This window comes from Rhodobacter calidifons (assembly GCF_011174775.1).
GTDB lineage: Bacteria > Pseudomonadota > Alphaproteobacteria > Rhodobacterales > Rhodobacteraceae > Tabrizicola > Tabrizicola calidifons.
Map to the genome: position 1 here is coordinate 168,115 of NZ_JAANHS010000006.1, position 54,722 is coordinate 222,836.

General features: G+C 68.6%; 56 protein-coding genes and 1 tRNA gene (2 of these 57 only partly in view). 41 read left to right on the top strand and 16 right to left on the bottom strand.

Features of this window, described 5'->3' with window-relative positions:
• From G8O29_RS10030 to G8O29_RS10120, 19 genes are all read left to right on the top strand, one after another.
• Positions 1-1,132: the 3' portion of a peptidoglycan glycosyltransferase FtsW gene (locus tag G8O29_RS10030; RefSeq protein ID WP_166403100.1), read on the top strand. 32 nt of this gene lie to the left of the window's left edge; 1,132 of the gene's 1,164 nt are visible here — the last part of the coding sequence; its start codon lies beyond the left edge, outside the window; its stop codon occupies positions 1,130-1,132.
• A gap of 88 nt (positions 1,133-1,220) precedes the next feature.
• On the top strand, positions 1,221-2,315 hold the full coding sequence (locus G8O29_RS10035; protein ID WP_166403101.1) for a UDP-N-acetylglucosamine--N-acetylmuramyl-(pentapeptide) pyrophosphoryl-undecaprenol N-acetylglucosamine transferase: 1,095 nt from the start codon (positions 1,221-1,223) through the stop codon (positions 2,313-2,315).
• Positions 2,312-3,721: a UDP-N-acetylmuramate--L-alanine ligase gene (murC, locus tag G8O29_RS10040; RefSeq protein ID WP_166403102.1), complete on the top strand. Its 1,410-nt coding sequence runs from the start codon at positions 2,312-2,314 to the stop codon at positions 3,719-3,721. Before G8O29_RS10035 ends, murC begins: the two co-directional genes overlap by 4 nt.
• A 76-nt stretch (positions 3,722-3,797) precedes the next feature.
• Positions 3,798-4,064 (top strand): DUF2484 family protein, encoded by a 267-nt coding sequence (locus G8O29_RS10045; RefSeq protein WP_128513752.1) that lies wholly within the window; start codon positions 3,798-3,800, stop codon positions 4,062-4,064.
• On the top strand, positions 4,061-4,306 hold the full coding sequence (locus tag G8O29_RS10050) for a DUF2484 family protein (protein WP_166403103.1): 246 nt from the start codon (positions 4,061-4,063) through the stop codon (positions 4,304-4,306). The genes G8O29_RS10045 and G8O29_RS10050 overlap by 4 nt, the downstream gene beginning before the upstream one ends.
• A gap of 70 nt (positions 4,307-4,376) precedes the next feature.
• Positions 4,377-4,577 carry a hypothetical protein gene (locus G8O29_RS10055; RefSeq protein ID WP_166403104.1) on the top strand — a complete coding sequence of 67 codons (201 nt, stop codon included), beginning with the start codon at positions 4,377-4,379 and terminating at the stop codon, positions 4,575-4,577.
• 39 nt (positions 4,578-4,616) lie between these two features.
• On the top strand, positions 4,617-5,546 hold the full coding sequence (gene murB, locus G8O29_RS10060) for a UDP-N-acetylmuramate dehydrogenase (protein ID WP_166403105.1): 930 nt from the start codon (positions 4,617-4,619) through the stop codon (positions 5,544-5,546).
• A 39-nt stretch (positions 5,547-5,585) separates the two neighbouring features.
• Complete coding sequence (locus G8O29_RS10065; RefSeq protein ID WP_207623756.1) at positions 5,586-6,506, top strand: D-alanine--D-alanine ligase; 921 nt, start codon at positions 5,586-5,588, stop codon at positions 6,504-6,506.
• Positions 6,494-7,390 carry a cell division protein FtsQ/DivIB gene (locus tag G8O29_RS10070; RefSeq protein ID WP_166403106.1) on the top strand — a complete coding sequence of 299 codons (897 nt, stop codon included), beginning with the start codon at positions 6,494-6,496 and terminating at the stop codon, positions 7,388-7,390. Before G8O29_RS10065 ends, G8O29_RS10070 begins: the two co-directional genes overlap by 13 nt.
• Entirely contained in the window at positions 7,387-8,721 is a 1,335-nt protein-coding gene (ftsA, locus tag G8O29_RS10075) for a cell division protein FtsA (protein WP_166403107.1), read from the top strand. Before G8O29_RS10070 ends, ftsA begins: the two co-directional genes overlap by 4 nt.
• 195 nt (positions 8,722-8,916) lie before the next feature.
• Positions 8,917-10,554 (top strand): cell division protein FtsZ, encoded by a 1,638-nt coding sequence (gene ftsZ / locus G8O29_RS10080; protein WP_166403108.1) that lies wholly within the window; start codon positions 8,917-8,919, stop codon positions 10,552-10,554.
• 194 nt (positions 10,555-10,748) lie between these two features.
• Positions 10,749-11,678 carry a UDP-3-O-acyl-N-acetylglucosamine deacetylase gene (gene lpxC / locus G8O29_RS10085; protein ID WP_166403109.1) on the top strand — a complete coding sequence of 310 codons (930 nt, stop codon included), beginning with the start codon at positions 10,749-10,751 and terminating at the stop codon, positions 11,676-11,678.
• Between the two features lie 117 nt (positions 11,679-11,795).
• Positions 11,796-12,635, top strand: coding sequence for an outer membrane protein assembly factor BamD (locus tag G8O29_RS10090; RefSeq protein WP_166403110.1), 840 nt, complete (start codon positions 11,796-11,798; stop codon positions 12,633-12,635).
• A gap of 34 nt (positions 12,636-12,669) precedes the next feature.
• Positions 12,670-14,313, top strand: coding sequence for a DNA repair protein RecN (gene recN, locus G8O29_RS10095; RefSeq protein ID WP_166403111.1), 1,644 nt, complete (start codon positions 12,670-12,672; stop codon positions 14,311-14,313).
• 129 nt (positions 14,314-14,442) lie between these two features.
• Entirely contained in the window at positions 14,443-14,604 is a 162-nt protein-coding gene (locus G8O29_RS10100; protein ID WP_166403112.1) for a DUF3563 family protein, read from the top strand.
• Positions 14,605-14,726: 122 nt separating this feature from the next.
• Positions 14,727-15,395: a phosphoribosylformylglycinamidine synthase subunit PurQ gene (gene purQ / locus G8O29_RS10105; RefSeq protein ID WP_166403113.1), complete on the top strand. Its 669-nt coding sequence runs from the start codon at positions 14,727-14,729 to the stop codon at positions 15,393-15,395.
• Between the two features lie 46 nt (positions 15,396-15,441).
• Positions 15,442-17,202: a sensor histidine kinase gene (locus G8O29_RS10110; RefSeq protein ID WP_166403114.1), complete on the top strand. Its 1,761-nt coding sequence runs from the start codon at positions 15,442-15,444 to the stop codon at positions 17,200-17,202.
• Between the two features lie 16 nt (positions 17,203-17,218).
• Positions 17,219-18,547 carry a sigma-54-dependent transcriptional regulator gene (locus G8O29_RS10115; RefSeq protein ID WP_166403115.1) on the top strand — a complete coding sequence of 443 codons (1,329 nt, stop codon included), beginning with the start codon at positions 17,219-17,221 and terminating at the stop codon, positions 18,545-18,547.
• Between the two features lie 892 nt (positions 18,548-19,439).
• Positions 19,440-22,196 (top strand): Rne/Rng family ribonuclease, encoded by a 2,757-nt coding sequence (locus tag G8O29_RS10120; RefSeq protein ID WP_166403116.1) that lies wholly within the window; start codon positions 19,440-19,442, stop codon positions 22,194-22,196.
• Between the two features lie 72 nt (positions 22,197-22,268).
• On the opposite strand, the gene G8O29_RS10125 is transcribed toward G8O29_RS10120, so the two are convergent.
• Complete coding sequence (locus G8O29_RS10125; RefSeq protein WP_166403117.1) at positions 22,269-22,499, bottom strand: sulfurtransferase TusA family protein; 231 nt, start codon at positions 22,497-22,499, stop codon at positions 22,269-22,271.
• Positions 22,500-22,611: 112 nt separating this feature from the next.
• On the opposite strand from G8O29_RS10125, the gene G8O29_RS10130 reads away from it, so the two are divergent.
• From G8O29_RS10130 to G8O29_RS10140, 3 genes are all read left to right on the top strand, one after another.
• Positions 22,612-23,367, top strand: a complete 756-nt coding sequence (locus G8O29_RS10130) for a cytochrome c biogenesis CcdA family protein (RefSeq protein ID WP_166403118.1) — start codon at positions 22,612-22,614, stop codon at positions 23,365-23,367.
• Between the two features lie 64 nt (positions 23,368-23,431).
• Entirely contained in the window at positions 23,432-24,667 is a 1,236-nt protein-coding gene (locus tag G8O29_RS10135; protein WP_166403119.1) for a hypothetical protein, read from the top strand.
• On the top strand, positions 24,664-25,989 hold the full coding sequence (locus tag G8O29_RS10140) for a cytochrome P450 (RefSeq protein WP_166403120.1): 1,326 nt from the start codon (positions 24,664-24,666) through the stop codon (positions 25,987-25,989). The genes G8O29_RS10135 and G8O29_RS10140 overlap by 4 nt, the downstream gene beginning before the upstream one ends.
• Before the next feature lie 65 nt (positions 25,990-26,054).
• Here G8O29_RS10140 and purS read toward each other — a convergent pair whose 3' ends face one another.
• The gene (gene purS / locus G8O29_RS10145; protein WP_166403121.1) at positions 26,055-26,294 is read right to left on the bottom strand and encodes a phosphoribosylformylglycinamidine synthase subunit PurS; all 240 of its coding nucleotides are present in this window, start codon (positions 26,292-26,294) and stop codon (positions 26,055-26,057) included.
• 113 nt (positions 26,295-26,407) lie between these two features.
• Positions 26,408-27,160 (bottom strand): phosphoribosylaminoimidazolesuccinocarboxamide synthase, encoded by a 753-nt coding sequence (locus G8O29_RS10150; RefSeq protein WP_166403122.1) that lies wholly within the window; start codon positions 27,158-27,160, stop codon positions 26,408-26,410.
• A gap of 192 nt (positions 27,161-27,352) precedes the next feature.
• Here G8O29_RS10150 and G8O29_RS10155 point away from each other — a divergent pair, with 192 nt between their 5' ends.
• Positions 27,353-27,667, top strand: coding sequence for a DUF1476 domain-containing protein (locus G8O29_RS10155; protein ID WP_166403123.1), 315 nt, complete (start codon positions 27,353-27,355; stop codon positions 27,665-27,667).
• Positions 27,668-27,898: 231 nt separating this feature from the next.
• Complete coding sequence (gene bmt, locus G8O29_RS10160; RefSeq protein WP_166403185.1) at positions 27,899-28,912, top strand: betaine--homocysteine S-methyltransferase; 1,014 nt, start codon at positions 27,899-27,901, stop codon at positions 28,910-28,912.
• Positions 28,913-29,004: 92 nt separating this feature from the next.
• On the opposite strand, the gene G8O29_RS10165 is transcribed toward bmt, so the two are convergent.
• Entirely contained in the window at positions 29,005-30,090 is a 1,086-nt protein-coding gene (locus G8O29_RS10165; protein WP_166403124.1) for a PA0069 family radical SAM protein, read from the bottom strand.
• 156 nt (positions 30,091-30,246) lie between these two features.
• Here G8O29_RS10165 and G8O29_RS10170 point away from each other — a divergent pair, with 156 nt between their 5' ends.
• The 3 genes from G8O29_RS10170 (at position 30,247) to G8O29_RS10180 (ending at position 31,859) form a co-directional block, all read left to right on the top strand.
• The gene (locus tag G8O29_RS10170; protein WP_166403125.1) at positions 30,247-30,945 is read left to right on the top strand and encodes a corrinoid protein; all 699 of its coding nucleotides are present in this window, start codon (positions 30,247-30,249) and stop codon (positions 30,943-30,945) included.
• A 99-nt stretch (positions 30,946-31,044) separates the two neighbouring features.
• Positions 31,045-31,203: a hypothetical protein gene (locus G8O29_RS10175; protein ID WP_166403126.1), complete on the top strand. Its 159-nt coding sequence runs from the start codon at positions 31,045-31,047 to the stop codon at positions 31,201-31,203.
• 8 nt (positions 31,204-31,211) lie between these two features.
• Positions 31,212-31,859, top strand: a complete 648-nt coding sequence (locus G8O29_RS10180) for a DUF1638 domain-containing protein (protein WP_166403127.1) — start codon at positions 31,212-31,214, stop codon at positions 31,857-31,859.
• Here the strand turns inward: G8O29_RS10180 and G8O29_RS10185 are convergent.
• From G8O29_RS10185 to G8O29_RS10215, 8 genes are all read right to left on the bottom strand, one after another.
• Positions 31,856-32,242: a hypothetical protein gene (locus G8O29_RS10185; protein ID WP_166403128.1), complete on the bottom strand. Its 387-nt coding sequence runs from the start codon at positions 32,240-32,242 to the stop codon at positions 31,856-31,858. The two genes, G8O29_RS10180 and G8O29_RS10185, sit on opposite strands and share 4 nt — an antisense overlap.
• A 36-nt stretch (positions 32,243-32,278) precedes the next feature.
• Positions 32,279-33,328: an endonuclease/exonuclease/phosphatase family protein gene (locus tag G8O29_RS10190; protein ID WP_166403129.1), complete on the bottom strand. Its 1,050-nt coding sequence runs from the start codon at positions 33,326-33,328 to the stop codon at positions 32,279-32,281.
• Entirely contained in the window at positions 33,325-34,038 is a 714-nt protein-coding gene (locus tag G8O29_RS10195; protein ID WP_166403130.1) for a molecular chaperone DjiA, read from the bottom strand. Before G8O29_RS10195 ends, G8O29_RS10190 begins: the two co-directional genes overlap by 4 nt.
• Positions 34,039-34,069: 31 nt before the next feature.
• Entirely contained in the window at positions 34,070-34,297 is a 228-nt protein-coding gene (locus tag G8O29_RS18815) for a GNAT family N-acetyltransferase (protein WP_367890158.1), read from the bottom strand.
• A complete protein-coding gene (locus tag G8O29_RS18820; RefSeq protein ID WP_367890159.1) occupies positions 34,255-34,545 on the bottom strand; it encodes a GNAT family N-acetyltransferase in 291 nt (96 codons plus the stop codon). Before G8O29_RS18820 ends, G8O29_RS18815 begins: the two co-directional genes overlap by 43 nt.
• Entirely contained in the window at positions 34,542-35,153 is a 612-nt protein-coding gene (locus tag G8O29_RS10205) for a VOC family protein (protein WP_166403131.1), read from the bottom strand. The genes G8O29_RS18820 and G8O29_RS10205 overlap by 4 nt, the downstream gene beginning before the upstream one ends.
• A complete protein-coding gene (locus tag G8O29_RS10210) occupies positions 35,153-36,724 on the bottom strand; it encodes a Ppx/GppA family phosphatase (protein ID WP_166403132.1) in 1,572 nt (523 codons plus the stop codon). The genes G8O29_RS10205 and G8O29_RS10210 overlap by 1 nt, the downstream gene beginning before the upstream one ends.
• Before the next feature lie 125 nt (positions 36,725-36,849).
• Complete coding sequence (locus tag G8O29_RS10215) at positions 36,850-37,065, bottom strand: DUF6324 family protein (protein ID WP_166403133.1); 216 nt, start codon at positions 37,063-37,065, stop codon at positions 36,850-36,852.
• A gap of 149 nt (positions 37,066-37,214) precedes the next feature.
• Here G8O29_RS10215 and G8O29_RS10220 point away from each other — a divergent pair.
• The 3 genes from G8O29_RS10220 to G8O29_RS10230 all read left to right on the top strand — a co-directional run bounded on the left by G8O29_RS10220 (position 37,215) and on the right by G8O29_RS10230 (position 40,836).
• A tRNA-His gene (locus G8O29_RS10220) sits at positions 37,215-37,291 on the top strand.
• Between the two features lie 152 nt (positions 37,292-37,443).
• Positions 37,444-38,463: a GlxA family transcriptional regulator gene (locus G8O29_RS10225; protein ID WP_166403134.1), complete on the top strand. Its 1,020-nt coding sequence runs from the start codon at positions 37,444-37,446 to the stop codon at positions 38,461-38,463.
• 75 nt (positions 38,464-38,538) lie between these two features.
• Positions 38,539-40,836 carry a Tex family protein gene (locus G8O29_RS10230; protein WP_166403135.1) on the top strand — a complete coding sequence of 766 codons (2,298 nt, stop codon included), beginning with the start codon at positions 38,539-38,541 and terminating at the stop codon, positions 40,834-40,836.
• Positions 40,837-40,893: 57 nt separating this feature from the next.
• On the opposite strand, the gene tldD is transcribed toward G8O29_RS10230, so the two are convergent.
• Both tldD and G8O29_RS10240 read right to left on the bottom strand, forming a co-directional pair.
• Positions 40,894-42,315, bottom strand: a complete 1,422-nt coding sequence (gene tldD, locus G8O29_RS10235; RefSeq protein ID WP_166403136.1) for a metalloprotease TldD — start codon at positions 42,313-42,315, stop codon at positions 40,894-40,896.
• A 51-nt stretch (positions 42,316-42,366) separates the two neighbouring features.
• Positions 42,367-43,182 carry an alpha/beta hydrolase gene (locus G8O29_RS10240; protein WP_207623757.1) on the bottom strand — a complete coding sequence of 272 codons (816 nt, stop codon included), beginning with the start codon at positions 43,180-43,182 and terminating at the stop codon, positions 42,367-42,369.
• Between the two features lie 186 nt (positions 43,183-43,368).
• Between G8O29_RS10240 and coxB the strand changes: the two genes are divergently transcribed.
• The 11 genes from coxB to G8O29_RS10295 all read left to right on the top strand — a co-directional run bounded on the left by coxB (position 43,369) and on the right by G8O29_RS10295 (position 53,526).
• Positions 43,369-44,280, top strand: a complete 912-nt coding sequence (gene coxB, locus G8O29_RS10245) for a cytochrome c oxidase subunit II (protein ID WP_166403138.1) — start codon at positions 43,369-43,371, stop codon at positions 44,278-44,280.
• A 74-nt stretch (positions 44,281-44,354) separates the two neighbouring features.
• A complete protein-coding gene (cyoE, locus tag G8O29_RS10250) occupies positions 44,355-45,299 on the top strand; it encodes a heme o synthase (protein WP_166403139.1) in 945 nt (314 codons plus the stop codon).
• Between the two features lies 1 nt (position 45,300).
• The gene (locus G8O29_RS10255; RefSeq protein ID WP_166403140.1) at positions 45,301-45,495 is read left to right on the top strand and encodes a cytochrome c oxidase system small membrane protein; all 195 of its coding nucleotides are present in this window, start codon (positions 45,301-45,303) and stop codon (positions 45,493-45,495) included.
• Positions 45,492-46,088: a cytochrome c oxidase assembly protein gene (locus G8O29_RS10260; protein ID WP_166403141.1), complete on the top strand. Its 597-nt coding sequence runs from the start codon at positions 45,492-45,494 to the stop codon at positions 46,086-46,088. Before G8O29_RS10255 ends, G8O29_RS10260 begins: the two co-directional genes overlap by 4 nt.
• A 20-nt stretch (positions 46,089-46,108) precedes the next feature.
• Entirely contained in the window at positions 46,109-46,912 is an 804-nt protein-coding gene (locus G8O29_RS10265; RefSeq protein WP_166403142.1) for a cytochrome c oxidase subunit 3, read from the top strand.
• A gap of 66 nt (positions 46,913-46,978) precedes the next feature.
• Entirely contained in the window at positions 46,979-47,647 is a 669-nt protein-coding gene (locus G8O29_RS10270; RefSeq protein WP_166403143.1) for an SURF1 family protein, read from the top strand.
• An 11-nt stretch (positions 47,648-47,658) separates the two neighbouring features.
• Positions 47,659-49,047, top strand: coding sequence for a threonine synthase (gene thrC / locus G8O29_RS10275; protein WP_166403186.1), 1,389 nt, complete (start codon positions 47,659-47,661; stop codon positions 49,045-49,047).
• A 135-nt stretch (positions 49,048-49,182) separates the two neighbouring features.
• Positions 49,183-50,442: a M16 family metallopeptidase gene (locus G8O29_RS10280; RefSeq protein WP_166403144.1), complete on the top strand. Its 1,260-nt coding sequence runs from the start codon at positions 49,183-49,185 to the stop codon at positions 50,440-50,442.
• Positions 50,442-51,026: a GNAT family N-acetyltransferase gene (locus G8O29_RS10285; protein WP_166403145.1), complete on the top strand. Its 585-nt coding sequence runs from the start codon at positions 50,442-50,444 to the stop codon at positions 51,024-51,026. The genes G8O29_RS10280 and G8O29_RS10285 overlap by 1 nt, the downstream gene beginning before the upstream one ends.
• A 245-nt stretch (positions 51,027-51,271) precedes the next feature.
• Complete coding sequence (locus G8O29_RS10290; protein ID WP_166403146.1) at positions 51,272-52,072, top strand: MBL fold metallo-hydrolase; 801 nt, start codon at positions 51,272-51,274, stop codon at positions 52,070-52,072.
• Between the two features lie 44 nt (positions 52,073-52,116).
• Positions 52,117-53,526, top strand: coding sequence for an FAD-binding oxidoreductase (locus G8O29_RS10295; protein ID WP_166403147.1), 1,410 nt, complete (start codon positions 52,117-52,119; stop codon positions 53,524-53,526).
• 284 nt (positions 53,527-53,810) lie between these two features.
• On the opposite strand, the gene G8O29_RS10300 is transcribed toward G8O29_RS10295, so the two are convergent.
• On the bottom strand, positions 53,811-54,350 hold the full coding sequence (locus G8O29_RS10300; RefSeq protein ID WP_128515737.1) for an adenine phosphoribosyltransferase: 540 nt from the start codon (positions 54,348-54,350) through the stop codon (positions 53,811-53,813).
• Between the two features lie 10 nt (positions 54,351-54,360).
• Positions 54,361-54,722 carry the end of an S-methyl-5'-thioadenosine phosphorylase gene (locus G8O29_RS10305; protein ID WP_166403148.1) on the bottom strand. It continues 505 nt past the right edge of the window, so only the last 362 of its 867 coding nucleotides appear in the window; its start codon lies beyond the right edge, outside the window; its stop codon occupies positions 54,361-54,363.

Genomic DNA, 54,722 nt, shown 5'->3' on the forward strand with positions numbered 1-54,722 from the left:
ACGGGTATCGGAGCCGGTCATCCCGAAATGGTGGCGCACCATCGACAAGTGGGTGCTGACCTGCGTCTTCGTGCTGTTCGGGATCGGGATTCTGCTGGGGCTGGCGGCATCGGTGCCGCTGGCGACGCGCAACGGGCTGGAGCCGTTCTATTATGTGCAGCGGCAGGCCTTCTTCGGCGGCGTCGCGCTGATCGTGATGATCGCGGTGTCGATGATGCCGCCCGTGATGGTGCGGCGGCTGGGCGTTCTGGGCTTTGCGCTGTCGATGGTGGCGCTGATGCTGCTGCCTCTGTTCGGCACCGATTTCGGCAAGGGCGCGGTGCGGTGGTTTTCCTTCGGATTTGCCAGCGTGCAGCCGTCCGAGTTCCTGAAGCCGGGCTTCGTGGTGGTGGTGGCCTGGCTGATCGCGGCGTCGCAGGATCTGGCGGGGCCGCCGGGCAAGACGATTTCCTTTGCGCTGACGCTGGTCGTGGTGGGGTTCCTGGCGATGCAGCCGGATTTCGGCCAGTCGGCGCTGGTGCTGTTCGCCTGGGGCGTGGTCTATTTCGTGGGCGGTGCGCCGATGCTGCTGATCGGGGTCGTGGGCGGGATCGTCGCGGCGGCGGGGCTGGTGTTCTATGAATCCTCCGAGCATTTCGCCCGGCGGATCGACGGCTTCCTGTCGCCGGACGTGGACCCGCGCACACAGCTGGGCTATGCGGCGAATGCGATCCAGGAGGGCGGCTTCTTCGGCGTGGGCGTGGGCGGGGGCCAGGTGAAGTGGTCGCTGCCGGACGCGCATACCGATTTCATCATCGCGGTGGCGGCCGAGGAATACGGGCTGATCCTGGTCCTGGCGATCCTGGCGCTGTATGGCGTGATCGTTGTGCGGTCCTTGTGGCGGCTTCTGCCGGAGCGCGACCCTTTCGCGCGGCTGGCGGGGGCGGGTCTGGCCTGCATCTTCGGAGTGCAGGCGATGATCAACATGGGGGTCGCGGTGCGCCTTTTGCCCGCCAAGGGGATGACGCTGCCCTTTGTCAGCTATGGCGGGTCCTCGGTCATCGCGGCCGGGATCACGCTGGGGATGCTCCTGGCGCTGACGCGGGAACGGCCGCGCGGGCAGATGAGCGACGTGTTCCGGCGGGGGCGGTGATGGATGTCCTGATCGTGAGCCCCCCCACCCCGGCCCTCCCCCACGGAGGGGGGAGGGAGGCACTTGTCGTGACCGGAGGTCCCGGAGGATGAGCGGCAAGCTGTTGCTGATCGCGGCGGGGGGCACGGGGGGGCACATGTTCCCCGCGCAGGCCCTGGCCGAGGCGATGCTGGCGCGGGGCTGGCGGGTGAAGCTGTCCACGGATGATCGCGGCGCGCGCTATGCCGGCGGGTTTCCCGAGGCAGTGACGGTGGAAAGGGTGGCGTCGGCGACCTTTGCGCGCGGGGGGACGGCGGCGAAGCTGCTGGTGCCGGTGCGGATTCTGGGCGGGGTCATGGGCGCGCTGCTGTCGCAGCTGCGCGACCGGCCGGCGGTGGTGGTGGGCTTCGGCGGCTATCCGTCCATCCCGGCGCTGGCGGCGGCCTGGATCCTGCGGCGGCCCCGGATGATCCATGAGCAGAACGGGGTGCTGGGCCGGGTGAACCAGGTTTTCGCGCGGAGGGTGGACAAGGTCGCCTGCGGGACCTGGCCCACGGCCCTGCCGGTGGGCGTGGCGGGTGAGCCGGTGGGCAATCCGGTGCGGCAGGCGGTGCTGGACCGGGCTTCGGCGCCCTATATTCCTCCGGGCGATTACCCGATGTCGATGGTGGTGATCGGGGGCTCGCAGGGGGCGCGGATCCTGTCGGATGTGGTGCCGGCGGCGGTGGCGCTGTTGCCGGAGGGCCTGCGCGCCAACCTGCGGATCGCGCATCAGGCGCGGGACGAGGACGCGGCGCGGGCGGCGGCGGGGTATGAGGCGGCGGGGGTGCGGGCCGAGATCGCGCCGTTCTTTTCCGACATTCCCCGGCGGCTGTCGGAGGCTCAGCTGGTCATCAGCCGGTCGGGGGCGTCCTCGGTGGCGGATATCAGCGTGATCGGGCGGCCGGCGATCCTGATTCCCTATGCCGCGGCGACGGGGGATCATCAGACGGCGAATGCGAAGGGGCTGGCTGACGCTGCGGCGGCGGTGGTGGTGCAGGAGAAGGCGCTTGACGCGGGTGTCCTGGCGGGCCACATCGCCGCGATCCTGGAGGATCCCCATCGCGCCGAGAGCATGGCGCGGGCGGCGCTGGGTGAGGGCAAGCCGGACGCCACGGCGCGACTGGTGGCCCTGGTGGAAGAGTTGGGCGGAGAGACGCAATGAACGCAGCCACGAAACTGCCGCTGGAACTGGGGCCGATCCATTTCGTCGGCATCGGCGGGATCGGCATGTCGGGCATCGCCGAGGTGCTGATGACGCTGGGCTACCGGGTGCAGGGGTCGGATGCGAAGGCGTCGAAGATCACCGACCGACTGGTCAGCCTGGGCGCGACCTTCTTCGAGGGCCAGCGGGCCGAAAACATCGGGGACGGGGTGTCGGTGGTGGTGATTTCCTCGGCGATCAGGAAGGGCAACCCGGAGCTGGAAGAGGCGCGGCGGCGCAAGCTGCCGGTGGTGCGGCGGGCCGAGATGCTGGCGGAGCTGATGCGGCTGCGGTCGAACATCGCCATCGCCGGGACGCATGGCAAGACGACGACCACGACGATGGTGGCGACGCTGCTGGACAAGGGGGGCTTTGATCCCACGGTCATCAACGGCGGTGTGATCCATGCCTATGGGTCCAATGCCCGGGCCGGGGCGGGGGAATGGATGGTGGTGGAGGCGGACGAGAGCGACGGCAGCTTCAACCGGCTGCCCGCGACCATCGCCATCGTGACCAACATCGACCCCGAGCACATGGAGCATTGGGGAACCTTCGACGCGCTGCGCAAGGGCTTCCTGGATTTCGTGTCGAACATCCCGTTCTACGGGCTGGCGGTCTGCTGCACCGATCACCCCGAGGTGCAGGCTCTGGTCGGCCGGGTCACGGACCGGCGCGTGGTGACGTTCGGCTTCAACGCTCAGGCCGACGTGCGGGCGGTGAACCTGCGCTATGAAAACGGCACGGCGCATTTCGACGTGGCCTTGCAGGCGGAAGGCCAGATGATCGAAGGCTGCACCTTGCCGATGCCGGGGGATCACAATGTCTCGAACGCGCTGGCGGCGGTGGCGGTCGCGCGGCATCTGGGGATGAAGCGCGACGAGATCCGCGAGGCGCTGGCGGGTTTTGCCGGGGTGAACCGGCGTTTCACCAAGGTCGCCGAGGTGAACGGGGTCACGATCATCGACGATTACGGCCATCACCCGGTGGAGATCGCGGCGGTCCTGAAGGCCGCGCGGCAAGCGACCAGGGGGCGGATCATCGCCGTGCATCAGCCGCACCGCTATACCCGGCTGTCGAGCCTGTTCGAGGAGTTCTGCACCTGTTTCAACGAGGCCGACGTGGTGGCCATCGCCGAGGTCTATTCCGCCGGTGAGGACCCGATTGCGGGCGCGAGCCGCGACGATCTGGTGGCGGGGCTGATCGCGCATGGCCATCGCCACGCCCGGGCGCTGGCCGACGAATCCGAACTGGCGCGGCTGGTCAGGGAACAGGCGCAGCCGGGGGATATGGTGGTCTGCCTCGGGGCCGGGACGATCAGTGCCTGGGCCAATGCGCTGCCCGCGAAACTGATGGGCAAGGCGGCATGAGTGGGGCCAAAACTCTTCGAAGAGTTTTGCAAATTCCTTCGAAGGAATTTGGGTTCCCGGGGCTGGCGGTGCTGAAATGAGCCCGCCGCTGATCCTGGGCTGTCTCTGGGTCCTTGCCGCAGCGGTCACGGCGATGCTGCCGATGCGGCGGCAGATGGCGCCGGGACTGGCTTTGCTGGCGGCTGCTCCGGTGCTGCTGGTCTGGATCGGCTGGCTGCATGGCTGGCTTTGGCTGGCGGTGGGGTTGTTCGCCTTTGTCTCGATGTTCCGCAACCCGCTGCTCTACTTCGCGCGGCGGGCCATGGGACGGCCCGCGCCGCTGCCGAAGGAGCTTGAGAAGTGACGCTGCCGCTTGCGCTTTGTCTGGTCTGGCTGATCGCGGCAAACGTGATCGCGATGTTTCCGTCGCGCGACAGGCATTGGCGGGCGGCCTCTGTGCTGATCGCGGTGGGCGTGCCGCTTCTGGGCTGGGCGACCTATGTCGGCGGCCCGGTGGTGGGACTTCTGCTGTTGGCCGCAGGGGCGTCGGTCCTGCGCTGGCCGGTGATCTTCCTCTGGCGCTGGCTGCGCCGTCAGGTCGGGTAGGGCGATGACAGGGAGTCTCTGGGCGATTGGAGGCGCTACAGTGATTCTGGCGGGGCTGATGTCCTATTTCATGACCCTTCGCTATGGCTGGGGGGCGGCGGTGCTGCTGCCGGTTCTGGCGCTGGCGGCGATGATCGGCATGACCTGGCAGGATGCGGGCCTGGACATGGCCGGAGGCATCGGCCTTTTGCGCGAGGCGCTGGTCTTAGCCGCGCCGATCCTTGGGGGCGCGGTGGTCGGCATTCTGCTTGCGCTCTGGCGGCGGGCCTGAGGTCTTGCACGGATGCGGAAAGCGCCGCAGAAGGCGGGGATGACGGTGACTTTGCCCGAAACGCGCGGCGTGCTGACGCCGGATCGCCCGCTGGCGGACCTGACCTGGCTGCGGGTGGGCGGGCCGGCGGACTGGCTGTATCAGCCTGCGGACGAGGCCGATCTGGCCGCGTTTCTGGGCGCGCTGGATCCTTCCGTGCCGGTGTTCCCGATGGGCGTGGGGTCGAACCTGATCGTGCGGGACGGCGGCATCCGCGCGGTGGTGATCCGGCTGGGGCGGGGGTTCAATGCGATTGCGGTCGAGGGGGACAGGGTGGTCGCGGGGGCTGCGGCCTTGGACGCGCATGTCGCGCGGCGGGCGGCAGAGGCGGGGCTGGACCTGACCTTCCTGCGCACGATCCCCGGGACGATCGGCGGCGCGGTGCGGATGAATGCCGGGTGCTACGGGTCTTATGTGGCGGATGTGCTGGAGGAGGTGCGGGTCGTCCTGCGGTCGGGCGAGGTCGTGACATTGCCTGCAAGCGCGCTGGCGCTGCGCTATCGGCAGAGCGATCTGCCGGAGGGCGCGGTGATCGTCTCGGCCACGTTCCGCGCAGGCAGGGGCGATCCGGCGGTGCTGGAGGCGCGGATGGCGGAGCAGATCGCCCGGCGCGATGCCAGCCAGCCGACCAAGGAGCGCTCGGCGGGGTCGACGTTCCGCAATCCGGCGGGGTTCAGCTCGACCGGGCGGGCGGACGACAGCCACGAGTTGAAGGCCTGGAAGGTGATCGACGACGCCGGAATGCGCGGCGCGCGGCTGGGCGGGGCGCAGATGTCTGCCATGCATTCCAACTTCCTGATCAACGCCGGAGGGGCGACGGCGGCGGATCTGGAAAATCTGGGCGAGGAAGTGCGAAAAAAGGTTTTCCAATCAAGCGGTATCACGCTAGAGTGGGAAATCATGCGGGTCGGAGAATTCCCGCAGGACTAACGATATCACGGGTCGCACAAGGCCCGGATGAGGCAGTGCATGGCGGGCGCATCGAGCAGGATGGCCCCCGAAGTGGCGGTTCTGATGGGTGGCCTTTCCGCCGAGCGGGAAGTGTCGCTTGTCTCTGGGCGCGAATGCGCCAAGGCCCTGCGGGCGGCTGGTTACCGGGTGACGGAGGTCGATTGCGGCCCCGATCTGCCTGCGCGTCTGGCTGATCTGCGCCCCGACGTCTGTTTCAACGCGCTGCATGGCCGCTGGGGCGAGGACGGCTGCGTCCAGGGGATGCTGGAATGGCTGAAGCTGCCCTATACCCATTCCGGGGTGCTGGCCTCGGCCCTGGCGATGGACAAGGTGAAGACCAAGGAGGTCTACCGCGCCGCCGGTCTGCCGGTGGTGGACAGCGTTCTGGCCAGCCGGGAAGCGGTGGAAGCCGGGCATGTGCTGGCGCCGCCTTATGTTGTGAAGCCCTACAACGAGGGGTCCTCGGTCGGGGTCTACATCGTGCGCGAAGGGTCGAATGCGCCGCGGCTGGCCGAGACGATGCCGGATGTGGTGATGGTGGAGGCCTATGCCCCGGGGCGCGAGCTGACGACCACGGTGATGGGCGACCGGGCGCTGGGGGTGACGGACATCATCACCGACGGCTGGTATGACTATGAGGCCAAGTATGCGCCGGGCGGCAGCCGGCACGAATGCCCGGCGAACATCCCGGCCGAGATCGAGGCGGCCTGTCTGGACTATGCGCTGCGCGCGCATCGGGCGCTGGGGTGCCGGGGCGTCAGCCGCACCGATTTCCGTTGGGATGAAAGCCGGGGGCTGGCCGGGCTGATCCTGCTGGAGACGAACACCCAGCCGGGGATGACGCCCACGTCGCTCGCGCCCGAGCAGGCGGCGATGCAGGGGATCGGGTTCCCGGAGTTCTGCGCCTGGATGGTGGAGGATGCGTCATGCAATCGCTGATTGCGCGCCGCCCCGGTCGCAGCCCGCGTCGCGATCCCGCGCCGTCGAAATGGGACTACCGGCTGCAACGGCTGCTGCTGACGCCCTATGTGCGGGCCTTCCTGATCAAGGGCGTGCCTGGCCTCGTGGCGCTTGGGGCGGTGCTGTTGTGGTTCAGCCATGAACCGAACCGGCTGATGGTGATCGACAAGCTGACCCAGCTGCGCGCCGAATTCGAGGCGCGGCCGGAGTTCCGCGTCTCGCTGGCCCGCATCGAGGGGGCCTCGGACGACCTGGCCGAGGCGGTGCGGGCCAAGCTGGCGCTGCCCCTGCCGATGTCGTCCTTCCACATCGACCTTGACGCCGCGCGGAGCCGGATCGAGGCGCTGGACGCGGTGCTGAGGGCCGACCTGCGGGTGCGGGCCGGCGGCGTGTTGCAGGTGCAGATCACCGAGCGCGTTCCGGTGGCGGTCTGGCGCAGCGTGGACGGCCTGACCCTGGTGGACGAGACCGGCCATCGCGTCGCGGGGCTTCTGCATCGGTCCGACCGGGCCGACCTGCCGCTGATTGCCGGCGAGGGGGCCGACCGCGCCACCCCCGAGGCTCTGGAGCTGATCGCCGCCGCCGGGCCGCTGATCCCGCGCCTGCGCGGGCTGGTCCGCATGGGCGAGCGCCGCTGGGACATGGTGCTGGACCGCAACCAGCGCATCCTTCTGCCCGAGACCAATCCGGTCCAGGCGCTGGAGCGCCTGCTGGCGCTGGACCAGGCCCAGGACCTGATGAACCGCGACATCCTGACCGTGGACCTGCGGTCCGACCACCGCCCCACCCTTCGCCTGACCCCCAATGCCCTTGCCGAGGTCCGCCGCGCGCAAGGCCTAGAAACCGTGGAGAACGAACTGTGACCGATCTCTATACTTCCCAGCGCGCCATGCGGAACATGCGGAAAGCGGCCATGCAACGCGGCGTGATCGCCATTCTGGACGTGGGCACCTCGAAGATCGCCTGTCTGGTCCTGCGCTTCGACGGGCCGGACAAGTTGCGCGAACAGGACGGCGTGGGGCCGATGGCGGGGCAGAGCCAGTTCCGGGTGATCGGTGCGGCCACCACCCGCAGCCGGGGCGTGCGCTTCGGCGAGATCGCGGTGATGAACGAGACCGAGCGCGCGATCCGCACCGCGGTGCAGGCGGCGCAGAAGATGGCGAATGTGCGGGTCGATCATGTGATCGCCTGCTTCTCGGGCGCCGAGCCGCGCAGCTATGGGCTGGCGGGCGAGCTGGACCTTCAGGACAGCGTGGTGACGGAACAGGACGTGAGCCGGGTGCTGGCCGCCTGCGAGGTGCCGGACCTGGGGCAGGGCCGCGAGGTGCTGCACGCCCAGCCGGTCAACTTCGCGCTGGATCACCGCACCGGACTGGCCGATCCGCGCGGGCAGATCGGGCATCGGCTGGCGGTGGACATGCACCTTCTGTCGGTGGACGGCGACGTGATCCAGAACCTGCTTTACTGCATCAAGCGCTGCGATCTGGAACTGGCGGGGCTGGCCTCATCGGCCTATGTCTCTGGCATTTCCAGCCTGGTCGAGGACGAGCAGGAACTGGGCGCCGCCTGCATCGACATGGGCGGGGGCGCGACCGGCATCTCGATCTTCATGAAGAAGCACATGATCTATGCCGACAGCGTGCGGATGGGCGGGGATCATGTGACGAGCGACATTTCCAAGGGCTTGCAGATCCCGATGTCGGTGGCCGAGCGGATCAAGACGCGCCATGGCGGGCTGTACGCCACCGGCATGGACGACCGCGAGATGATCGACATCGGCGGCGACAGCGGCGATTGGGAGAAGGACCGCCGCCAGATCAGCCGGACCGAGCTGATCGGCATCATGCGGCCGCGTGTCGAGGAGATCCTGGAGGAAGTCCGCGCCACGCTGGACGCGGCGGGCTTTGACAGCTTGCCCAGCCAGCAGATCGTGCTGACCGGTGGCGGCAGCCAGATTCCGGGGCTTGACGGCATCGCGACGCGGGTGCTGGGGCAGCGTGTCCGGCTGGGGCGTCCGCTGCGGGTGCAGGGCCTGCCGCAGGCCGCGACCGGGGCGGCCTTTGCCAGCGCGGTCGGTCTGTGCCTGTTCGCTGCGCATCCCCAGGACGAATGGTGGGACTTCGAGGTTCCGGCCGAGCGCTACCCGGTGCGGTCGCTGCGGCGGGCCGTCAAATGGTTCAAGGACAACTGGTGACCGCAATATCCACGCGTGAAGGGCGAAATGCCGCTGATAACGGGCCTTTGGCCCCCATATTTCGTGGTCTTGCGCGAGTTTTCGCGTGACGTCCTGCAACGTTGTGGATAGAATCGGGGATAAGTCGGCCTTCCGCAGGGCAATCTGCGCGGAAAGGACCGGAAACAGGCGGCGGACAAAGGGACAGGCAAACCCATGGCACTCAATCTGACGATGACTTCCGAGCGTGAAGAGCTGAAGCCGCGCATCACCGTGTTCGGTGTGGGCGGTGCGGGCGGCAATGCGGTGAACAACATGATCGACAAGGCGCTGGAAGGCGTCGAGTTCGTCGTGGCCAACACCGATGCGCAGGCCTTGCAGCAAAGCCGGGCAGGCGCGCGGATCCAGATGGGTGTCAAGGCGACGGAAGGTCTTGGGGCGGGTGCCCGGCCCTCGGTCGGGGCGGCGGCGGCCGAGGAGACGATCGAGGAGATCGTCGATCACCTGGCGGGGGCGCATATGTGCTTCATCACCGCGGGCATGGGCGGTGGCACCGGCACGGGTGCGGCGCCGATCATCGCGCAGGCGGCGCGGGAGCTGGGCGTGCTGACCGTGGGCGTGGTGACCAAACCCTTCCAGTTCGAGGGCGCCAAGCGGATGCGTCAGGCCGAGGAAGGCATCGAGGCGCTGCAAAAGGTCGTCGATACGCTGATCATCATCCCGAACCAGAACCTGTTCCGGCTGGCCAACGAGCGCACCACCTTCACCGAAGCCTTCGCGATGGCGGACGACGTCCTCTATCAGGGCGTCAAGGGCGTGACCGACCTGATGGTGCGGCCGGGGCTCATCAACCTGGACTTCGCCGACGTGCGCGCGGTGATGGACGAGATGGGCAAGGCAATGATGGGCACGGGCGAGGCCACGGGCGAGGATCGCGCGGTGCAGGCGGCCGAGAAGGCGATCGCCAACCCGCTTCTGGACGAGATCAGCCTGAACGGCGCGAAGGGTGTGCTGATCAACATCACCGGCGGGCATGACCTGACGCTGTTCGAGCTGGACGAGGCCGCGAACATCATCCGCGAGAAGGTGGACCCCGAGGCCAACATCATCGTCGGCTCCACCTTGGACACCGCGATGGAAGGCCGCATCCGGGTGTCGGTCGTGGCGACCGGCATCGACGCCTCGGCGGCGAACAAGGCCGAACCCCCGGTGGCGCGGCGCACGATGGAGCGGCCGCTGTCCGTGACGCCGACCAGGGAACCGGAAGCCCCGCGCGCCGCAGCCCCGGCGCCGATGGCCGAGCCGGCGATGGAAGAGCGCAACATCTTCGAAGAGGACGTCGCCGTCGTCGCGGATGCCGTCTTCGACGCGGCGGCCTCGAAGGCCGACATGGAGGCCGACGCGATGGCCGTCGAGGACGACCTGCCGCCGCCGGCCTATCGTCCGCAGACCCCGGCGCAGCCGACGCTGGTCCGTTCGGCCCCCGCCGCGATCGAGGCGGATCCGGGTTCCTTCGTCGCACCCCGTCCGCGGACGGCCGGACAGCCCTCGCCCGAGGCGCTGGCGCGGCTTCAGGCGGCGGTCAGCCGCCCCGGCGGCGCCGCGGCCAAGCCGGGCCGTCCGACGCCGGTCGCCGCCGCGCCCGCCCCGGCGCCAGCGGCCTCGCCAGCGAAGCCGCGCTTCGGCATCGGAACGCTGATCAACCGCATGGCCGGGCACCTCGAGGCGGGCACCGCCACCGCGCCGGCAAGCCGGATGCAGCCGCCGGTGACCTCGTACGACGACGATCACGACATGGGCTCTGACCAGGACCGGATCGAGATTCCCGCCTTCCTGCGCCGCCAGGCCAACTGAAAAGAACGCGGCACATCTGCGGACACTGGCCCGGGAAACCGGGCCTTTTCCGTTTTTCGGCAAGGACTTGCCGGACATTTCCCGCCTGACACATACCGTCACAAAGAGTGAGTTGAGATCGCGGACCTTACCGAATAGCTAACGTGCAAGAGCAGGCGGGAGACGCACCCGCCGCAGACGAGGTTGAGCGAGACGTGCAGAACACCCTGAAATCCCCTGCGGACTTTGCCGGCTTTGGTCTGCATGGCGGACGTCCCGTGCGGATGGTCGTGCGTCCTGCCCCGGCCGATCACGGGATCTGGTTCTGCCGCACCGATGTCGCAGACCGCGACCCGCTGGTCCCGGCGCGCTGGGATGCGGTCACGCCGTCGCGGCTGTGCACCGTCGTCGAGAACGGCGACGGTGTCTCGGTTTCGACCATCGAACACCTGATGGCCGCGCTTGCCGGAATGGCGATCAACAACGCGCTGGTCGAGATCGACGGACCGGAAGTGCCGATCCTCGACGGCTCGGCCGCGCCGTTCATCGCAGGCTTCATGGCGGCGGGGCTGGAGGAACAGGACCAGCCGGTGCGCGCGGTGCGCGTGCGGGAGCCGGTCGAGGTGCGCGATGGCGCGGCGATGGCGCGGCTGGAGCCGGCCGACATGCTGGAGATCGACTTCCGCATCGAGTTCGAGGATGCGGCCATCGGGGTGCAGGAACGCCGGCTGAACATGGCCAACGGTGCCTTCGTGCGCGAGTTGTCCGACAGCCGCACCTTCTGCCGCCAGTCCGACGTCGATGCGATGCGGGCCGGCGGCCTGGCGCTGGGCGGCACGCTGGAGAATGCGGTGGTCTTCGCCGGGGACAAGGTGCTTTCTCCGGGCGGGTTGCGCCATGCCGACGAACCCGTGCGCCACAAGATGCTGGATGCGCTGGGCGACCTGTCGCTGGCCGGCGGGCCGATCCTGGGCCGCTATGTCGGCAACCGGGCGGGCCATGCGCTGACCAACCGGCTGCTGCGGGCGCTGTTTGCGACTCCCTCGGCTTACGAGATCGTCGATTGCGGGCCGGGAACGCTGGGAAAGCTTCCCGGCGTCGGCGTTCACCTGGGCGATTTGCCCGCGCGCAACGCCGCCGGCTGAACCTTCACAGCCACGAGAAAGGCGTTTTGCGCGCCGGATTTTTCTGTGCTAGGACGGGCCGAACACACGAGCCGAGAACAGGGCAGGCTGCCCGGGCTGAGGTTGGATAGGCGAAGAATGTCAGGCAGAAGGCCCGGCCAGGGGTTCCTAAAGACGGCGCTTCTGGTCGCACTGCTGAGCGGCTGTGCGGGCGGCGCCAAGGAGCGCCCGCTGGAAAGCTACACGGCGGAAGAGATCTACAAGAAGGGCGAGCTGGAGCTGGCGACCGGCAAGCGTCCGAAGGATGCGCTGATCTATTTCCAGGAAGTCGAGCGGCTGTATCCCTATACCGAATTCGCCAAGCGCGCGCTGATCATGCAGGCCTTCACCCATCACAAGGCCAGGCAGTACCCCGAGGCGCGCGATGCGGCGCAACGGTTCCTGGACTTCTACCCCGGCGACGAGGACGCGCCCTATGCGCTGTATCTGATGGCGCTGTCCTATTACGACCAGATCGACGACGTGGGCCGCGACCAGGGCGTGACCTTCCAGGCATTGAAGGGCATGCGCGACGTGATCGAGACCTATCCCGACAGCGAATATGCCCGCTCGGCGATGCTGAAGTTCGAACTGGCCTTCGACCAGCTGGCCGCGAAGGAGATGGAAGTCGGGCGCTATTACCTGAAGCGGCGGCACTATGCCGCGGCGATCAACCGCTTCCGCACCGTGGTTGCCGATTTCCAGACCACCAGCCACACCGCCGAGGCCCTGCACCGGCTGGTCGAGGCCTATCTGGCGCTGGGCCTGACCGACGAGGCACAGACGGCGGCGGCGATTCTGGGCTACAACTACCAGTCCTCGCCGTTCTATGAGGACAGCTTCCGCCTGCTGAAGGGCAAGGGCCTGTCGCCGGAGGCCCGTGGCGAGGGATGGCTGCGCACGATCTACCGCCAGATGGTGCGCGGCGAGTGGTTGTGAGGATGGTGCGCTGCTGCGCACCCTGCGGCTGACCATGCTGCGGTGCCTGGACATCCGCGATGTGCTGATCATCGACCGGCTGAGCCTTGATCTCGGCCCGGGGCTGAACGTGCTGACCGGCGAGACCGGGGCGGGCAAGTCGATCCTGCTGGACGCCCTGGGCTTCGTGCTTGGTTGGCGGGGCCGGGCGGAGCTGGTGCGGCAGGGCGCGACCCAGGGCGAGGTGACGGCGGTGTTCGACCTGCCCGCGGGACATGCCGCGCAGGCGGTGCTGGCAGAGGCCGGGATCGAGGCCGGGGACGATCTGATCCTGCGCCGGGTCAATGCCGCGGACGGGCGCAAGACGGCCTGGGTCAATGACCGTCGCGTCAGCGGCGAGGTGCTGCGCGACCTGTCCGACACGCTGGTTGAACTGCATGGTCAGCAGGATGACCGCGGGCTGCTGAACCCGCGCGGGCACCGGGCGCTGCTGGATGCCTATGCCGGGCTGGATCTTGCGCCGCTGCGCGCGGCCTGGGCTGCGCAGCGCGCCGCGCGGGCGGAACTGGCCGAGGCCGAGGCCGCCCTGGCGCGGGCGGCGGCCGAGGAGGACTTTCTGCGCCATGCGGTCGCGGAACTGGACAGGCTGGACCCTCGGCCCGGCGAGGACGAGGCGCTGGATGCCCGGCGCCGGATGATGCAGGGCGCGGGGCGCATCCGCGAGGATGTGGCCAGGGCGCTGGCGGCCCTGTCGGACGAGGGCGCCGAGGGCCGGATGCGCGACGCGCTGCGCTGGCTGGACGGGGCGGCGGACAGGGCCGAGGGAAGGCTGGACGCACCGATGGAGGCGCTGAACCGGGCGCTGATCGAGCTGGGGGAGGCTCAGGCCGGGGTGGAGCGGGCGCTGGAGGCCCTGGACTTCGATCCCGCAGAGCTGGAGCGGGTGGAAGAGCGGCTGTTCGCGATCCGGGCCCTGGCGCGCAAGCACGGGGTCTTGCCGGACGATCTGGGCAGCTTTGCCGAGGGGCTGCGGACGCGGCTGGCGGCCATCGACGGCGGCGCGGCGGGGATGGCGCGGCTGGGAAAGGCCCTGGCCGAGGCCGAGGCCGCCTATGCCGCCGAGGCGGCGCGGGTGACGGCGGCACGGCAGGCGGCGGCCAGGCGTCTGGATGCGGCGATGGCGGCGGAACTGGTGCCCCTGAAAATGGAGCGCGCGGTCTTTGCCACCGAAGTGACGGCAGGAGAGCCGGGACCCGAGGGCGTGGATGCCGTGACCTTCACGGTCGCGACCAACCCGGGCGCGCCGGCGGGGCCGCTCAACCGCATCGCCTCGGGCGGGGAACTGAGCCGCTTCCTGCTGGCGCTGAAGGTCTGCCTGACCGGAGAATCCCCCGGCCTGACGCTGATCTTCGACGAGATCGACCGCGGCGTGGGCGGGGCGACGGCCGATGCGGTGGGGCGGCGGCTGAAGGCGCTGGCGCAGGGGGCGCAGGTGCTGGTGGTGACCCATTCGCCGCAGGTGGCGGCCTTCGGGGCGCGGCACTGGCGGGTGGAAAAGCGGGTCGCGGGGGGGCAGACCCTGTCCAGCGTGACCGGCCTCGACGCAGCCGAGCGGGTCGAGGAGATCGCCCGGATGCTGGCCGGCGACACCGTGACCGAGGCCGCGCGGGCGGCGGCGCGGGCCCTGCTGGCCGGCTAGGCGCCTTGCCGCGAGATGCGGCATTTCCGTGACAACCCATGCGCATGGTGCATGGCGGGATTTCCGGTCTGACGCTTCATCGCTGCGCTGCGGCGACCTATCTTCCGGGCAAGAAGAAAGGGCAGCACCATGTTCAACCTGTTGAAAACCCTGTTCCCGACCCAGGCCCCCGGCGCCCTGACGAGGCGCGAGCTTGCCTATCTTGAAGGCGCCGTCTCGCGGATCGACCTTGAACGCCGCGAGCGCGAGATCGACCGCGGTCTGTTCCGCCATCCGCACCCCTATTACTGAGCCCCTCTGGGGCGCAGGCTGGGGCGCAGGCCGGTCGGCGATCGCCCGGCGGCCGGCGCGCGGGCTCTGGCCCTTGGCGGCAAGCTGGGCTATCAGACGGCATCCAGCCAAGGGAGAGCCCGATGAAAGCCGCTGTCGTCACCTTCCCCGGGTCGAACTGCGACCGCGATCTGGCCGTGGCCTTCGCGGCGGCGGGGTTCGAGGTGCAGCGGGTCTGGCACAAGGACAACGCGCTGCCCGACGGCGTGGATGTGGTCGGCGTGCCGGGCGGGTTCAGCTTTGGCGACTATCTGCGCTGCGGGGCGATCGCGGCGCAGTCGCCGATCAGCGCCGCAATCCGCTCTCATGCAGACCGGGGCGGCTATGTGCTTGGCATCTGCAACGGGTTTCAGGTCCTGACCGAAATGGGCCTGCTGCCGGGCGTTCTGATGCGCAACGCCGGGCTGAGATTCGTCTGCCGCACGGTGACGCTGCGGGTCGCGACCGCGCAATCCGACTTCACCAGCGCCTATGCCAGAGGGCAGGAGATCCGGATCCCCGTCGCCCACCACGACGGCAACTATACCATCGATGCCGAGGGCCTTGCCCGGTTGCGGGGCGAGGACCGCATCGCCTTCACCTATGCCGAGAACCCCAACGGCAGCATGGGCGACATCGCAGGCGTCCTGTCGGAAAACCGCCGGGTGCTGGGAATGATGCCGCATCCCGAACGCGCAACCGAACCCGCGCTGGGCAGCGCGGACGGGCGCGGGCTGTTCGCCTCGCTGATGCGCGGGATGGCGCTGGCCTGAGCCCCTTCGGCTTGAGACCGCGCGGGGCGGGGCCTAGTCTTGGTCCATGACCGCAACCGAAACCAGCACGATCTCCGCCTCTGCGCCGGGCCTGCCCTGGCGTGCCAAGCTGGCTGTGGGGCTCCTGGTGGTGCTGGCGGTGGTGGTGGTGCTGGTGTCGAACCGGCTGCTGACCGACCGCTACACCGCCGACACCCGCAGCCGTGCCGAGGTGCGGCTGGCGCTGTATACCGGGAACCTGATGGCCGAGTTGCAGCGGACCTCGGTGGTGCCGCTGCTGTTGTCGAACGACCCGGACCTGATCTCGGCTCTGAAGGCGGGGATTTTCGCCTCTACCTCGGCCAAGCTGATTGCGTTGCAGGCGGAGCTGGGCGTGGCCTCGATCCGGCTGGTCGATGCGTCCGGCCGGGTTGTGGGGGCGACGAACCGCAACGTGCTGGGCACGAACCTGCGCAACGCCGCCTATTTCGTGGCGGCGCAGCGGGCGAAGGACACGATCTTCACCCCGGTCAAGCGCGAGGCGGGCGGGTTCGATTTCCTGTATTCGCGCGCCATCATCTCGGATGCGCGGCTGCTGGGGGTGATCGTCGTCTCGGTCGATCTGATGAAATACGAACGCGCCTGGGCCGGGTTGCAGGATGCGGTGATGGTGACGGACAGCGAAGGCATCGTGATGCTGTCCACCGAGCCGCGCTGGCGCGGCCTGCCCAAGGCCGAGGCGCTGGCCCTGCGCGACCCGCCCTCGGCCATCGCGCGGGCGCTGCGGGCCACGGCGGAATGGGCGCAGGAGCCGCCGGACGCCTATGTCCGGGGCGAGGCGGTGATGCGCACCGAGGCGCGCGTGCCGTTCCGGGGCTGGAAGATCGCCACCTTCACCGCCTATGGCTCGGTGCGCGAACAGGTGAACGGGATTCTGGCGCTGGAGATCATGGGGTTCGCGATCCTCATGGCCTTCACCTTCTATCTCCTGTCGCGCCGCGCCTGGTCGCGGTCGGTGACCTTCCAGCGGGAATCGGCGGAACTGCGGCTGCTGAACGCGCGGTTGCAACGCGCGATTGCCGAGCGGGAGAAGGTGAAGAAGGACCTGGAGGTCGCGGAGCTGACCCTGGTGCAATCGTCTAAACTGGCGGCCCTGGGCGAGATGTCGGCGGCGGTCAGCCACGAGCTGAACCAGCCTCTGGCCGCGATGAAGACCTATCTTGCCGGGGCGCGGCTGTTGTTGCAGCGCAAGCGGCTGGACGAGGCCCTGTCGTCGTTCCAGCGGGTCGATGATTTGATCGAACGGATGGGCGCGATCACGCGGCAGTTGAAGTCTTATGCAAGGAAAGGCGGCGAAGCCTTTGAAGAGGTTGATCTTCGGGCTTGCGTCTCTTCGGCGCTGGCGATGATGGAGCCGCAGCTGAAGGCGCGCGTGGTGAAGATCAGCCGGGGCATTCCGCGCCAGCCGGTGATGGTGATGGCCGACCGGCTGCGGCTGGAGCAGGTGATCATCAATCTTCTGCGCAACGCGCTGGACGCCACGAAAGACATCAAGGATCCGCAGATCGACATCCTTCTGTCGGCGGGCGAGACCGCGACTCTGACGGTGCGCGACAACGGTCACGGGATCACCGATCTCGAGAACCTGTTCGAGCCCTTCTACACGACGAAGAAACCGGGCGAGGGCGTGGGGCTTGGCCTTGCGATCTCCAGCGGCATCGTCACCGATCTGGGCGGCCGTCTGACCGCGCGGAACGGCGACGGGGGCGGCGCGGTGTTCGAGATGCAGTTGCCGATCCTTGGCAACAGACAGGAAGCAGCAGAATGAAGATGAAGAGGTCCCAATGGCCCGCGCAATGAAGGTGGCAATCGTCGATGACGAGGCCGACATGCGGCAGTCGATCAGCCAGTGGCTGGCGCTGTCGGGGTTCGACACCGAAACCTATGCCAGCGCCGAGGACGCGCTGAAGGCGATCGGGCCGGATTTCCAAGGTGTGGTGGTCAGCGACATCAAGATGCCGGGGATGGACGGGATGGCCTTCCTGAAGCGGCTGATGGGGCAGGATTCGGGGCTGCCGGTCATCATGATCACCGGCCACGGCGACGTGCCGATGGCGGTCGAGGCGATGCGGGTGGGGGCGTTCGACTTTCTGGAAAAGCCGTTCAACCCCGACCGGATGACCGAGCTTGCGAAGAAGGCCACGCAGGCGCGGCGGATGACGCTGGACAACCGGGCGCTGCGCAAGGAACTGGCGGACGGCTCGACCATCATCAAGAAGCTGATCGGCTCGTCACCCGCGATGGAGCGGCTGCGCGAGGATATCCTTGATCTGGGGCAGGCGGACAGCCACGTCCTGATCGACGGCGAGACGGGGACGGGCAAGACGCTGGTCGCCCATGCCCTGCACGCGGTGGGGCCGCGGGCGTCGAAGAAGTTCGTGGCGATCTCCTGCGCGGCCTGGTCCGAGGACAAGCTGGCCGCGCGGCTGTTCGGGCCGGCAGAGGATGGCGCGCTGCCCCTGGTCGAGGAAGCGCGGGGGGGCACGCTGTGCCTGGAGGACATCGAGGCGATGCCGTCCGCGTTGCAGGCGCGGCTGCTGACCTTCATCAACGATCAGGGCACGCCGCCGGAAACCCGGATCATCGCGATCTGCAACAGCCATGCCCCGGACACCACGCTGGAGCAGTCGCTGCGGCCGGACCTCTATTACCGTCTGGGGGCGATGACGATCCTGCTGCCCCCGCTTCGGACGCGGGGCGAGGATATCCTGCAACTGTTCAACCGCCTGTCGGAGCAGTTCGCCGAGGAATACGGCTGCGAGGCTCCGCAGGTGACGGCGCAGGAGGCCGCGCAGCTGTTGCAGGCGCCCTGGCCGGGGAATGTGCGGCAGCTGGTCAACATCGCGGAACGGGCGGTGTTGCAGAACCGGCGGGGGTCGGGGTCGATTGCCAGTCTCCTCATGGCCGAGAACGAGGCTTCGGGGCCGGCGCTGACAACGGAAGGCAAGCCGTTGAAAGACTATGTCGAGGCCTTCGAGCGGATGCTGATCGACAACACGATGCGGCGGCACAAGGGGTCGATCGTGGCGGTGATGGAGGAGCTGTGCCTGCCGCGCCGGACGCTGAACGAGAAGATGGCCAAGTACGGGCTGAGCCGGAGCGACTATGTCTGACCCCGTAGCTTCCCACGCGTGGGTAGGTCTTCGCGGCCAGTGAAAACAAGGGCTTGGCTGTGGGCATCAGGGTTGCGTCAGGATTTGCCCGCGCCTGAGGGGTGGCTCTGCGTGGCCCCTTCCGGCCCTTGAACGGCGAAGCCGGACTTGCCTCAGGCCCGCGTTGCATGGCTTTCTCGGCGGAGGACTCGCAGGGGTGGCAAGGTGCGGAACCGGTGGATCGGGGCAGGGCTGGTGCTGACTCTGGGCGTGCCGCTTGCCTTGCAGGGCGGGCTGGCCTGGAAACTGCACGCGGTCGAGGCGGGCTTGCGCGCGAATCCCCGGCTGCACGACATGGGACCGGGCGCTTGCCATCCCGCTGGCCCCGCGCAACACGACCCGGGCCGACGATGGTGCCGTCGGGACCGAGGCGGCGATGCGGGCGATCTGCCCGACGGAACCGGGCGAGCCGGAGTCGGTCTGCCGGTGGCGTCAGGGTCATCGAGTGCCCGAAACACGCCTGTGACAGGGCCGTGAAATTCGCCATTGCCCTTCCTGCGGCTTGCCCATAGGGTCGGCCAGAGGCAGTCCGCTGCCCGAAGAATTCTCTCCCTTGGGGCCCGGGCGCGTGAAATTCGTGTCCCCTCAGAGGAGCCGGATCGGTCGCAAGGCCGTGCACTTTGCCCGCAAGTCTTTGGATTTGTTGGCTGAATTAGGTGAATGGCCCGAAAGGCCTTTCAGTTGCAACCGCGATGAGGCGTGTGAGTATCTTGCGCAACGGATCAGACGACCCCACGGGTCGCAGACCGCTGCATGTGCCCGCTGCCCGCGCCCAGACAAGCCGCCCCGCCCGTATCGACCTTCCGTCCGGCCCGCCGGACGACCCGTTGCGCCCGGGGCGCAGTGGACCAACATGTCAAAGAAAATGCTTATCGATGCCACCCATCCCGAGGAAACCCGGGTGGTCGTGGTTGACGGAAACAAGGTCGAAGAGTTCGACTTCGAGACCGTGAACAAGCGCCAGCTGGCCGGGAACATCTACCTGGCCAAGGTGACGCGGGTCGAACCCTCGCTGCAGGCGGCCTTCGTGGAATATGGCGGCAATCGCCACGGGTTCCTGGCCTTTGCCGAAATCCACCCCGATTACTATCAGATCCCGGTGGCCGACCGGAAAGCCCTGCTTGAGGAAGAGCGGGCGATGGCGCGGGCCGAGGAGGAAGAGGACAACCGTCGTTCGCGCCGGCGCCCGCCGCGGCCTGCGGCCAGGGCCGAGCAGGTGAAGTCGGACGATATGGTGACCGAGGGCCCGTCCGGGATGGATGTGGTCGATCTGGGCGAGGACGAGGTTGCCGACGGGCCGCTGGTGCAGGCTGCCGAAGCGGGGCAGATGGATGCCCCCGAAGATCAGGACCATGACCACCACGATCACGACCACCACAACGAGTCGGTCGAAAACGGTTCTGACGGGCATTACCGTGCGGTGGACCATGCCAGTGACACCGACGACGAGATCGAATCGATCGCCGAGGAGGATCTGGCCGAGGAGATTGCCGCTCCGCGCCGTCCGCGTGCCCGGCGCTACAAGATCCAGGAAGTCATCAAGGTCCGGCAGATCATGCTGGTCCAGGTGGTCAAGGAGGAACGCGGCAACAAGGGCGCGGCGCTGACCACCTATCTGAGCCTTGCGGGCCGCTATTGCGTGCTGATGCCGAACACGGCGCGGGGCGGCGGGATTTCCCGCAAGATCACCAATGCGGTGGACCGCAAGAAGCTGAAGGAGATCGCGAACGAGCTGGAGGTGCCGGAAGGCGCGGGCCTGATCGTGCGCACGGCGGGGGCCAAGCGCACCAAGCCCGAGATCAAGCGCGACTACGAATATCTGATGCGGCTGTGGGAGCAGATCCGCGAGCTGACGCTGAAGTCGATCGCTCCGGCCAAGATCTACGAGGAAGGCGATCTCATCAAGCGGTCGATCCGGGATCTTTACAGCCGCGAGATCGACGAGGTGCTGGTCGAGGGCGAGGCAGGCTATCGCACCGCCAAGGACTTCATGCGGATGATCATGCCGAGCCATGCAAAGCAGGTCGTCCGCTATCAGGACCCGGTGCCGCTGTTCGCGAGATACGGGGTCGAGGGCTATCTGGCCAGCATGTTCAACCCGGTCGTGCAGCTGAAATCCGGTGGCTACATCGTGATCGGCGTGACCGAGGCGCTGGTGGCGATCGACGTGAACTCGGGCCGCGCCACCAAGGAAGGGTCCATCGAGGAGACGGCGCTGAAGACGAACCTGGAAGCCGCCGAGGAGATCGCGCGCCAGCTGCGCCTGCGCGACCTGGCGGGGCTGATCGTCATCGACTTCATCGACATGGAAGAGCGCAAGAACAATGCCGCGGTCGAGAAGCGTCTGAAGGACAAGCTGAAGACGGACCGCGCGCGCATCCAGGTGGGGCGGATCTCGGGCTTCGGCCTTCTGGAGATGAGCCGGCAGCGCCTGCGCCCGGGGATGCTGGAATCGACGACCCAGCCCTGCCCGCATTGCCATGGCACGGGGTTGATCCGGTCGGACGATTCGATGGCGTTGCAGGTTCTGCGCGCGCTGGAGGAGGAAGGGACGCGGAAGCGGTCGAAGGAGGTGCTCTTGAAGGCGCCGGTGGGGATCGTGAACTACCTCTTCAACGCCAAGCGGGAGCATGTGGCGCTGATCGAGGCGCGCTATGGCATGGCGGTGCGGATCGAGGCGGACCCGATGATGGTGTCGCCCGATTATTCCATCGAGAAGTTCAAGACCGCGATCCGGGCGGTGCCGGAGGGTCCGGTCGTGTCGGGCCATGCCGGGCTGATGGGCGCTCCGGTGGAGGAAGAGGACGACGCGGATATCGTCGAGGATCTGGTCGAGGAGGAGGCCGAGGAGGCGGAAGCCGCGACCGGAGCGCAGCCGCCCGCGGCGACGGGAGAGGGCGACGGCCAGCCGGGACGCAAGAAGCGCCGGCGGCGCCGGCGCCGGCGCGGCGGCCAGCGCGAGGCCGGCGCGGCGATGACCGAAGGCGGCGAGGCTGGCGACGAGGCTGGCGACGAGGAGGGGGTCGAGAAGGGGGTCGACGCGATCCCGGACGCTTCGCCCGAGGCCACCGCGGAGGGCGCCGCCGTGGAAGCCGGGTCCGAACCGGCCCCGGCCCTCGAGGCGAGCCCAGCGGCCAAGCCGAAGCGGACCCGCAAGCCGCGCGGGACGAAGGCCGAGGCGGTGGCAGTGGAAACGGCGCCAGACGCCGGATCCCCTGCGGAGCCCGTGGCCGGATCCATGACAGAGCCGGCAGCCGAGCCCGAGGTGACGGCAGTGGCGGCCGCGCCCGAGGCGACGCCTGCGCCGAAGAAGCGGACCAGTCGGGCCAAGGCGGCCAGCCCGGCCGAAGCGCAGGCTGCGCCGGCCGAGGAAGCGGTGAAGCCCAAGGCGCGGGCACGCACGAAGGCGGCAGCGGAGCCCGCGACTGAGCCCGCTCCTGCGCCCCAGGCGGCCGCGCCCGCGGCAGCCCCGGCGCTGGCCCCCGATCCCGGTCTGGTGGCGGTGGCCGAGACGGTGATCCCGGATCCGGCCGAAGCCGAGACCCCGGCCCCGGAAGCGGAGGAACCCGCCAGGCCCAAGCGCAAGGGCTGGTGGTCGCTGGGGCGCTGAGGACAGCGCCTCGTCCGACTTCGTCTCCGCGTCGTGGGTGCGACCCCGCGTCGGGGAGGCATCCGCGCCCGGTCAGCCCTTGCGGATCAGGTGCAGGGTGACCGCGCCTTCGGCCCGGCTGCCGAGATAGCTGTGACCGGCCTCGGCGCAGAAATGCGGCAGGTCGACCGCGGCCATCGCATCGGTCGCGCGGACGCAGAGCACGCGACCGGCGGCCAGCGCTATCAGCCGCTTGCGCGCCCGCAGCACGGGCAGGGGGCAAAGCAGCCCCTCGCAATCCACCATCTCGTCCCAGTCCGGCATGCGGGCGGTGTAGCCGGCGCGGGGCGGCGAGGCAAGGTTACAGACCAGCCACGCGCATGTGACGGGCTGACCCGGTGACGGGGGCGGCGAAAGCGGCTATCCCGGGCGGGACATGTTCGGAATCGAGATCATTGACGCTGCCCTTCTGCCCGCGATGCTGGTCGCGCTGGCGGCGGGCGTCCTGTCCTTCCTGTCGCCTTGCGTCCTGCCCATCGTGCCGCCCTATCTGGCTTATATGGGGGGCATCTCGGTCGGCGACATGCGCGACGGGGTGGACCGGCACCGGGTGATCCTGCCGGCGCTGTTCTTCGTCATGGGGCTTTCGACGATCTTCCTGCTGCTGGGGTTCACCGCCTCGGCCTTCGGCAGTTTCGTGTTGCAGAACCAGCAGCTTCTGGCGCGCATCTCGGGCGTGATGATCATCATCTTCGGGCTGCACTTCCTGGGCCTGTTCCGCATCCCGATCCTGGACCGCGAGATGCGGATGGATGCGGGCGACCGCGGCGGGTCGGCCTTTGGCGCCTATGTGCTGGGCCTTGCCTTCGCCTTCGGCTGGACGCCCTGCATCGGGCCGCAACTGGGGGCGATCCTGTCGCTGGCGGCGCAGGAAGGCAGCATGCCGCGCGGGACGCTTCTACTGGGCGTCTATGCCCTGGGGCTGGGGCTGCCCTTCCTGTTGGCGGCCGCTTTCATCGAGAAATCAATGGCCCTGATGGCAAGGCTGAAGCGCCACATGAAGCTGATCGAGCGGTTGATGGGCGGGCTTCTCGTCGTTGTCGGGCTGGCGCTGCTGACCGGCGCCTTCACCGATTTCAGCTACTGGATGCTGGAGACCTACGAGGTCCTTGGACTGCCCCTGCCGGGCTGATCGCCGGATCGGAGCCTTTCCTCTGGCTTGCCAGCCGTTAAGGTAGGCCGGGCAGACTGGCGGGATGGGCGTGGCAGCAGCGGGCAACAGGGCGGGCGACGGGGCGGGCGGGACCGGGACGGGCGTCTTCCGGCGTCGGGTGCTGTACATTCCCGGCTACGACCCCTTCCCGCCGCGCCGCTATCGCGAGCTGTACCGGACCGAGGGCGCCGCGCAGGCGGTGATCTCGGGCCATGAGCTGTCGGTCGCTCCGGGCCAGGGCGAGGGTTACGGCTGGCAGGTGCACGCGCGGATCGACGGGCGCGAGGTCGAGGCGGCGGTCGAGGTGCTGGTCTGGTCCGATCTGGTCAGGGCCTCGATGGGCCGGGGCATCGCCGGGACCTATGCGCAGCTGGTCCGGACGGCCTGGCTTTACCTGCGTTCGGGCGCGCTGTTCCGGCTGATCCGGCTGCGCAAGGGGCCGATGATCGCCGCGCTTTATCCGGCGGTGCTGCTGGTCTTGCAGGGGCTGGTGGCGCTGGCCCTGGGCGCGCTGCTGCTGCGGGCGACCTCCGGCCTGCCGTGGGGCCTGGGCTGGCTGCTTGCGGCGGGGGCGGTCTGGGCGGTTCTGGCGGGCTTTCGCCGGCTGGATCGGCGGCTTTTCGTCTATTACCTGATGCATGACTATGCCTATACCACCATCGCGGACGGCGCCTATCCGCCGGCACTGGAGGCGCGGCTGGCGCAGTTCCGCGGCCGGGTGCGGGCGGCCTTGGCCTCGGGCGTGGACGAGGTGCTGGTGGTCGGCCATTCCTCGGGCGTGCATCTGGGGGTTTCGGTGCTGGCCGATCTGATTCGCGAGGGCGTTGCGGACCGGCCGGCGCTGGGCTTCCTGAGCCTGGGCCATGCGGTGCCGATGGTGTCCTTCCTGCCGGGCGCCGCGCGGCTGCGGGGGGACCTGGCCTATCTGTCCACGCGCGAGGAGGTGACCTGGGTGGACGTCTCGGCCCCCGGCGACGGGTGCAGCTTTGCGCTGTGCGACCCGGTGGCGGTCAGCGGGGTCGCTCCGCCGGGCCAGCGCTGGCCGCTGATCCTGTCGGCGGCCTTCACGCAGACGCTGAGCCCGGAACGCTGGCGGGCGCTGCGGCGGCGGTATTTCCGGCTGCATTTCCAGTATCTCTGCGCCTTCGACCGGCCCGGGGACTACGACTATTTCCGCATCACGGCGGGGCCCTTGACGCTGGCCGAGCGGTTCCGGGGCCGGAAGCCCTCGGCCAGCCGGATCGCCACGCCGCTGTCGCCGTTCCGGGACGTTGCATGACCCCGCCCAAGCCGGAACCGCGGGCGGAGAGGGTGTCGCTCTGGGGGCATCTGCGGGCCTTCCGGCGCGACATCCTGTCGGCACAGCCCGCACGGCTCTACCGCGCCTGGATGGCCGAGTTCCGGACGCCCTTCTTCGAGAGCTATCTGTGCAACGATCCCGCGCTGGTGCGGCGGGTGCTGGACGAGCGGCCGCAGGATTTTCCGAAATCGGACCGGGTGACAGAGGGGTTGCGCCCGCTGCTGGGCCGGTCGGTCTTTGTCACCAACGGCGAGGAGTGGCTGCGCCAGCGGCGGATCATCGACCCGGCCTTCGAGGGCGGGCGGCTGCGCGAGGCCTTCCCGGCGATCCGGGCTGCGGCCGAGGCGGCGGTTGCGCGGATGGGGACGGGTGAGGTGGAGGTCGAGCTGGCCGCCAGCCATGCCGCGGCGGATGTGATCTTCCGCACGCTGTTTTCCATTCCGATCGAGGATCGGGTGGCGCAGGCGGTATTCCACGAGTTCCGGGCCTATCAGCGGTCGGCCCCGATCCTGAACCTCGGGGCCTTCCTGCGGCTGCCGCCCTGGGTGCCGCGGCTGCACCGGGGGGCGACGCGGCGGTCGGCCCGGGTGATCCGGAGGCTGATCGAGGGCCTGACGGCCGAGCGGGCGGCGGCGATTGCGGCAGGGCGCGCCCCGCAGGACCTGGCGACCAAGATCATGACGACGCCGGACCCGGTGACGGGGGCGCCGTTCGGGACCGGGGAAATGGTCGATCAGGTGGCGATCTTCTTCCTGGCCGGGCACGAGACCAGCGCCTCGGCCCTGGCCTGGGCGCTGTATCTGCTGGCGACGCATCCCGAGGTGCAGGAGCGGGTCGCGGCAGAGGCGCAGGGCTTGCGGCCGGAGTTCGGGGTGGTGGGGTCGCTGCGCCTGACCCGCGATGTGTTCCGCGAGGCGCTGCGGCTGTATCCTCCGGTGCCGATGCTGGTGCGCGAGACGGCAGGCGAGGAGGAGTTCCGCGGACGGCAGGTGAAGCGGGGCGCGCAGGTGGTCATCAGCCCCTGGCATCTGCACCGGCATGAAAGGTTGTGGGAAAGGCCGGATGCCTTCGACCCCGACCGCTGGTCGGGCGCAGTGCCGCAGGGGGGCTATCTGCCCTTCTCGCGCGGGCCGAGGGTGTGCCCGGGGGCGGGGTTCGCGATGCTGGAGGGCACGCTGATGCTGGCGCATCTGGTCCGCGCCTTCCGCTTCGAGGCGCTGCCCGACCGCGTGCCGGTGCCGGTGGCGCATCTGACGGTGCGGGCGCGGGACGGGATCTGGCTGCGGGTGTCGCGGCGGTAGGCGGGCAGGGTGGCCGGTCTGCGCCAGACCGTCGTCGGGCGGGCGCCGTGCCCGCCGGACCGGCGTCAGACGAGTTCGACGCGGTAGCTTTCGATGACGGTGTTGGCCAGAAGCCTTTCGCACATCGCCCGGACGGCGGTCTCGGCCTGCGCCGGGTCGGTCTCGGCCAGGTCCAGCTCGATCACCTTGCCCTGCCGCACGCCGGTCACGCCGGCAAAGCCGAGCGATCCGAGCGCGTGGCGGATCGCCTCGCCCTGCGGATCCAGGACGCCGGACTTGAGCATGACGGTGACACGGGCTTTCATCGGGGCCTCCGGTGTTGCGATGCAGCGGTCCTTAGCGAAGGCGCGGGCAGGGGGCAAGGCGGGCCGGAGGCAGGGCGGGCAGAATCCCCGGCGCCGGGCACCGGCCTGCGGGATCAGTTGATCAGCGTGGGCTTCATCGTGTGGGTGATGTTCGTCGGCAGGACGCCCAGACGCCGGGCAAGCTCGGTATAGACATCGCCCATCGGCTGGGGATCGGGGATCGTGCCGTCGGGCCGTTCCGGCTGGCGCATGTCCCACAGTCGGCAGGAATCCGGGCTGATCTCGTCGGCGACGATCAGGCGCATGAAATCGCCTTCCCAGATCCGGCCGACCTCGATCCGGAAATCGGCCAGCCGGATGCCGACCCCCATCATCACGCCGGACAGGAAGTCGTTCACCCGCAGCGCCAGGGCCACGATGTCGTCCAGATCCTGCTGGTTGGCCCAGCCGAAGGCGACGATGTGTTCCTCGGCGACGAGCGGCAGGTTCAGCTTCTCGTCCTTGAAGTAGTATTCCACGATCGGGCGCGGCAGCTGCGTGCCCTCGGGGATGCCGAGGCGCGCGGACAGCGGCCCCGCGGCGAAGTTGCGCACCACGATTTCCAGCGGGATGATCTCGGCCATGCGGACCAGCTGTTCGCGCATGTTCAGCCGGCGGATGAAATGGGTGGGCACGCCGATCTGGTTCAGCCCGGACATGAAGAATTCGGACAGCCGGTTGTTCAGCACGCCCTTGCCCTCCAGCGTCGAGGGCACCGCCACCGATGAGCTGCTGTCGTCCTTGAAATACTGGACCAGGGTTCCCGGCTCGGGGCCCTCATACAGGATCTTGGCCTTGCCTTCGTAGACCTTCTTGCGCCGTGCCATGGTTCACTCGTTCAGGGGGGTGCGGCAGACGGACATCCTTCGTCCCGCCGCTTTTCTTGGCCTATAGTCCAAGGGGGCCATACCCGCAAGGCGCGAGCCGCCGGACAAGGTGGCCGACGGGTCCGAAGGGGCTTGCGGCGACGGGGGCGGATGGGCATATGGGAAGAAGCAGCAGACCTGTTGGGGGAGCCCATGACCACGTTCGACGATCGCGAAACCGCCTTCGAGGCCAAGTTCGCCCATGACAGCGAAATGCAGTTCCGGGCCGAGGCGCGGCGGAACAAGCTTCTGGGGCTGTGGGCGGCCGGTCTGATGGGCCTGTCGGAAGACGAGGCGGCGGCCTACGCCACTTCGGTCGTCGAAGCCGATTTCGAGGAAGCCGGCGCCGAGGATGTGGTGCGCAAGGTCGTGGCCGATCTGGCCGGCAAGGCCAGCGCCGACGAGGTGCGCGCCAAGTTGCAGGAGCTGCTGGCCGTCGCCAAGGCCCAGATCATGAACGAGTTCTGATCCGGCCGCTGCCGGTTGCGGCACGGACGGGGGCTTTCGCAGGGGCGCGGTCCGCGGGGCCGCGCCTTTCTGCTGGCAGCCGTCCGGCCCTGCCAGGGCCTGCCTGTCGCGGCCCGGGCCGGAGTTGAGCCCGACCCCATGATGTCATGCGGAATATGAAATTGCCTCGGCCCGCGACCCGTGGCAGAGGTGACGGGACTGTCCCTGTCCGATCACCTGAAGGAAGCTGCGATGACCGATCCCCTGACCCGGATACTTGCCACCCGCGACTGGCTGATGGCCGACGGGGCGACGGGGACGAACCTGTTCAACATGGGTCTGTCGTCGGGCGAACCGCCGGAGCTGTGGAACATCGAGAAGCCCGAGAACATCCGCAAGCTTTACGGCGATGCGGTGGCGGCGGGGTCGGATCTGTTTCTGACCAACACCTTCGGCGGCAATGCGTCGCGGCTGAAGCTGCACAATGCGCAAGGTCGGGTGCGCGAGCTGAACCGGGTCGGCGCCGCGCTGGGCCGCGAGATCGCCGACAGGGCCGGGCGCACGGTGATCGTCGCGGGTTCGATGGGCCCCACGGGCGAGATCTTCGAGCCGATGGGCACGCTGACGCACGAGCTTGCGGTCGAGATGTTCCACGAACAGGCCGAGGCGCTGAAGGAAGGCGGCGCGGATGTGCTGTGGGTCGAGACGATCTCGGCGCCCGAGGAGTATCGTGCGGCGGCCGATGCGGCGCTGCGCGCCGACATGCCCTGGTGCGGCACGATGAGCTTTGACACGGCAGGGCGGACGATGATGGGCGTGACCTCGGCCGCGATGGCCGAGATGGTCGAACGCCTGATCAACCCGCCGATCGCCTTCGGCGCGAATTGCGGGGTGGGGGCCTCCGACCTGCTGCGCACGGTGCTGGGCTTTGTCGCCACCGGGACGGAGCGGCCGATCATCGCCAAGGGCAATGCGGGGATCCCGAAGTATCACGACGGCCATATCCATTACGACGGGACGCCGGAACTGATGGCGGAATATGCGGTGATGGCGCGGGATGCGGGCGTGCGGATCATCGGCGGCTGCTGCGGCACGATGCCGGAACATCTGCGGGCGATGCGGGTGGCGCTGGAGAGCCGGCCGCGGGGCAACCGCCCGACGCTGGATGCGATCCAGGCCAGGCTGGGCGCGTTCTCTTCGGCCTCGGACGGGACGGGGGAGGACGCGGGCGCCGGCCGGCGGGAACGGCGCGGGCGTCGGGGCTGAACGGTCGGGGCTGAACGGTCGGGGCGGGCGCAAGATCCTTCGAAGGATCTTGCCGGAACCTTTCGAAAAGTTTCGGCCCTGGACGGGTTGTCTCAGAACAGCGTCAACTGGTCGCCTCGCCTTGGCGGGGGTGTGAAGAGGTCGCAGCGCAGGGCGGGCAGGCCTTCGCCAAGTCCCAGCCGCCTGCGCGCCAGATCGGCGCGGCGGTGGATCAGCTCGGCCCAGAGGCCCTGGCCGCGCATCCGGGTGCCGAATTCCGGGTCGTAGTCGCGCCCGCCGTGCAACTCGCGCACCCGGCCCATGACCCGGGCGGCGCGGTCGGGAAAGGTGGTTTCCAGCCAGCGGCGGAACAGATCGGCCACTTCGCGCGGCAGGCGCAGGGGGATGGTGTTGGCCGCCCGCGCCCCGGCATCGCGGCCCGCCTGCATCACCGCCTCAAGCTCGTGGTCGGTCAGCGCCGGGATCAGCGGCGAGATCTGGATGCGCACCGGAATGCCCGCCCGTGCCAGCCGTTCGATGATCTGCAACCGGCGGCGCGGGGCGGGCGCGCGCGGTTCCATCCTGCGGGCAAGGCCCTCGTCCAGGGTGGTGACGCTGATCGAGACCGAGGCCAGCCCTTCTGCGGCCATGGGCGCGATCAGGTCGATGTCGCGTTCGATGGTGGTGCCGCGCGTGGTGATCCAGACCGGATGGCGGAAGGCCGCAAGCACGGCAAGCACTTCGCGCATCAGGCCGTGGTCGCGTTCCACCGGTTGATAGGGGTCGGTATTGGTGCCGATGGCGATGGGGGCGACCTTGTAGGATGGACGGCGCAGCTCTCCCTCCAGCACCGCGGCGATGCCGGGGCGGGCGATGAGGCGGGTCTCGAAGTCGAGCCCGGGCGAGAGGTTGAGGTAGGCGTGGCTGGGCCGGGCATAGCAGTAGATGCAGCCGTGCTCGCAGCCCCGGTAGGGGTTGACCGATCGGTCGAAGGGCAGGTCGGGCGAGCGGTTGAAGCTGAGTGCCGAGCGGGGGCGTTCCAGCCGCACCTCGGTTGCGACCAGGCGTTCGTCCTCGGGCAGGTCCCAGCCGTCGTCGAAGGCGACGCGGTCCGTCGCCTCGTACCGGCCGGCGCGGTTGGTATCGGCCCCGCGCGCCCGCAGGCGCTGGCCGGGAAGCAGGCTGTCGGGTCGGCTCATGCCGCAAGTCTAGAACCAAACGGGAACATACACCAGAACTTTCCCGCCCGCGACGGCTTTCTGTCGGCTTTCATCCGGTGTATGTCGCTTGGCGAATAGTGGGTGCGTCGCTTTGCGACCATCACCATGCAAACCCTTCCGCTTGGAGCGCGCCCCATGGCCGATGACGAAGAGATCATCCTGTCCGAACTTTCGGATGACGAGCTTGTGTTGCAGATGCACGACGACCTCTACGACGGTCTCAAGGAAGAAATCGAAGAGGGTGTGCGCATCCTGATCGAGCGCGGCTGGACCCCCTATGACGTGCTGACCAAGGCGCTGGTGGCGGGCATGACCATCGTCGGCGCCGACTTCCGCGACGGCATCCTGTTCGTGCCCGAGGTGCTGCTGGCCGCCAATGCGATGAAGGCGGGGATGGCGATCCTGAAGCCCCTGCTGGTGGAAACCGGCGCGCCGCGCATGGGCAAGATGGTGATCGGCACCGTGAAGGGCGACATTCACGACATCGGCAAGAACCTTGTGGCGATGATGATGGAAGGCGCGGGTTTCGAGGTGAAGGACCTGGGGATCAACAACTCGGTCGAGAAATACATCGAGGCGCTGGAAGCGGAAAAGCCCGACATCCTGGGCATGTCGGCGCTGTTGACCACCACCATGCCCTACATGAAGGTCGTGATCGACACGATGAAGGAAAAGGGCCTGCGCGACGATTACATCGTGCTGGTGGGTGGCGCGCCCCTGAACGAGGAATTCGGCAAGGCCATCGGTGCCGACGCCTATTGCCGCGATGCCGCCGTGGCGGTGGAAACCGCCAAGCAGTTCGTGGCGCGCAAGCACAACCAGCTGAGCGGCTGATCCGGGCGCCACAGGCCCGTGCCGACACGGGCCTGTGACCGGCGAAGGGCTTGCATGCCGGTCGAAGCGGGCGCAGATTGACGGTCAGGGAGACCGACCATGCCCTTGACGCATTTCCTTGCACTGATCGCGCTGGTGATCCTTGCCGCCGGGCTGACGCTGTGGCTGGCGGTCTGGTCGGGGATCCCGCTGGCGGCGCTGCTGTTCGCCACGCTGTCGGCCAGCCTGATCCTGACCTGGACAAGGGTCGGGCGCTAGGCGCCGGGATGGACGACCTTTCCCTTTCGGACTCCGGCCTTGCCCCCGCACGGGAGGGCAGCGTCCTGCTGATCGCCTGCGGGGCGCTGGCGCATGAGATCCTGGCGCTGAAGGCGACGAACGGCTGGTCGCACCTGGACCTGCAATGCCTGCCGGCCAAGCTGCATCTCTGGCCCGACCGGATCATCCCGGCGGTCGAGGCGGCGGTCGAGAAGGCGCGGGGACAGTATGAGACGATCTTCGTGGTCTATGCCGATTGCGGCACCGGGGGGCTGCTGAAGGCGGCCTGCGACCGGCTGGGGGTCGAGATGGTGGAAGGCCCGCATTGCTATGCCTTCTTCGAGGGCAACGCCGCCTTCGCCGCCCGGGCCGAGACCGAATTCGACGCCTTCTACCTGACCGATTTCCTGGTGCGGCAGTTCGATGCCTTCGTCTGGAAGCCGATGGGCCTGGACCGCCACCCCGAGCTGCGGGACATGTATTTCGGCAATTACCGCAAGCTGGTCTATCTGGCGCAGCTGGACGATCCGGCGCTGGACGCGAAGGCGGCCGATTGTGCCCGGCGGCTGGGGCTGGACTATGAGCGGCGCCTTACCGGATATGGCGACCTTTCCACCACGCTGGAGCGGGTGGCGGGGGAACGGGCGGCGGGCTAAAGCTCGATCTCGCCGTTCGGGCCGGGCTGGGGGTCAGGCGGCAGCGGCCGCGGCTTCAGCGGCACGTTGCGGCGGATCAGGATGTCGCCGTTCGGCAGCATCACCGGTGCGTCGTAGTTGCCGATGTCGTCGATCAGCGCGATCAGCTGGCGCAGCTTCGGCCCCAGTTCGGCGCCCAGACCCTGAAGCGCCGGGCCGGCCTCTTCCAGCGCCTTGCCCATTTCGTCCAGCGCGGGCTGCATTTCGGACATCATGCCGCGCAGCACCAGTTTCATGCCCTCTTCCATCAGGCTGAACCCCTCGTCCGTCGCCCGGGGGGCAACGGGAGGCTCTTCGGCGAAGGCCGGCGCCGCGACAAGGCAGAGGGCAAGGGCGAGTCTCATGGCCCGAGTATGGGGATCGGGTGTCCGGAATTCAAATCACAACTGGGGAAAGTCGATCGTCACCGGAAAATGGTCGGAGGCTTGCAGAAGCGCCTCGCGCAGGTCGGGGATGTCGGTGATGCCGGGATCGTTGAACGGATGCCAGATGCGCCATTCCGGGCCTTTCGCGGCCAGGTCGGGCGAGACCATGATGAAGTCGAGCAACGCCTCGAAATAGCGCTTCTGCGGGGCGAGGTAGAAGCGCGCGGTGGTGGGGGCCAGGCTGACCTTCGATTGCAGCGCCATGGTGGCGTGCGGGTCGGTCAGGGTCAGCGCCGGGTCGGGCGTGGTGCCCAGCACGATCTCGACGCCCGAATGGCCGAAGAGCTTTTCGAACGCGTCGATGCCGGGGCCATCGTTGAAATCGCCCATCACCAGCAGGCTGTCGCCGGCGGCCAGGTGCTGATCGACCCGTTGCCGCAGCCAGAGGCATTGCGCCAGCTGCTTGCGGCGGTTCTCGATCGACAGCCGCAGCTGCGCCTCGCGTCCGACCGCGCCGTGGGGGTTCTTCGACTTGGCATGGACGCCGATCAGCCGCAGCTGCGTCCCGCCCGAAGTGGTCACGGCCAGTTCCAGCGGCGGCTTGGATAAGCGGATCGCCTCGGTCACGTTGTCGGTGTCCAGATCGTGGCGGAAGGTGGTGTCGAAGCGCGGCGCATCCGGCGAGCCGTAGGTGGTGGAGGGTTCGCCCCGGGGATCGTGCCGGGCGGTCAGGCGGTCGGGGTCGTAGAGGAAGGCGATTTCCTGTTCGGTGTCCGAGGGAAAGCCGATCAGGGCCTTGCGCGCGCGCAGTCCGGCGGCCCGGGCGAAAGTCTCCAGCGCCCTGACGGTCGAGCGGCGGCCGTTGGTGTCGGGGGCCTCGATGATGACGATCCCGTCGGCGTCAAGCGCAGTGAACACCACCCCCAGCGCGCCCAGCTGTTCGCCGCGCGTGACCTGGTAGCGGGTCGAGGGCTCGCCGTCCTCCAGCATCCGGCCGGCGTCGTCGAACAGCGCGTTGAACCATTCGACGTTGTAGGTCGCCAGGCGCAGCGGGCCGGGGGTCATGCGGCCTCTTTCGCCGAAATCTCGCGCCAGGCCTCGTTGATGATCTGCAAGCGGCGTTCCGCCAGTTTCATCGCCTCGGGCGGGACGCCGCGCGCTTGCAAGACATCCGGGTGGGTGTCGCGGACAAGCTCGCGCCAAGCCTTGCGCGCCTGTTCCTTGTTCGCGCCCTGCGGCAGGCCGAGGACATCGTAGGGATCGCGCGGCGCACCTTCCACAAGGCGCGAGCGGACGATGGTGAAGCAGCGGTCGTCCAGGCCGAATTCCTGGGCGACATGGGTCAGGAAGGCGTCCTCGCCCGGATGATAGCTGCCGTCGGCAAGCGCGATCTGGAACAGGGCTTCCAGGATATCGACCAGCACGTGATGGTCGTCGGCGCAGATCCGGCGGCCCTCGGGGTTGAAGAGCCGCGCGATCTTTCGGGCATAGGCGTCGAAGCCCGCCACGTCCTGCCGCGCCAGGTTGAAGACGCGGGCGGCGTGTTCTTCCTCGCCCTCGGGGAAGGTGAAGATGCGGCGGAAGGCGGTGACCTCGTCGCGGGTGACGGTGCCGTCGGCCTTGGCCATCTTGGCGCCAAGGGCGAGGACCGCGATGGTGAAGCCGACCGAACGTTCCGGCGCGGGCGCGGCGCGCAGCAGGTCGAAGACGACCGAAAGCGGTTCGCCCTTGGCGAGAGCGGCAAGCGCCTCGGTGATGCGGGTCCAGATCGACATGGGGGCAGGATAGCGGGGTCGGTGCCGGATGTCAGAGGAATTTCTGCATGAGCACAAGGTCCATGTAGCGGCCGAACTTGCAGCCCGCCCGGGGGACCGTGGCGATATGGCGATAGCCCATGCGGGCGTGGAAGGCCTGGCCATCCGGGTTTTCGCCCGAGATGCCGGCGATCATCTGATGCGCCCCGCCGGTGCGGGCGTGATCCTCGATGGCGGTCAGGAGCGCCCGGCCCGTGCCGCGGCGTGGCGCGTCTGGCACCAGCGAGATTGAATGTTCCATGCAGGTCCCCCGGCCCGGAAATGGCCATAGCTGGCCTGGCCGATGACGCGGCCCGCCTCCTCGGCGACCAGGAAGGCATGGCCCGCCGCCGCCTTTTCGGCGATCATCGCCAGGATGTCGGCCTCGGTCCTGGGAACCGGGTTGAAGGTGACGGCGCTGTGGAGGATCCAGTGGTTCAACAGCGCCGCAAGCGCGGGGGCGTCCTCGGCCCGGGCGGGGCGGATCATGTCAGGACACGCGGGCCGTTCGGGGTGGAGAAGGTCGCGCGAAGGGCGTGGCAGGGGCCGCGTTCCACGACGACGCGCGGGTCGGACAGCCGCGACAGCGCGGCCCGCAGCGCGTCGGCCTGTGGATGGGTGATCTCCAGCCCGGTCAGGCGGATGCCATGGTCGCGCAGCGCGCGCGCCGGGTGCAGCGTGCCCTGCCACTGGATGAAGGCGGGGTGGCAGTCGTCGAAGGGCAGGCGTCCGCTGGCGGGCACGGCAAAGCGCCAGCGGTAATCGCCGCGCGACAGGTCGGTCGCGGTGCCGGTGCCGGGCGGGGCGGCGGCAAGGGCGGCGTCGAGGTCGTCGGTGCGGCAGATCCAGTTCGTCAGGCGCGGGGCGCCGCGAAAGCGGTCGAGGTCGAACCAGCGGGGATGCGCGGGGGGCGGGGCCGCGGGGTCGATGGCGATGACTTCAAGGTAGAGATCGCCCAGCGACAGCAGCCGGTTGTGCGTGCCCATCTGCGGATGCCTGCCGCCGCCCGCAAGCGGCGCCCCGAGGGCCATTTCGACCCAGGCCGCGCCCGCCTCCAGCGTTTCGGCCGAGACGGCCAGATGGTCCAGCGCCAGCATCAGCCCTCGGCCTTCGCTTCGACCCTGGTCTGCGCCTTCAGCGCCAGGGCAAGGGCTGCGAACCTCGCCTTCGCGACTTCGCCGAACAGCCCGACCCCGTCTTCGGTCAGCGCCAGGGTCAGAAGGCGTTTCTTGGGGTTCCAGCGGAGTTCGCCCGCCTTGGAGGGATCGCCGATCGAGAACATGGCGCCGAAGCGCATGGCCTTGCCCAGGGCCTCGGCTTCCTGGATGTCCTGTTCGGAAAGCAGTCGGAACAGGGGTTCCATCCGGCTGCCCGCGCGGTTGTTCTTGTAGCGGTGCAGAAGGGCGAGGCCAAGGAACACCCTGCCGGGATGGTCGAGCCCGCCGAGATTGGCGCGGGTCGCGTTGTCGAAACAGGCCTCGGCCCGGTAATCGGGGTGGGCGCGCCAGGTGGTGTCGTGCAGCAGGCAGGCGGCCTTGATCAGGCGCAGCCGCTCTTCCGTGGCGCCCTTGAACAGGGGTTCGAGGAAGGCGAACAGCTTCTTGCCGAAGCCGGGGATGCGGGCCTGGGTCAGTTCGGTCATCCGCGCCGCCTCGATCAGCGGATCGCGGGCGCGCAGTTTTTCCGGCATCTGTTCGTAGAGCAGGCCCTCGCGGATGCCATAGGCCGAGACGTCGATTTCCGAGGGTTTCAGGATGCGGATGATCTCGCGCAGGACTTCGCAGGCCAGGGGCACCAGTTCCATCCGTTCGGCCGAGGTGCCGGTGCGGCCGCGCAGCGCCGGAAGGTCGGTGGTGCGCAGCCAGTCAAGCGTGGCCATCAGGTTGTCGGGCGTCATGCGGTATTCGTGCAGGACGGTCAGGGGGTAGTTGCGCCGCTCCATGTCCAGCCGGGCGATGACCCGCCAGCTGCCGCCGACCAGGTAGATGCGGTCGTTGTCGGGCCGGATCTCCCGTGCGGCGGCTTCGAGAATGGCATCGATGTGCGCCTTGCGCTTCTTCGGGTCGGCAGAGACCTGTTGCAGGCGGAAAGGGCCAAGCGGCGTCGAGACGCGCCGGCCCACCTTTCCGTCACCGATCCGCGCCAGTTCCATCGAGTTGCCGCCGATGTCGCAGACGATGCCCTTGGCGCCGGGCCAGCCGAGCAGGACGCCCTGGGCCGAAAGCCGCGCCTCCTCGGCGCCGTCGATGACGTGAAGCCGCAGGCCGGTCTCGCGCAGGACCTGGGCCTGGAATTCGGGGCCGTCCGCGGCCTCGCGGGTGGCGGCGGTGGCGACGACGGTGAAGGGCGAGATGTCCATCCCGCGCGCCAGCAGCGAGAAGCGTTTCAGCGCGGCAAGGGCGCGGACCTTGCCTTCGGGGTTCAGCCGGCCGGTCTGGGCCAGGCCCTTGCCCAGGCCGCACATGATCTTTTCGTTGTAGAAATAGGCGGGGCTGCGGGCGGCGCCGTCAAAGACCACCATCCGGACCGAATTCGAGCCGACATCGACCACGCCGACGCGGGACAGGGCACGGGCGGACGGGTCGTCGAACAGCGGCTTGCCGAAGGGCCCCCAATCGCCTGCGTCGTCGTCGTCATCGGACTGGGGGGCAGGTCCGTCTGCGGCCATGGAAGAATCCTCCGGGGTCGTGCGGCGGTATGGTGGCGGGGCGGCGGGAAGGGGTCAACCGGCCGGGGGGCCAAAACTCTTCGAAGAGTTCTGCAAATTCCTTCGAAGGAATTCGGCCCCTTGGCCTAGCGTTTCTTCGGCTTGCTGCCGCCCGCGCCCATGGCGCGCGCGGCTTCGGCTGCGGCGCGCAGTTCCTCGGCGATCTCCTCGGCTTCCTCGGGGTCGAAGTCCAGCGGCAGGTCGATCCCGCCATCGGCCTCGATGTAGATGCGCACCATGCCGGCATCGGTGGGGCCGATCTGAAGGTTGGCGGCGATGTCACTGGGGGAGTTGATGCCCATGGGTATGCTCCGGCTTTGCCGTTCGGGTAACGGGCGGCGCGGCGGGGCGCAAGGAAAAACGTCGCGTCAGAGCGGAGGCGGCCGCCGTCGCGGCCGCATGTATTGGCGCTTGCATTCGGTGGGGAGCGGGGCTAAATCGCGGCCCGAGTGCCGCCTTAGCTCAGTTGGTTAGAGCACCAGATTGTGGATCTGGGGGTCCCCCGTTCGAGCCGGGGAGGCGGTACCATCTTCCGGAAGGCCCGGGCCGCAAGGTCCGGGCCTTCTGCATCCGGCCCGCGCAAGTGCCCGAGCGAGTGCCCGCGCAAGCGATTGACAGCCGACCCGGGTCGGCCCAGAAGCGGGCCCTGTCGCATCTTTCCCTTCCGGAGGCTGCCGCGCGTGACCTGCACCCGTCTGGACCCGCCGCCTGGCCAGGCACCCGTCATCATCCCGCGCGGGGTGGCGCATGTCCGGCTGGAGGGGCCGGTCGTCACGCGGGAGTTCGCCTTTCTGGTGCTGCCGCGGTTCACGCTTCTGGCCTTCAGTTCGGCCATCGAACCGTTGCGCATCGCCAACCAGCTGACGCAGCAGCCGCTGTATCGCTATCGTCTGGTCAGCATGGATGGCCAGCCGGTCGAAAGTTCCTCGGGCGTGCGGGTCGAGGTCGATCATGGGCTGGAGCCCCTGAGCCGGGAGACGACGGCGATCGTCTGTTCGGGCACCGATGCCAGCCAGGCGGCGGACAAGCGGGTGCTTGCCTGGCTGCGCGACCATGCCCGGCGGGGCGGCGGGCTGGGGGCGGTCTGCACCGGGGCCTATACACTGGCCCGCGCGGGGCTTCTGGGCGACGACACTCCGGCCGTCCACTGGGAGAACCGTCCGGCCTTCCGCGAACTGTTCGATGTCGAGCCGCTGGAGCAGATCTATGTCATCGGGCGCAAGCATTTCTCTTGCGCGGGGGGCGAGGCCGGGGTGGACCTGATGCTGGCGCTGATCGCCCGCGACCATGGGCAGAAGCTGGCCGATGCGGTGGCCGAGATGTGCCTGCACTCGCGCCGGCGCGAGGCGAGTGCGACGCAGAAGAAGGTCTATCCCGCGCCGATGCTGGCCCGGCATCCGGCGGTGGCACGGGTGATCGCGGCGATGCAGGCGAACATTGCGACGCCGCTGGACCGCGAGGCGCTGGCCCGCGTCTTTGGCCGGTCGCCCCGGCATCTGGAGCGGATCTTCCGGGCCGTCGTGCAGGAGACGCCGAAAAGCTATTATCTGGGCCTGCGGTTGCAGGAGGCGCGCGACCTCTTGTCGGACACCACGCTGTCGATCCTGGAAGTGGCGATGGCGACGGGGTTCAATTCGCGGTCCAGTTTTTCAAAGGCCTATCGGAAGCGGTTCGGCCAGAGCCCGTCCCGGACGCGCTGACCTCGGCGCGGTGCCGGGCTTCACCCTGCCGGGAGGCGGGGCTAAGCTGCCCGCCCCTGACCGACGAGGATTCGCATGAGCCCGACCCGCATCCCCAGCCTGATCGCCGCCGAGATCGGCGCCACGCCCCAGCAGGTCAGCGCGGCGGTGGCGCTTCTGGACGGGGGGGCCACGGTGCCCTTCATCGCGCGCTATCGCAAGGAGGTGACGGGGGGGCTGGACGACAGCCAGCTGCGCCGGCTGGAGGAGCGGCTGGGCTATCTGCGCGAGCTGGAGGCGCGGCGGGCGGCGATTGCCGAAGCGATCACGTCGCAGGGCAAGATGACGGAAGACCTCGCGCGGGCGATTGCCGGGGCGGCGACGAAGGCCGAGCTTGAGGACATCTATCTGCCCTACAAGCCCAAGCGCCGGACCAGGGCGATGATCGCGCGCGAGGCGGGGTTGCAGGGGCTGCTGGATGCGATCCTGGCCGACCGTTCGGCGGACCCTCTGCTGCTGGCGGGCGGGTTCGTCTCGGAGGGGTTCCCGGATGCGAAGGCTGCGCTGGAGGGCGCACGGGACATCCTGGCCGAGGGGCTGAGCGAGGATGCCTCGCTGCTGGGGCGCCTGCGCGACCACATGCGCAAGGTGGGCCGGCTGGTGGCGAAGGTGGTGCCGGGGAAAGAGGCGGCGGGGGCGAAGTTCGCGGATTACTTCGCGCATGCCGAGGAGTTCTCGCGCGTGCCGAGCCACCGGGCGCTGGCGATGTTCCGGGGGCGGAACGAGGAGGTGCTGACCCTGGACCTGGAGGTCGATGCCGAGGCGCCGCGCGGGGAAAGCCCGGCGGAACGCGCCTGCGGGGCGGCGGTCGGTGCAGGGGGCTCTGGTCCGGGCGACAAATGGCTGCGCGAGGCGGCGGCCTGGGCCTGGCGGGTGAAGATCCGCACCAGCCTGACGCTGGACCTGATGGCGGAGCTGCGCGAGGCGGCCGAGGCCGAGGCGATCCGGGTTTTCGCGCGGAACCTCAAGGACTTGCTTCTGGCCGCGCCTGCCGGGGGGAAGGCCACGATGGGGCTTGACCCCGGCATCCGCACGGGCGTGAAGGTCGCGGTGGTGGATGCGACGGGGAAGGTCGTGGCGACGGATACGGTCTATCCGTTCCAGCCGAAGATGGATGTGAAGGGCGCTCAGGTGGCGCTGGCCCGGCTGATCGGCCAGCATGGGGTGAAGCTGATCGCCATCGGCAACGGCACCGCCAGCCGCGAGACGGAAAAGCTGGTGGCCGATCTGCTGTCGGTGCTGCCGGGGCCGGAGAAGCCGGTGAAGGTGGTGGTCTCGGAGGCCGGGGCAAGCGTCTATTCGGCCTCGGAACTGGCGGCGAAGGAGTTTCCCGATCTGGACGTGTCGTTGCGTGGGGCGGTGTCGATCGCGCGGCGCTTGCAGGACCCGCTCGCGGAACTGGTGAAGATCGAGCCGAAGGCGATCGGCGTGGGGCAGTATCAGCATGACGTGGACCAGCACCGGCTGGCGAAATCGCTGGACGCGGTGGTGGAGGATGCGGTGAACGCGGTGGGGGTGGACCTGAACACTGCCTCGGCGCCCCTGCTGGCGCGGGTCTCGGGCCTGGGGCCGGGGCTGGCCGAGGCCATTGTGGCGCATCGCGATCAGAACGGTCCTTTTGCGACGCGGAAGGATTTGCTGAAGGTCGCGCGGCTGGGGCCGAAGGCCTTCGAGCAGGCGGCGGGGTTCCTGCGGATCACCGGGGGGAAGGAGCCGCTGGATGCCTCGTCGGTGCACCCGGAAGCCTATGACGTGGCGCGGAAGATCGTCGCGGCCTGCGGGCGGGACATCCGCAGCCTGATGGGCGACGGGGCGATGCTGAAGCGGCTGAACCCGGCCGATTTCGTGGATGACCGGTTCGGGTTGCCGACGGTGAAGGACATCCTGGCGGAACTGGAGAAGCCCGGGCGCGACCCGCGGCCGAGTTTCAGGACGGCGACGTTCACCGACGGAGTGAACGAGATCACCGACCTGAAGCCCGGAATGGTGCTGGAGGGCACGGTGACGAATGTCGCGGCCTTCGGCGCCTTCGTGGACATCGGCGTGCATCAGGACGGGCTGGTGCATGTGAGCCAGCTGTCCGACAGTTTCGTGAAGGACCCGCATGCGGTGGTGAAGGCAGGGGATGTGGTCAAGGTCCGGGTGGTCGAGGTCGATGTGCCGCGCAAGCGGATCGGGCTGTCGATGAAGTCGGACGGCGGGGCATCGGCGCGCGATCAGGCGCGGGAACGGGGGCCAGCGGCGCAGAAGGCCGCGCGGGGGCCGATGCAGGCGGGGCCGCAGGGCGGGGGGAACGCGTTCGCGGAGGCCCTGAAGGGCAAGTTCGGGCGGTAGGGGCCAAAATCCTTCGAAGGATTTTGCAAGACTTTTCGAAAAGTCTTGCGCGCCCGGTCAGGCTGCCGCGCCGCCCACGGTCAGGCCCTGGATCAGGAGCGTCGGCTGACCCACGCCCACCGGCACCCATTGCCCCGCCTTGCCGCAATTGCCGATGCCGGGGTCGAGCGACAGGTCGTTGCCGATGGCGCGGATGCCCTTCAGCGCGGTCGCGCCGTCGCCGATCAGGGTGGCACCCTTCACCGCCTCGCCCACCACGCCATTGCGCACGCGGTAGGCCTCGGTGCAACTGAACACGAACTTGCCGGAGGTGATGTCCACCTGCCCGCCGCCGAAACCCACGGCATAGAGGCCGTCCCTGAGGCTGGCCACGATGCCCGCCGGGTCGTCGTTTCCGGCCAGCATGTAGGTGTTGGTCATCCGCGGCATCGGGATATGCGCGAAACTCTCGCGCCGGCCGTTGCCGGTGGGCGCCACACCCATCAGGCGGGCGTTCTGCCGGTCCTGCATGTAGCCGACCAGGATCCCGTCCTCGATCAGCACGTTCCTGCCCGAAGGCGTGCCTTCGTCGTCAATGGAGATGCTGCCGCGCCGGTCGGGGATTGTGCCGTCATCAAGGACAGTCACGCCCTTGGAGGCGATCTGTTTCCCCATCAGGCCAGCGAAGGCCGAGGTTTCCTTGCGGTTGAAGTCGCCCTCCAGCCCATGGCCGATCGCCTCGTGCAACAGGATGCCGGGCCAGCCGGGGCCAAGGACCACGTCCATCACGCCGGCAGGGGCCTCGACGGCGCCGAGGTTGACGCGGGCGATGCGCAGCGCCTCGGCCAGCATCGGTTTCCAGGTCTCGGGCGCCATCAGCTGCGCCAGCCCGTGCCGACCGCCCCGGCCCGTGCCGCCGGTCTCGCGGCGGCCGTTCTCCTCGATGATGACGCTGACGTTCAGCCGCGCCATGGGGCGGATGTCGGCAAGCCGCGTGCCTTCGGGGCGCAGGATCTCCACCTCTTGCAGGGAAGCCGAGAGCGTGGCCGAGACCTGCACCACGCGGGGGTCAAGCGCCCGGGCATGGGCGTCGATCTCGCGCAGGGTGTCGATCTTCACCGGGAATGTCGCCTCGGCCATCGGGTCGAGGGCTGCGTAGAGCCGGGTATTGGTCCCGCGCGGCGGCGCGGCAAGCGTCCCGCCCCCGGCCCCCACGGCAAGACGCGCGGTTTCGGCGGCGCGGGTGAGCGCGGTTTCGCTGATCTCGGTCGAATGGGCATAACCCGCGACCTCGCCGCGCACCGCGCGCAGGCCGAAGCCCTGCGAGGCGTCGTAGGTCGCCTGGCGGATGCGGCCGTCGTCCAGCACGATGGTCTCGGCCCGGCGGCGTTCCAGGAACAGCTCGCCATCATCCGCGCCCGCGGTGGCCGCGCGCAGGGTCGCAAGCGCCTGGGCCGCGTCCAGATGGGTCTCGAAGGGGCGGAAGGGGGCGTCGGTCATGGGGGCCTCGTCAGGTCAGATTTCCAGACATGGGCCGGGGCGCGGCCAGGGTCAAGGACCGATGCTGCGGGCGATGAAATCGGCTTCGATGGCCCAGGTGGCGGGGGAGAAGAGGGCGTCGTGGCCGACGGGGCCAAGCGATCGGAAGGTTTTCGGCTGCGGCGCGAGGTCATACAGGCGGCGGCCGTGACCGGCGGGGATGACCTTGTCGGCCTCGCCATGCAGGATCAGCAGCGGCGCGCCGATGCCGGCGATGTGGTCGCGGGTGCGGAACTGGTCCTTCATCAGCAGGCCCACGGGTGCCCAGGGATAGGCGCTGCGGGCGATGTCGACGGCAGCGGAATAGGGGGCCTCGAGGATCATCGCCCCGACCGGGTTCTTCGCGGCCAGCATGACCGCAGGGCCGGTGCCGAGCGATTCCCCCACCACCGCGATGCGCCCGGGGGCGATCCCCAGGTCGCGCAGGTGGTCGTAGGCGGTCTGCGCGTCCAGCAGCAGCCCCGCCTCGGAGGGCCGCCCGCCCGACCCGCCATAGCCGCGCCAGGAGAGAAAGGCCACGCCGAAGCCCCGGTCGCGGTAGAAGGCCAGGCGGTCGGCGCGGTCGGCGATCTCGCCGGCATTGCCGTGCAGGAACAGGATGACGGGCGCCCGGGGGTGTTCGGGCCGGGAGAGCCAGAGGACCAGCCGGGTGCCGTCCGGGGCGGTCAGCGCGACCCGGTCCACGCCCTGAAGGCCGAGGGCCTGGGGCGCGGGGTCGCGGCGGGTCGGGAAATACTGGAGGTCGCGCTGAAAGGCGTAGATGCCGGTCAGGGCCGCGCCGTAAAGCAGGCCGAAGGTCACCAGCGTCAGCTTGACGAAACCCAGCATCATGGCGTCCTGTCCTCTGTGGTGGCGGGTGTTGCGCCGAGGGGGGCGCAGATTTGTCGCAGCGGTTTTGCTTGTCGCGGGCAAGCTAATATGGTTTGAGGGCCGTAGGGAACCAACGGGATTCTGGCCTTGACGCCGGGGTCCGGAAAAGCGGCAGCAAGCCGCAACGTGAACGGGAAAAGCGACATGCGTCTTTCGACTGTGATGAACGGGATTTCCGCCGCTGCCATCGCCTCGCTGGCGGCCGGCTCGGCCCTGGCGCAGCAGGCCCTGGAGATCATCGGCCAGCCCGAGCCGGGGGGAATGGGCTTCCAGCCCTCAGTGACCGAGTTGAAGCACGACATCGTCTGGCTGGACACGACGATCAACTACATCATCGGCGCCATCGTGATCTTGGTGACGGCGCTTCTGGTCTACACCATCGTCCGCTTCAACCGGCGCGCCAATCCGACGCCGGCGCGGTTCACGCACAACACCCCGCTGGAAGTGGCATGGACGCTGGTCCCGATCATGATTCTGGTGTTCATCGGTGCCTTCTCGCTGCCGATCCTGTTCAAGCAGCAGGAAATCCCGGTGGGCGAGGTGACGATCAAGGCCACCGGCAACCAGTGGTACTGGTCCTATGAATATGTCGATGAAGGCATCGCCTTCGACAGCTACATGATCGGCTCGCCCGCGACGGGCGGCACCAACATGCTGACCCCGGAGGTCGAGGCGCAGCTGGCCGAGGCCGGCTACGGGAAAGAGCAGTTCCTGCTGGCGACCGACACCGCGGTCGTGGTGCCGGTGAACAAGGTCGTGGTGGTGCAGGTCACGGCTTCCGACGTCATCCATTCCTGGAAGATCCCGGCCTTCGGCGTGATGCAGGACGCCGTCCCGGGTCGGACCGCCGCGCTGTGGTTCAAGGCCGAGAAGGAAGGCGTCTACTTCGGCCAGTGCTCGGAGATCTGCGGGCAGATGCATGCCTACATGCCGATCACGGTCAAGGTCGTGTCCGAGGCCGCCTATGCCGCCTGGCTGGAGAAGGCCAAGGCCGGTGATGTGCAGCTGTCCTCGGCCCCCGCGCCGGCGCCGGTGCAGGTCGCCCTGAACGACTGAACGGGCAGGTGCTGCCAGCGAATGACGGGGCCTGGCCGGCGGTCGGGTCCCGGTCTGCCAGAACAGGACTTCAGATGAGCGACACCACAGCATATCACGGCGCGACCGCCACCCCGCACGAGCCGGGGTTCGGCGACTATGTGCAGCTTCTGAAGCCGCGCGTGATGTCGCTGGTGGTGTTCACCGCGCTGGTGGGGCTTCTGGTCGCGCCGGTCGCGCTGCACCCGGTCGAGGCCTTTGCCGCGATCCTGTTCGTGGCGCTGGGGGCAGGGGCCTCGGGTGCGCTGAACATGTGGTGGGACGCGGATATCGACGCGGTGATGCAGCGCACCGCGCGGCGCCCCGTGCCCGCGGGCAAGGTGCAGGCGGGCGAGGCGCTGGCGGTCGGGCTGGCGCTGTCGGGGATCAGCGTGGTGATGCTGGGGCTGGCCACGAACCTCATGGCGGCGGCGCTTCTGGCCTTCACCATCTTCTTCTATGCCGTGGTCTATTCGATGTGGCTGAAGCGGACGACGCCGCAGAACATCGTGATCGGGGGGGCAGCCGGGGCCTTCCCGCCGATGATCGGCTGGGTCTGCGCGACCGGCAGCGTCTCGGTCGAGGCTTGTCTGATGTTCGGCCTGATCTTCATGTGGACCCCGCCGCATTTCTGGGCGCTGGCGCTGTTCATGAAGGAGGACTACCACAAGGCCGGCGTGCCGATGCTGACCGTGACCCACGGCCGCCAGGCCACGCGGCTGCATATCCTGGTCTACACGCTGCTGCTGGTGCCGGTGGCGCTGGGGGCGGCGCTGACCTCGATCGGCGGGCCGCTGACGCTGGCCGTGGCGGTCGCGTTGAATGTCTGGTTCGTGATCGGAGCCTGGCGCATCTGGACGCGGGACGAGACGGTGGCCGAGGCGGACAGATACGCGGCCGAGAAGGCGTTCTTCCGATTCTCGCTGCTGTATCTTTTCCTGCACTTCGCGGCCTTCCTGGTGGAAGCGGCGCTGAAGTCGGCCGGGATCGGGGGCTGGTAGGATGACCTTCCGCCCGGAACACGACCTGCACAAGCGCCGGTTCAGCCGCAACCTGGGCCTGGGCCTGACGCTGGCGGCCTTCGTGGCGCTGGTCTTTGCGCTGACCGTGGTGAAGGTGCAGCGCGGCGAACCCATGCAGGGCTTTGACCATACCTATTCCCCTGCCATGCTGCCGAAGGAGGAGAAGACGCCATGACCTCCCATCGACTTAGGGGCAACAACCGGACGCTGGCGCTGCTGGCCTCGCTGGTCCTTGGCCTGACCTTCACCACGATCTTCCTGATCCCGCCCTTCTACGACTGGTTCTGCCGGGTGACGGGTTATGGTGGCACGCCCGCCGTGGCCTCGGCCGCGCCGGAGGTGATCCTTGACCAGACGGTGCGGATCCGTTTTGACGCCAGCGTCGAGGCCGGGATGCCCTGGAAGTTCAAGCCGGTCGTGCGCAGCATGGACATCCGCATCGGCGAGACCGGCCTGGCCTTCTACGAGGCGCACAATCCGACCGACCGGCCCGTCGCAGGCACCGCAAGCTTCAACGTCTTTCCCGACACCACCGGCGGCTATTTCACCAAGATCGCCTGCTTCTGCTTCACCGAACAGGTGCTGCAACCGGGCGAGACCGTGCAGATGCCGGTCAGCTTCTTCGTCGATCCGGCGATGATCGACGACCCGGATGCAAGGTTGGTGCGCGAGATCACGCTCAGCTATACCTTCCACGAAACTCCGCTGCCCGCAGATCAGGCAGCCCTGCAAGAACCCGCTGCGGCCGACGCATCCGCAGTGAACTGAGAACGAGAGGGAACCCGGCCATGGCCCATGCCAAGAACCACGATTACCACGTCCTGCCACCGTCGATCTGGCCGTTCCTCGGCGCCGTCGCGGGTTTCGTGATGCTGTTCGGCGCCGTGCTGTGGATGCACGGCTCGGGTCCCTGGATGGGCCTGATCGGTCTCGCCGGCGTGCTTTACGTGATGTATGCCTGGTGGTCCGACGTGGTGCACGAAAGCCAGGTCGGCGACCATACTCCGGTCGTGCGGATCGGGCTGCGCTACGGGTTCATCCTGTTCATCATGTCCGAGGTCATGTTCTTCGCGGCCTGGTTCTGGACCTTCTTCAAGCATCGCCTCTACCCGATGGGGCCGGACAGCCCGGCGGTGGATGGCGTCTGGCCGCCCCCGGGGATCGAGACCTTCGACCCGTGGCACCTTCCGTTCATCAACACGCTGATCCTGCTGCTGTCGGGCTGTGCCGCGACCTGGGCGCACCATGCGCTGGTGCACGAGAACAACCGCAAGGATCTGGTGAACGGTCTCATCATCGCTATCGTCCTGGGCGTGATCTTCACCGGCATGCAGGCCTATGAATACAGCCACGCCGCCTTCGGCTTCGCCGGCAACATCTACGGCGCCTCGTTCTTCATGGCGACCGGCTTCCACGGCTTCCATGTCATCATCGGGACGATCTTCCTGACCGTCTGCCTGATCCGCGCGCTGAAAGGCCATTTCACCCCGGAAAAGCATGTCGGCTTCGAGGCCGCCGCCTGGTACTGGCACTTCGTCGATGTGGTCTGGCTGTTCCTGTTCGCCGCCGTCTACGTCTGGGGCCAGGGCTGACCTTTCGCCTTTGACAGCCGATCAGCGCGGGCCTTCGGGCCTGCGCTTGTATTTCCGGGGTCTTCCATGCGCCGTTACGCCTTTCCCGTCCTGATGGGCATCGTCGGGGTCGCGGTCCTGATGAGCCTCGGCGTCTGGCAGTTGCGCCGGATGGAGGAGAAGCGGGTCTATCTGGACGAGATCGAGGCGCGGATCGGCAATGCCCCCATCCCGCTGCCTGCCGCGCCGGAGGAGGGCCGCGACAAGTTCCAGGCGGTGGTGGCCGAGGGGCGGTTCACGGGCGAATATCTGGAGGTGCTGGCGGGCCAGAAGGGCGCAAGTCCCGGGGTGCTGGTGATCGAGGCCTTCGATCTGGGCGGGGGTCGGCGGATCATGGTGCAGCGCGGGTTCATCGAGGATGACTTGCGGTCGGTTCCGCGCGCGCCGCACGAGGCGCGGGTCGAGGGCAACCTGCACTGGCCGCAGGACACCAACAGCTTCACTCCGCCGCCCGACGAAAGGGCCGGCCTCTGGTTCGCCCGCGACGTGCCGGCGATGGCCAGGAAGCTGGGAACGGAACCGACACTGATTGTCGCGCGTGAGCCGACCGGTGACGGGATCGCGCCGGTTCCGGTGGACACTTCGGGTATACCCAACGACCATTGGGGCTATGCGATCCAGTGGTTCCTCTTGGCGGCGACCTGGGCGGGGATGACAGGGTTCCTGCTGTGGCGTATCAGGACGCGGAACGTTTGAAGGCGATGACGATGCACTACATCTCCACCCGCGGCGCGGCCCCGGTTCTGGGTTTCGGCGAGGCGATGATGACAGGCCTTGCCCGCGACGGCGGGCTTTATGTGCCCGAAACGGTGCCGGTGCTGTCGAAAGCCGAGATCGCCGCGCTGGCGGGGGCGCCTTATGAAGAGGTCGCATTCAAGGTGATGCGGCCCTATCTGGGCGGCTTCTTCGGGGACGATGAGTTCCGCGGCCTGATCGCCCGCGCCTATCAGGGCTTTCACCACGCCGCCCGCGCGCCGATGGTGCAGCTGGGGTCGAACCATTTCCTGCTGGAGCTGTTCCACGGGCCGACGCTGGCCTTCAAGGACTTTGCCATGCAGCTGATCGGCCAGATGATGCAGGCGGCGCTGGCGCGGACGGGCGAGCGGATCACCATCGTCGGCGCGACCTCGGGCGACACGGGCTCGGCGGCGATGGAGGCGTTCCGGGGGCTGGCCAACGTCGATGTGTTCATCCTCTTCCCGCATGGGCGCGTGAGCGAGGTGCAGCGGCGGCAGATGACGACTCCGTCCGAGGCGAATGTGCATGCGCTGGCGCTGGACGGGGACTTCGACGACTGCCAGGCCCGCGTGAAGGACATGTTCAACGACTTCGCCTTCCGCGACGGCGTGCGGCTGGCGGGGGTGAACAGCATCAACTGGGCACGGGTGCTGGCACAGGTGGTCTATTATTTCTACGCCGGGTGCGCGCTGGGTGCGCCGCACCGCGCGGTCAGCTTCACCGTGCCCACGGGGAACTTCGGCGACATCTTCGCGGGCTACATCGCCAGGCAGATGGGTCTGCCCATCGACAGGCTGGTGATCGCCACGAACCAGAACGACATCCTGGACCGGGCCTTGCGGTCGGGGGAGTATAGGACGAACGGGGTCAAGCCCTCGATCAGCCCGTCGATGGACATCCAGGTGTCCTCGAACTTCGAACGCGCGCTGTTCGACGCCTATGGCCGCGACGGGGCGGCGGTGGCGGCGCTGATGGGCGAGTTGAAGGCGGGCGGCTTCCGGATCAGCCAGGGGGCGATCGAGGCCCTGCGGGCGACCTTCGCTTCGGGCCGCTGCGACGAGGACGAGACGCTGGCGGTGATCGCAAGGGCCTGGAAGACGACGGGTGAGCTGCTCTGCCCGCATTCCGCCGTGGGGGTGAAGGTGGCCGAAGAGCATCTGGGCGGGGCCCCGATGATTACCCTGGCAACCGCGCATCCGGCGAAGTTCCCCGATGCGGTGGAACGCGCCACGGGCATCCGGCCCCGCCTGCCGCCGCATATGGCGGACCTCTTCGACAAGCCGGAACGGATGACGCGGGTGCCGAACGACCTGGGCGCCTTGCAGGCGCTGGTGCGCGAACGGACCGCTCGTCGGTGACTTCGTTCCTCCTCGCTGCGTCGCGCCGTCCGACGAGACGCCGAAGGCGCACGAGGAGGCGTCCCCTGCGCCCCTTTTCCTGCCCGCGTCGGGGTTGTATCACCTGCCAAACCGACCGAACTTCTGGATCCAATCTTGACCCAACGCCTGCACACCCTGCCCAACGGATTCCGCATCGTCACCGAGGCGATGCCGGGCCTGCAATCCGCCTCCGTGGGCCTTTGGGTCGAGGCCGGGGGGCGGCACGAGCGGCCCGAACAGAACGGCATCGCGCATTTCCTGGAGCATATGGCCTTCAAGGGCACCCGCCGCCGGTCGGCGCTGCGGATCGCCGAGGAGATCGAGGATGTGGGCGGCTACATCAACGCCTACACCAGCCGCGAGATGACGGCCTATTACGCCCGCGTCCTGTCGGGCGATGTGGTGATGGCGCTGGACGTGATCGCGGACATCGTCCTCAACCCCCTGTTCCGCAAGGCCGACATCGAGACCGAACGCCATGTGATCCTGCAAGAGATCGGCCAGGCGCTGGACACGCCCGACGACATCATCTTCGACTGGCTGCACGAAGTCAGCTATCCCGATCAGCCCTTCGGACGCACGATCCTGGGGCCGGAGGAACGGGTGGCCAGCTTCCGCAAGGCGGATTTCGAGAGCTTCACGGGCGCGCATTACGGCCCCGACCAGATGATCCTGTCGGCGGCGGGGGGCGTGGACCACGATGCCATCGTCGCGGCGGCAGAGCGGATCTTCGGCGGGCTGAAGCCCGTGGGCCGGTCGAAGGTCGAACCCGCGCGGTTTGTCGGGGGCGAGCGGCGCGAGGTGAAGGACCTGGAGCAGGTGCATTTCGCCCTGTCCTTCGAGGCTCCGGGTTACCGCGACGACCGGGTCTACACCGCACAGGTCTATGCGACCGCGATGGGCGGCGGCATGTCCAGCCGCCTGTTCCAGAAGATCCGCGAGGACCGGGGCCTGTGCTACACGATCCATGCCCAGTCGGCGGCCTATGACGATACCGGGCAGATCACGATCTATGCCGGCACCTCCGAAGACGAGATCGGGGAATTGACCCGCCTGACGGTGGACGAGCTGAAGCGCGCCGCCGAGGACATGAGCGAGGCCGAGGTCGCGCGGGCGCGGGCGCAGTTGAAGGCGGGGATGCTGATGGGGCTGGAAAGCCCCTCCAGCCGCGCGGAACGCAACGCCCGGCTTCTGTCGATCTGGGGCCGGGTGCCAGAGGTGGCCGAGGCGGTGGCCAAGATCGACGCGGTCGATACGGCGGCGGTGCGGTCCTATGCGGCCGATCTGACGGTGGCCCGGTCGGCGCTGGCGATCTATGGCCCGGTCTCGCGCGCGCCGGGGATCGACGAGCTGCGCCGGGGTCTGAACGGCTGATGCTGGGGCTGAAGCGCCGCGTCCGGGTCGAGACCGAGCGGATGACGCTGCGGCTGCCCGAACATGGCGACTGGCGGCAATGGTCGGAACTGCGCGAGGCTTCGGCCGAGTTTCTGGTGAAATGGGAGCCGGTCTGGTCGAACGACCACCTGACGCGGCGGGCCTTCACCAATCGCGTCTATTGGGCGCAGCGGGCCGAGGCGCAGGGCACCGCGCTGCCCCTGCTGCTGATCCGGCGCGCGGACCAGCAGCTTCTGGGGGCGCTGACGCTGGACAACATCCGCCGGGGGCCGTCGCAGACCGGCACTTTGGGCTACTGGATCGGCGCTCCCTTCGCCCGGCAGGGCTACATGCGCGAGGCGATCCTGGCGCTGATCCACCATGCGTTCACCCGGCTGGACCTGTCGCGGCTGGAGGCGGCCTGTCTGCCGGAGAACACCGCCTCGCGCGGGGTGCTGGAAAGCTGCGGCTTCAAGTATGAGGGGGTGGCGCAGAGCTACCTTCAGATCAACGGGCGCTGGCGCAACCATGTGCTGTACGCCAACCTGCGCGGCGACCGGCGCGGACGGACCGACGTCGGCTGAGGGCGGCGGCGCGGGCGCTTGCCCTGCCGGGGAATGCCTGACACATCGGGCCGCGCCTGCATATGCCCGGGGGGCATGGGCGCCCGAACCTTGCGGAGCGGCTGCCAGGGCATCTGCCGCCGCTGATGACTGCGCGGACCCTGCTCAGGCTGGACACCGTGACGATGCTCGCGCATCCGTGATCCGGGTGTTGCGTGACCCGGGCGCAATCCGGGTTACCCTCTGAAGCAGACCGGAGGTGACCGATGCGTCTGCTTGCCGCCCTTGCCCTGCTTGCCGCCCCGGCCTGGGGGCAGGACCGGATCCCGTCGCATTGCTTCGCGGTGGCGGAAGCGACGCCTGCGGTGGTTCCGGTGGCGCTTCAGGACGGGCTGGAGCCGAACGAGGTTCTGGTGCGCTACATCCACCATGCAAGCTTTGCCATCGTCACGGCGGACGGCACGGTCGCGGTGACGGATTACACGGGCTATCTTGGCACGGCGGACCTGGTGCCGGACGTGGTGACGATGAACAACGCCCATTCCACGCACTGGACCGCCACACCCGACCCGCGCATCCCCCATGTGCTGAAAGGCTGGCCCGAAGCCGGACGCCCGGCCGAGCATCGGCTGGACCTCGGGTCCATGCTGGTCCGCAACGTCACCACCGACACGCGCGGGCCGTTCGGCGAAGGCGCGCGGCGGGACGGCAATTCCATCTTCATCTTCGAGGCGGGGGGCCTGTGCATCGGCCATCTGGGCCATCTGCACCAGATCCCCTCGGACGCGCAATATGCGGCCATCGGGCGGCTGGATGTGGTGATCGTGCCGGTGGACGGCGGTTACACCATGCGGCTTCAGGACATGGCGGGGGTGGTGCAGCGCTTGCGCTCGTCGGTGGTGATCCCGATGCACTGGTTCAGCCGTGCCTCTCTGGACGCCTTCCTGGCCGAAATGCAGGGCCAGTTCGCCGTGGTCGAGACCGGCGGCGCGCAGATCGCCCTGTCTTTACGCGATCTGCCCTCGGCGCCCACGGTGATGGTGCTGGAACCCGCCTTCATCGACTAGTCTCGGCGGCCGGCCTTGCTATGTAGGGGCAGAAGGAGATGCCGATGCTGAACCCCTGCGATGCCGCCTTTGCCGCAAGGCTGTCCCGCCTGGTGCCGGAGGGCACGCTGTCGGCCCCCGAGCCGCGACATCTGGAGGAGCCCCGGGCGCGATGGACCGGCAAGGCCGGGATCCTGGCACGGCCGCGGACGACGGCAGAGGTGGCGGCGCTGGTGCGGGCCTGCGCGGCGGATCGGGTCGGCGTGGTGCCGGTCAGCGGGGGGACGGGTCTGGTCGGCGGGCAGATCATGCCATCGTGTCCGGCGCCGCTTCTGCTGTCGCTGGAGCGGATGGCGGCCCTGCGCGGGGTCTGGCCGGAGGAGAACGCGATGGTCGTCGAGGCGGGCATGATCCTGGCCGATGTTCAGGCCGCGGCGGCGAAGGTCGGGCGGCTGTTTCCGCTGTCGCTGGCCTCCGAGGGCAGCTGCCGGATCGGGGGCAACCTCGCTGCCAATGCCGGGGGGACGGCCGTCCTGCGCTATGGCAATGCGCGCGATCTGTGCCTGGGGCTGGAGGCGGTGCTGCCGGACGGCAGCATCTTCAACGGCTTGACCCGGCTGCGGAAGGACAATGCCGGTTATGATCTGCGGCATTTGCTGATCGGGTCCGAAGGGACGCTGGGGGTGATCACCGCCGCCAGTCTGAAGCTGTTCCCGCAACCCGCCGCGCGGGTGGTGGCAATGCTGGCGGTGCCCTCGCCTGCGGCGGCGCTGGACCTTCTGGCGCTGAGCGGCGACCGGGCGGCGGGGCTGGTCTCGGCCTTCGAACTGATCCACCGGATGGGCTTCGACTTTCTGGCCGAAGCCGGTTTTGGCCTGCGCCCGCCTTTCGATCCGGTGCCGGACTGGCTGGTCCTGCTGGAACTGGAACTGCCCGCCGGGATGGAGCCAGAGGCGACGATGGCGGGGCTGTATGCGGCGGCCTCGGAGGCCGGGCTGGTGACGGACGGGGTGATTGCCACGTCGGAGGCGCAGGCGGCCGAACTCTGGGCGCTGCGCGAGACCATTCCGCTGGCCAACCGCAAGGTGGGGGCGGTGTCGAGCCACGACATCTCGCTGCCCCTGTCGGCGATCCCGGGCTTCATCGAGGCCGCGCCGCGCGCGATTGCGGGGCTGGGGGCGTTCCGGGTGAACTGTTTCGGGCATCTGGGCGACGGCAACCTGCACTGGAACGTGTTTCCCGAACGCGGGCACGGGAAGGCAGAACACGACGGGGTGCGCGATCAAGTGAAGCGGGTGGTGCATGACCTGGTGCATGGCCTCGGCGGGTCGGTCTCGGCAGAGCACGGGGTCGGGCGGCTGAAGGTTGCGGACCTGGCGCGCTATGGCGATCCGGGCAAGCTGGCGGCGATGCGCGCGATCAAGGCGGCGCTGGACCCTGCGGGGATCATGAACCCGGGGGCGGTGCTGGGCTGAGGGGACGCTCGTCGTCGGCTGCGCCGCGCCTCGCCTGGGCAGGTCGGCCGGGGACGAAAGACATCCCCGCCGCAGGAAACCTGCGACGGGGTGCTTGGGGGGTGTGTGGATCACGCTGTGGGTAGCAGCGCGGCCAGGGTGGGTGGCCCTGACAAAGCCTGTTCTAGGGTGATTCTCTTTCGGCAAGGTTAACGCGGTCCGGCCTGCCCACCGCGCGCCGCCGATTTCTTGGAAGAAATCGGTCCGGAGTTTTCGAAAACTCCGGTGCCCCCGGTTTTTCCGCCTCAGAGCCCTTCGAACGCGCAGAGGGCGTGGACATCCATGCCCATCGCCTCCAGCTTCCTGCGGCCGCCAAGGTCGGGCAGATCGACGACGAAGGCACAGCCCACGACCTCGGCGCCCAGGCGCTCGATCAGGCGGATCCCCGCTTCGGCGGTGCCGCCGGTGGCGAGGAGATCGTCGACCAGCAGCACCTTCTCGCCGGGCTGCATCGCGTCGTCATGCACCTCGACCACGGCCTCGCCGTATTCCAGCTTGTAGGCCTGGGATATGGTCTGGCCCGGCAGCTTGCCCTTCTTGCGGATCGGCACGAAGCCGGTGGAGAGCTGGTGAGCGACGGCCCCGCCAAGGATGAAGCCCCGGGCTTCCAGGCCCGCGACCTTGTCGATCCGCTGGCCGGCATAGGGGGCCAGAAGCTGATCCACGCACATGCGGAAGCCGCGCGGATCGGCGAAAAGCGTGGTCACGTCGCGGAAGAGGATGCCCTCGTGCGGGAAGTCGACGATGGTGCGGATGTAGTCCTTGACGGTCTTTTTCGGGGTCATCTGGGGTCTCTCAAAGGACGCGCCCGGCGACGGCGTCGAGTTTGGCGATGAGGTCGGGGTCGCGTTTGTCGGGGGCGGTCATGATGGCACGGGTCAGCGCACGGTCGCAGCCATGGGGGCAGGGCTGGCGGTCGGGGTCCATCAGGGCGGGCAGGCGGGCGACAAGGCCGCGGGCGGCGGCGGCGTTGGCCTGGACGACGGCGATCACCTGCGCCACGTCCACCGCGCCGTGGCTGTCGTGCCAGCAGTCGTAGTCGGTGACCATGGCGAGCGAGGCGTAGCAGAGCTCGGCCTCGCGGGCGAGGCGGGCCTCGGAAAAGCCGGTCATCCCGATCACGTCGGCGCCCCAGGTCCGGTACATCCGGCTTTCGG

What these genes read in the sequence shown, in the direction of transcription:
- G8O29_RS10135 (WP_166403119.1), top strand. Translation starts at nt 23,432, where the DNA reads ATGGGCGTGGCAGCAGCGGGCAACAGGGCGGGCGACGGGGCGGGCGGG.
- recN (WP_166403111.1), top strand. Translation starts at nt 12,670, where the DNA reads ATGCTGCGGTGCCTGGACATCCGCGATGTGCTGATCATCGACCGGCTG.
- tldD (WP_166403136.1), bottom strand. Translation starts at nt 42,315, where the DNA reads ATGACCGACGCCCCCTTCCGCCCCTTCGAGACCCATCTGGACGCGGCC.
- murB (WP_166403105.1), top strand. Translation starts at nt 4,617, where the DNA reads ATGACGGTGACTTTGCCCGAAACGCGCGGCGTGCTGACGCCGGATCGC.
- G8O29_RS10100 (WP_166403112.1), top strand. Translation starts at nt 14,443, where the DNA reads ATGTTCAACCTGTTGAAAACCCTGTTCCCGACCCAGGCCCCCGGCGCC.
- ftsZ (WP_166403108.1), top strand. Translation starts at nt 8,917, where the DNA reads ATGGCACTCAATCTGACGATGACTTCCGAGCGTGAAGAGCTGAAGCCG.
- bmt (WP_166403185.1), top strand. Translation starts at nt 27,899, where the DNA reads ATGACCGATCCCCTGACCCGGATACTTGCCACCCGCGACTGGCTGATG.
- G8O29_RS10090 (WP_166403110.1), top strand. Translation starts at nt 11,796, where the DNA reads ATGTCAGGCAGAAGGCCCGGCCAGGGGTTCCTAAAGACGGCGCTTCTG.
- G8O29_RS10240 (WP_207623757.1), bottom strand. Translation starts at nt 43,182, where the DNA reads ATGCTGGGTTTCGTCAAGCTGACGCTGGTGACCTTCGGCCTGCTTTAC.
- G8O29_RS18820 (WP_367890159.1), bottom strand. Translation starts at nt 34,545, where the DNA reads ATGATCCGCCCCGCCCGGGCCGAGGACGCCCCCGCGCTTGCGGCGCTG.
- G8O29_RS10180 (WP_166403127.1), top strand. Translation starts at nt 31,212, where the DNA reads ATGGACGACCTTTCCCTTTCGGACTCCGGCCTTGCCCCCGCACGGGAG.
- purS (WP_166403121.1), bottom strand. Translation starts at nt 26,294, where the DNA reads ATGAAAGCCCGTGTCACCGTCATGCTCAAGTCCGGCGTCCTGGATCCG.
- G8O29_RS10065 (WP_207623756.1), top strand. Translation starts at nt 5,586, where the DNA reads ATGGCGGGCGCATCGAGCAGGATGGCCCCCGAAGTGGCGGTTCTGATG.
- G8O29_RS10290 (WP_166403146.1), top strand. Translation starts at nt 51,272, where the DNA reads ATGCGTCTGCTTGCCGCCCTTGCCCTGCTTGCCGCCCCGGCCTGGGGG.
- G8O29_RS10045 (WP_128513752.1), top strand. Translation starts at nt 3,798, where the DNA reads ATGAGCCCGCCGCTGATCCTGGGCTGTCTCTGGGTCCTTGCCGCAGCG.
- G8O29_RS10070 (WP_166403106.1), top strand. Translation starts at nt 6,494, where the DNA reads ATGCAATCGCTGATTGCGCGCCGCCCCGGTCGCAGCCCGCGTCGCGAT.
- G8O29_RS10120 (WP_166403116.1), top strand. Translation starts at nt 19,440, where the DNA reads ATGTCAAAGAAAATGCTTATCGATGCCACCCATCCCGAGGAAACCCGG.
- G8O29_RS10175 (WP_166403126.1), top strand. Translation starts at nt 31,045, where the DNA reads ATGCCCTTGACGCATTTCCTTGCACTGATCGCGCTGGTGATCCTTGCC.
- G8O29_RS10155 (WP_166403123.1), top strand. Translation starts at nt 27,353, where the DNA reads ATGACCACGTTCGACGATCGCGAAACCGCCTTCGAGGCCAAGTTCGCC.
- G8O29_RS10115 (WP_166403115.1), top strand. Translation starts at nt 17,219, where the DNA reads ATGGCCCGCGCAATGAAGGTGGCAATCGTCGATGACGAGGCCGACATG.
- G8O29_RS10205 (WP_166403131.1), bottom strand. Translation starts at nt 35,153, where the DNA reads ATGCTGGCGCTGGACCATCTGGCCGTCTCGGCCGAAACGCTGGAGGCG.
- G8O29_RS10255 (WP_166403140.1), top strand. Translation starts at nt 45,301, where the DNA reads ATGACCTTCCGCCCGGAACACGACCTGCACAAGCGCCGGTTCAGCCGC.
- G8O29_RS10165 (WP_166403124.1), bottom strand. Translation starts at nt 30,090, where the DNA reads ATGAGCCGACCCGACAGCCTGCTTCCCGGCCAGCGCCTGCGGGCGCGC.
- purQ (WP_166403113.1), top strand. Translation starts at nt 14,727, where the DNA reads ATGAAAGCCGCTGTCGTCACCTTCCCCGGGTCGAACTGCGACCGCGAT.
- G8O29_RS10215 (WP_166403133.1), bottom strand. Translation starts at nt 37,065, where the DNA reads ATGGGCATCAACTCCCCCAGTGACATCGCCGCCAACCTTCAGATCGGC.
- G8O29_RS10125 (WP_166403117.1), bottom strand. Translation starts at nt 22,499, where the DNA reads ATGCCGGACTGGGACGAGATGGTGGATTGCGAGGGGCTGCTTTGCCCC.
- G8O29_RS10130 (WP_166403118.1), top strand. Translation starts at nt 22,612, where the DNA reads ATGTTCGGAATCGAGATCATTGACGCTGCCCTTCTGCCCGCGATGCTG.
- G8O29_RS10285 (WP_166403145.1), top strand. Translation starts at nt 50,442, where the DNA reads ATGCTGGGGCTGAAGCGCCGCGTCCGGGTCGAGACCGAGCGGATGACG.
- G8O29_RS10150 (WP_166403122.1), bottom strand. Translation starts at nt 27,160, where the DNA reads ATGGCACGGCGCAAGAAGGTCTACGAAGGCAAGGCCAAGATCCTGTAT.
- G8O29_RS10210 (WP_166403132.1), bottom strand. Translation starts at nt 36,724, where the DNA reads ATGGCCGCAGACGGACCTGCCCCCCAGTCCGATGACGACGACGACGCA.
- G8O29_RS10230 (WP_166403135.1), top strand. Translation starts at nt 38,539, where the DNA reads ATGAGCCCGACCCGCATCCCCAGCCTGATCGCCGCCGAGATCGGCGCC.
- G8O29_RS10265 (WP_166403142.1), top strand. Translation starts at nt 46,109, where the DNA reads ATGGCCCATGCCAAGAACCACGATTACCACGTCCTGCCACCGTCGATC.
- cyoE (WP_166403139.1), top strand. Translation starts at nt 44,355, where the DNA reads ATGAGCGACACCACAGCATATCACGGCGCGACCGCCACCCCGCACGAG.
- murC (WP_166403102.1), top strand. Translation starts at nt 2,312, where the DNA reads ATGAACGCAGCCACGAAACTGCCGCTGGAACTGGGGCCGATCCATTTC.
- G8O29_RS10185 (WP_166403128.1), bottom strand. Translation starts at nt 32,242, where the DNA reads ATGAGACTCGCCCTTGCCCTCTGCCTTGTCGCGGCGCCGGCCTTCGCC.
- G8O29_RS10140 (WP_166403120.1), top strand. Translation starts at nt 24,664, where the DNA reads ATGACCCCGCCCAAGCCGGAACCGCGGGCGGAGAGGGTGTCGCTCTGG.
- G8O29_RS10035 (WP_166403101.1), top strand. Translation starts at nt 1,221, where the DNA reads ATGAGCGGCAAGCTGTTGCTGATCGCGGCGGGGGGCACGGGGGGGCAC.
- G8O29_RS10260 (WP_166403141.1), top strand. Translation starts at nt 45,492, where the DNA reads ATGACCTCCCATCGACTTAGGGGCAACAACCGGACGCTGGCGCTGCTG.
- G8O29_RS10170 (WP_166403125.1), top strand. Translation starts at nt 30,247, where the DNA reads ATGGCCGATGACGAAGAGATCATCCTGTCCGAACTTTCGGATGACGAG.
- G8O29_RS10295 (WP_166403147.1), top strand. Translation starts at nt 52,117, where the DNA reads ATGCTGAACCCCTGCGATGCCGCCTTTGCCGCAAGGCTGTCCCGCCTG.
- G8O29_RS10270 (WP_166403143.1), top strand. Translation starts at nt 46,979, where the DNA reads ATGCGCCGTTACGCCTTTCCCGTCCTGATGGGCATCGTCGGGGTCGCG.
- G8O29_RS10190 (WP_166403129.1), bottom strand. Translation starts at nt 33,328, where the DNA reads ATGACCCCCGGCCCGCTGCGCCTGGCGACCTACAACGTCGAATGGTTC.
- G8O29_RS10055 (WP_166403104.1), top strand. Translation starts at nt 4,377, where the DNA reads ATGACCCTTCGCTATGGCTGGGGGGCGGCGGTGCTGCTGCCGGTTCTG.
- coxB (WP_166403138.1), top strand. Translation starts at nt 43,369, where the DNA reads ATGCGTCTTTCGACTGTGATGAACGGGATTTCCGCCGCTGCCATCGCC.
- thrC (WP_166403186.1), top strand. Translation starts at nt 47,659, where the DNA reads ATGCACTACATCTCCACCCGCGGCGCGGCCCCGGTTCTGGGTTTCGGC.
- G8O29_RS10195 (WP_166403130.1), bottom strand. Translation starts at nt 34,038, where the DNA reads ATGTCGATCTGGACCCGCATCACCGAGGCGCTTGCCGCTCTCGCCAAG.
- G8O29_RS10300 (WP_128515737.1), bottom strand. Translation starts at nt 54,350, where the DNA reads ATGACCCCGAAAAAGACCGTCAAGGACTACATCCGCACCATCGTCGAC.
- G8O29_RS10110 (WP_166403114.1), top strand. Translation starts at nt 15,442, where the DNA reads ATGACCGCAACCGAAACCAGCACGATCTCCGCCTCTGCGCCGGGCCTG.